Raw genomic sequence first — 55,717 nt, 5'->3', positions numbered from 1 at the left:
GTTCGAGCTCGATGCGCGCCGCCTGTTCGGCGGCAATGCGCATCTGCGCCGACTGCCGGCGCCACAGGAGATAGCCGGCCAGCGCCAGCAGCGGCACCACGACGCCCAGCGCCAGCAGCCGCATTTCACGCACCGCAGCCGCGATCGGCACTTCTGTCGGAACGAGATAGTCGAGCCGCCATGGCGTCGATTGGACCAGTGTCGAAAGCCTGAGATATTCGCTATCGCTGCCGCCGGGCGTCACCGCATGCACCATCGATACGTCAGGGCTCAATGCCTCAGGACGGGTGATCGGCAAGGGGATCAGCGGCGCGTTACCGAATTGCTGGCTGCTCCGGATGGCGGCAGCCAGCGGGCCGGCAAGCGGTGCCGTGGTCATGAAGCGCCAGGACGGCACGCTGGTGATCAACACGACGCCATGGTCGTCGCTGACATAGGCCGGGCGGTTGGCCTCGTGCCAGTCGGCCTCGAGCTGGTCGAATTCCATCTTGACGACGACGACGCCGAGCGGGGCGGCCGCATTGCCGACGCGCCGCGAAATGTAGAGGCCGGGGCGCTTGCTGGTGTTGCCGAGGGCGAAATACTCGGCGGTTCCGGATTGCATGGCGCCGGAGAAGTAGGCGCGGAAACCATAGTCGTTGCCGACGAAGCTGGTCGCCTCGCGCCAGTTGCTGGAAGCGATCGCGAACCCGTCGACGCCGGTGACATAAAGCACCGAAGCCTTGGTGCCGGAGACCAGCCCTTCGAGTTTGCGGTTGAGCACGTCGATCGCGACCGCGCCCTTGTTCTGCAGGGCGTCATGCACCTGCTGGTCCTCGGATAGGAGCAGCGGCAGCGCCCGCGGGCTTTCCAGCACCGCGCGCAGCAGCGCAACCTTCAGATTGGCATCGGTGCGGCCTTGCGCCGCCAGCGTTGCGACCTCGGCACGGCGTGCATAGAGGCCGGCGCCGGTGAGCGCCGTCGCCACGATCACAAGCGCTATTCCCGCAAACAGCAGCCAGGCGCGGCGTGCCCGCTTGCCGAGTTGCTCCGGCGTCGATGACAAGGCAGCGGCAGGGCGTTGCAGCATCGCCCATTTGTGCATGATTTCGCACAAAGCACAATTCAGTCATGCGGATGTCCGCACTTGTGTCTGAGCGACACCAACCTCGATCGATCGAAATAATCAACAAAATCAAGGCGTACGAACTCGCCACGCAGTCTGGCACGGCAGTTGCAATGATCCCATTCAGCAGTCGCGAGGCTGCGGAGGTCAAAGCAACTGCCCCGGGAGGTCGAGCTTTCGATAGGGGCGCCATGGAGGACGTCATGCAGCCAGCATCCGCTGCCGCCGAACCGCGCGGCAAAGTACCTTTCTACCGGCATCTTTACGTGCAGGTGCTGACGGCGATCGCCGCCGGCGTTCTGCTCGGTCATTTCTATCCCGAACTCGGTGCTTCGCTGAAGCCGCTCGGCGATGCCTTCATCAAGCTGGTCAAGATGGTGATCGCGCCGGTCATCTTCCTGACGGTGACGACCGGCATTGCCGGCGTCTCCGACCTGAAAAAGGTCGGCCGCGTCGCCGGCAAGGCGATGGTCTATTTCCTGGTCTTCTCGACCCTGGCGCTGGTCATCGGCTTGGTCGTCTCCAACGTCGTCCAGCCGGGCGCCGGCATGCACATCAATGCGGCGACGCTCGATCCCTCGAAGGTCGCGACCTTCACCGAGAAGGCGCATGACACGACCATCGTCGGCTTCCTCCTCAACATCATCCCCGACACCATCACCGGCGCCTTCGCGCAAGGCGACATCCTGCAGGTGCTGTTCTTCTCCGTGCTGTTCGGCATTTCGCTTGCCCTGGTCGGCGAGCGCGGCCGCCCGGTCGTCGACTTCCTGCAGGCGCTGACGTCGCCGATCTTCCGCTTGGTCGCCATCCTGATGAAGGCCGCCCCCATCGGCGCTTTCGGCGCGATGGCCTTCACCGTCGGCAAATACGGTATCGGCGCGATCGCCAACCTCGCCTTTCTGATCGGCACCTTCTACCTGACGTCGCTGCTCTTCGTGCTGGTCGTGCTCGGCGCTGTTGCATGGTACAATGGCTTCTCGATCCTGGCGCTGATCCGCTACATCAAGGAAGAGCTGCTTTTGGTGCTCGGCACCTCGTCCTCGGAAGCGGCCTTGCCCGGCCTGATGGCCAAGATGGAGCGCGCCGGCTGCAACCGTTCGGTGGTCGGCCTGGTCATCCCGACCGGCTACTCCTTCAATCTCGACGGCACCAACATCTACATGACGCTGGCCGCTCTGTTCATCGCCCAGGCGACCGATACGCCGCTCACCTATGGCGACCAGATCCTGCTGCTGCTCGTCGCCATGCTGAGCTCCAAGGGTGCCGCCGGCATCACCGGCGCCGGCTTCATTACGCTCGCCGCCACGCTCTCGGTCGTGCCTACGGTGCCGGTCGCCGGCATGGCGCTGATCCTTGGCGTCGACCGCTTCATGTCGGAGTGCCGGGCGCTGACCAACTTCGTCGGCAATGCAGTGGCGACCATCGTCGTGGCGCGCTGGGAAGGTGAACTTGACCAGACCAAGTTCGCCGCCGCCATGGCCGGCACATTGTCCGAGGAGGCCGACCTGGCGCTGTCGGGCGATCTGCAGCCCGCCTGATCACGGAACGCTGACGTTCGTCCATGAGGCCGCAGCCGGTTCGCCGGCTGCGGCTTTTTGTTTTGGAGCCGGAGTGCGGCACGGCTGGTGCGGGCTGGGCGTTCCCGGCTAGGGTGCGCTCGGGTTCCAAGCCGAAGGTGAGCGAATGAGCAACGCGTTTCCCGAGATCTACCTTGTCCGTCACGGCGAGACAGAATGGAGCGCTTCGGGAAAACACACCGGCCGCACGGACATACCGTTGACACCAAAGGGCGAGGCAGCCGCCCGAGCCGTTGCGGACCGGCTCAAGGGCCTGTCCTTTAAGGCGGTGTGGTCAAGCCCGTCGCAGCGCGCCTTCAACACCTGCACGCTTGCCGGCTTCGGCGCTGCCGCGGTGAAGAAGGACGATCTGCAGGAATGGGACTATGGCGCCTATGAGGGCGTGAAGACCAAAGAGATTCTGGCCAAGCGTCCCGGCTGGCAATTGTTTCGCGACGGCTGTCCCGGCGGCGAGTCCGCCGCCGATGTCGGCGCCAGGGCCGACGCAATCATCGCCGGGCTGCGCGCCATCGAAGGCAGCGTGCTGGTGTTTTCGAGCTCGCATTTCCTCAGAGTACTGGCAGCACGCTGGCTCGGCCTGCCGCCCGAAGGCGGCGCCCACTTCGTGCTCGACACCGCCAGCATCAGCGTGTTGGGCTACGAGCATGACCTGAGCGAGCCGGTTGTTCGGAAGTGGAACCAGAAGTAGGCGGGGCTGGGTTACCTTTGGAGGTTGGGGAAATCGCCCATCCATTCGTCATCCACGGGCGGAGCAAGGAGCGCAGCGACGCGCGCAGACCCGAGGATCCATTCCGTTACTTCGCGCGAAGGGCAGAGGCGGCTCAAAACTGAGGTCGTTCTGCACCGTTGCAGCGCGTGGACGTCACGGAATGGATTCTAGGGTCTGCGCCGCGTCGCTTCGCTCCTTGCTCCGCCCTAGAATGACGAAGCTCAGAGGTGTCGAGCAGCCAGCCTTCGAGGCCAGCCACTAAACCTCCAGCAACGCCAGCTCCTCATCCGTCAGATGCCGCGCCTTGCCCTTGGCGAGATCGCCGAGCTGCAGGCCGCCGATCGCCACCCTGACCAGCCTCAGCACCTCGACATCGAAGGCGCCGAGCAGGCGGCGGATCTGGCGGTTGCGGCCCTCGTCGAGCACGATTTCCAGCCACGCAGTGCGGCCGCCGCTGCGCAGCACCTTGATCGAGCTTGCGGTCAGCAACTCGCCATCGACGAGCGCGCCTTCGCGAAACCGCGCCAGCATCGCCTCGTCGGGCGCGGCGCCGATCTGCACGTGATAGGCCTTGGCGACATGCGACGCCGGATCGAGCAGGCCATTGGCCCAATGCGTGTCGTTGCTCATCAGCAACAGGCCTTCGCTGGCCTTGTCGAGGCGCCCGACCGGCGACACGAAAGGCAGGTCGAGCCCGGTGAGGCAGTCATAAACGGTGCCGCGCCCCTGTGGGTCGTCGCGGGTGGTGACCACTCCGCGCGGCTTGTTGATCATCAGATAGACCTTTGCCTCGGCAGCGATGTGCGCGCCGTCGACGGCAATGCGGTCGCGATTGAGATCGACGCGAAGCGACGGATCGCGCACCACCTTGCCGCCGACCCGCACGCGCCCATCGGCGATCAGCAGCTCGGCCTGCTTGCGCGAACACAGGCCAAGCTTGGAAAGCGCCCGGTTCAGGCTGACGCCTGCGCCCGGGGCCGGTTGTCGGTTAATATCGGGTGGCTGTGCCATGATCCTGTTTGCATCACAATAAGCGGCAGCGACAGATGCCACGCGGCGCGATGGTGGCGCAACATGCTCGACAGAAGCCGAGTTCTCCAACTCAGGGGCGTCGGGCTCAGCGCCGACCATGGAACGCGGCCTCGCGAAAGACGTTGTTGCTGACGAGCGAACTATCGCGAAGGGCATTGGTATGAAGAAAATCTATGAAAAACCGACGCTCGTGAAGCGAGGCAGGCTCACCAGCGTGACGGCTCAGATCGTCGCTTCCGGGGTCATTCTGGGGCAATAGAAGCCGATGAGCGAGCGCGGCGTTGATTTTCTGCAAGGCTGGATACACGAGCACCTGCCGGGTGAACTGCCTGCCGACAAGGCAACGGCTCGAATCCTGACCACGCTGGCAGCCCTGGATGCTCGGCATTCAGGCCTTGAGGTCAGCGAGATCGAAGAGGATTTGGGTTCGCTGGAAGAGGTGATTTACGAGGCGCTCGATCAGCCCGAAATCTAAGCCCGCTGCAGGCGAATGCAGGCCCATCGCCTTCTCGGCGGTGGGCTTTTCTATGATTGCATCCGTGGGTGCGCAGGCCTATGCGGCACGCACGGATTGCGCTGCCCGGGTCGGCGGCAGTTCGAACACAGTGGCGCCGTTCTCCTGGCCGCTTTCGACATAGCCGATGACGCGGAACCATTTGGCGACGTCGGCCCGCTGCAGCCAGCTGCGCGAGTGGATGGGAAGGTTGCCGGCGAGCGCCTGGACATGGCGGATGTGACGACGACAGAAGCGGACCGTCGCGGCGCTGAAAAAACCCTCCTGCGCGGCAAACAGCGTGTCGGCGGCGTCGCTGTTCTCATGCCAGGCGATGATCGCCACCGTCTTGTCGCCCTCGACCAGCGCGTGGGCGCGACCTTCCTTCAAATTCATCATCAGATTGTCGTAGGCGGCCTTGCTGTCCTTGCCGGCGGCCGCATACTCGTCCGACATACGCGTGGACAAATCCCGAAAAACACTTTCGAGATCGCCGATCGTAGCTGCGCGTGCTCGCATTTCTCCTCCTGCAGCCCCGGCAGGCAGTTTGCCCTAAGAAGAGGGGATCACCAAGCAAATCAAATCCGCGATCGGGCCGATGCGCGCAAAGTGATTTCGGCAAGCGGGGTTTTTGTGTTGGCAAATCGTCCCTGTGGAACCGAACTGGCTCTCCCGAATTGACTTGCGGTCGCGTCCGGGAGGGAAAGCATGCAAGACCAGCATTTCGACGAGCCGGTTCGCGTCGCGCTCGGCAAGTCCAGAAACACCATCTACAAGGTCGAGCGTGTCGCCCAGGCCGCCGACATCCTCATCAACCGGTGGCCGGTGAAGACAGGCCGCTATCACGTCGCCGCCCGCAAAGCCTGCCTCGGCGCTCTCGAAGGCCTGAAAGAGGCCCGCTACGCCCGCGCCGCCTTCGTCAATGCTGCGATCGAGGCCGATATACTGGTTGAGCGCGATGCCTAGAGCGGCCCGTTACTTTTCATCGCCGCTTCGTTTGCCGTAAGTTAGACTTGGCAGTCCGGTCCGGAGCCTTCCATGTGCAACGATTATGAACAGCATATTCTCTGGGCTGAATATTGCCGGATGCTGGAGTCGTTGGCACTCGAGACCCCCACCCACCAAACCGAACTCGACCTGCCGCAGGCGGACGACATCCACATCAATGATCCCGCCCCGATCATGCGCGCCGCCGGCGACACCGGCGTCATTGAACTGGCTTCGATGACGTTCGGATTTCCACCGGCCGGACCAAAAGGCGGACCAGTGTTCAACTTCCGCTCCGAAGGTCGGCAATTCGGGAGCAGCAAACGCTGTCTCGTACCGGCATCCGCCTTCTTCGAATTCACCGGCACCAAATATCCGAAGGCCAAGCATCGCTTCACCCTCAACGGCTCTCCGTTCATGGCCATCGCAGGGCTCTGGCGTGAAGCCGTCGGCAACAAGCCGCCCAGCTTCACCATGCTGACGACCGAGCCTGGACCGGATATCGCGCCCTATCACAATCGGCAGGTCGTGGTGCTTCAGCCTCCGAACTGGTCCGCCTGGCTCAATCTGACGAAGCCGGAAGCCGAACTGCTGCAGCCGCTTCCGGCCGGCTCGCTTGGCGTGGAGACCGTGCGCGCCGAAAGTTCATAATTCGGCTGCGGAGGCGCACCGGCATAGTCAGCGGGCCGGGATCGGGAATCCGCCTGCAAGAGGTCACGCACCTGATTTCTTGGGAGAAAGAGATGGTGCCCAGAGGCGGATTCGAACCACCGACACGCGGATTTTCAGTCCGCTGCTCTACCAACTGAGCTATCTGGGCCTCGCCGGCAAACGAGATATCGTTGGCCGGATTTCAGGAAAGCACCGTGGGCGCCCCTTGAAAGCGCGTGGTTATAGCACGGGAATCCGGCCTGTCCAGCGCCTAAGCGCCGATTTTCCGGGGCAATTGTCGCGGATACGTGACGGGGCTCGATAGGCGTCGGCAAAGCAGCAATCGCGCAAGGTCGGCCAAGTGAAATTGTCGCGGCCGGCGCCGCGCAAACCCTACTTCGGCTCGTCGCTCTCGTCCTCATCATCACGCGCGGTGATGACATAGGCGCCCTTCAGCCAGCGGTTGAGGTCGATGTCCTTGCAGCGCGTCGAGCAGAAGGGATAGGTCTCGCGCGCCGATGGCTTGCCGCATTCGGGGCAGGGACGCTTCGGGCGCAGCGGCGTGACCTTGTCGTCCAGGCTCATGGCCGCGCGGTGTGCCAGTTGGTGTGGACCTTGAAGCCTTCGCCGGAAAGCAGCGCCACCGTCTCGTAGAGCGGCAGGCCAACGACGTTGGTGTAGGAGCCGACCAGCTTGACGACGAAGGAGCCGGCGAGACCCTGCACGGCATAGCCGCCGGCCTTGCCGCGCCATTCGCCGGACGCGACATAGGCGTCGATCTCCTCGCGCGGCAGCCGCTTGAAGCGAACCCTGGATTCAACCAGCCTTTGGCGCAGTTTGCCGCCTGGCGTGATCAGGCAGATGCCGGAATAGACCCGGTGCGAACGGCCCGACAACAGCCCAAGGCAGTTGGCCGCGTCATCCAGCGTCTCGGCTTTGGGCAGGATGCGGCGCCCGACCGCGACCACCGTATCGGCGGCCAGCACGAACCCCGGCGCATAGTCTTCCTCACTTTTCAGCGAAGCCAGCGCCTTCTCGGCTTTTTCCGTCGACAGCCGCTTGGCCAGCGAGCGCGGATGCTCGGCGCGCAGCGGCGTCTCGTCGACATCGGCCGGCAGCACGCGGTCCGGCTCTATGCCGGCCTGCTGCAAAAGCTCGATCCGACGCGGTGAACCCGAGGCAAGCACCAGCTTCTGCAAAATGCTCATCGCGGTCCGGATCTAATTCTTACTTGAAACGATAGGTGATGCGGCCCTTGGTCAGGTCATAGGGCGTCATCTCGACCAGGACCTTGTCGCCGGTCAGGACGCGGATGCGGTTCTTGCGCATACGGCCGGCCGTATGGGCGATGATTTCGTGTTCGTTTTCGAGCTTCACCCTGAACATCGCATTCGGCAACAATTCCGTCACGACACCCGGAAACTCAAGGACTTCTTCCTTCGGCATTCGATACCTTTGCTTGGATTGCAGTTCCGGCGTCCTGGAGTGCCCAGGCCTGAATTTCGGCGGAACCTATATGATAATCGTCCGCTTGTGAACACGCTTAATCCACCGCGTTTTTTGCTTCCGGAAGCAGAAAACGTCGGCTAATCCGCGTTTTCAGCCGCTCGCGGACGTCGCGGTAGCTGGCCATGATCTGCTCGCGCCTGCCGCCGACATCGGTCGGGTCCGGCATCGGCCAGTATTCAACGTCGACGGCAAGCGAGCGGGTGAGTTCGAGCGCGGCATGGTGCGCTTCCGGCGCCAGAGTAACGATCAGGTCGAAATAGTCGTCCTCGAGATCGTCCATTGCTTTCGGCTGGCGCTCGCCCAACGTCAGCCCTTCTTCGGCCAGCACCGCATCGACAAACGGGTCGCGCTCGCCCCTGTGTATGCCGGCAGAAGCAACGAAAGTGGCCGGCGGCAGCATGCGCCGCGCCAGCTGCTCGGCCATCGGCGAGCGCACGGCATTCATACCGCACAAAAACAGGATGGAGCGTGGCGCCGCGGCCACTAGGGCATGATCCCGAAAAGTGGGAACCGGTTTTCTCGGACAAAACGGGAATAGTTTTGTCCAGAGATCATGCTCCAACAAAGAGTCAGATCAGGATGGCCATTCAACGAAGCGTCATCCTGATCTAACCCCGCCAGTGCAGCACGCAGACCAGCGTGAACAGCCGCCGCGCCGTGTCGAAGTCGATGTCGATCTTGCCGGCAAGCCGGTCCATCAGCGTCTGCGAGCCTTCATTGTGCAGGCCGCGCCGGCCCATGTCGATCGCCTCGATATGGCTCGGCGTCGAGGAGCGGATGGCGTCGTAATAGCTTTCGCAGATCAGGTAGTAGTCTTTGACGATGCGTCTGAGCGGCGTCAGCGACAGGATGTGGGTGACAACGGCAGCGCCATCCTCGCGGGCGACCGCAAACACCAGCCGGGATTCGGCCAGCGACAGCTTCAGCCGGTAAGGCCCGGTGCCGTCGTCATTGACCGGCTGAAAGCTGTTTTCCTCGATCAGGTCGAAGATCGCCACCGCGCGCTCATGTTCGACGTCGGGCGTCGAACGGCCGATCGATTCGTCGAGTTCGACGTCGATCAGTCTTGTGCGGGTTGGATCGCCGTCCGCCATGTCCGCCTACATGTTCAGCCGGATGGCGACGGAGCGGCCATGCGCGTCGAGGCCTTCCGCCTTGGCCAGCGCGATCGCCGCCGGCGCAAGTGCTCTCAGTTGCTCTGGCCCGAGCTTCAGGATCGAGGTGCGCTTGACGAAATCGAGCACCGACAGGCCCGACGAGAAACGCGCCGAACGCGCCGTCGGCAGCACGTGGTTGGAGCCGCCGACATAGTCGCCAATGACTTCGGGCGTATGGCGGCCCAGAAACACCGCACCTGCATTGCGCATCCTGGCGAGGAAACCCTCGGCGTCGTCGATGGCCAACTCGACATGTTCGGCGGCGATGCGGTCGACCAGCGGCAGCGAGGCCTCGATGGTCTCCACCAGGATCACCGCCCCGAAATCGCGCCAGCTGGCGGCCGCCGTTTCAGCACGGGGCAGGCTCTGTAACTGGCGCTCGACCGCCTGTTCGACGGCTTTGCCAAACGCGGGATCGTCGGTGATCAGGATCGATTGCGCCGACACGTCATGCTCGGCCTGGGCCAGAAGGTCGGCGGCAATCCAGTCGGGATCGTTGCTGCCGTCGGCCACCACCAGCACTTCTGACGGGCCGGCGATCATGTCGATGCCAACCGTGCCGAACACCTGGCGCTTGGCCGCGGCGACATAGGCATTGCCGGGTCCGACGATCTTGGCGACCGGCTTTATTGTTTCGGTACCATGGGCAAGCGCTGCGATCGCCTGCGCGCCACCGACGCGGTAGATTTCCGAGACGCCGGAAATGTCGGCCGCCACCAGCACCAGCGGGTTGATGACGCCGCCCGGCGCCGGCACCACGATGACGATGCGCTCGACGCCCGCCACCCTGGCCGGTACGGCGTTCATCAGCACCGAGCTTGGATAGCTGGCTGTGCCGCCCGGCACATAGAGCCCGACCGCCTCGATCGCCGTCCAGCGCGAACCCAATTCGACGCCGGCGGCATCGGTATAGCGGTCGTCCCTGGGCATTTGCCGTTCGTGATGGGATCGGATGCGGTCACGGGCGAATTTCAGCGCCTCGACCGTCTCCGGATCGGCCGCTTTGTAGGCCTGAGCGACATCGTCCCTGGAGACGGCGATGCCGAGCTGGCTCAACTCGGCCTTGTCGAACTTCAAGGTATAGTCGATCAGCGCCGCGTCGCCCTCGGCACGCACCCGCGCGATAATGGCGCGTACGGCGGTGTCGACGTCCTCCGACACCTCCCGCTTGGTTGTCAGGAAGGCGGCGAAACGCTGCTCGAAACCGGCGTCGGACTGGCGGAGTGTGATGGCCATCGGCTGCGTCTAGATCATGATGAGAGTTGGTTGAAATCTCGGGATCATGCTTTAGCCCCTATGCACCGGACGCGAGGTGGCTTCCCAGGCGCCGCCTATGTCGGCAAGCCGCGCCTCGATGCACTCGACATCGAGCATGATGGCGCCGCCGCCGGAGAAGACCAGCTCGACGATGCCGGCTGGCTTGCTGATCTCGACAAAGCTGATTGCCAAGAGCGACAGCACCTCAGCCGGTCGGTCGCGGGCGATGCCGTTGGTCTTGGCGCCGAGTACGCGGTCGAAATGCAGCACCGCCTGGCGCCGTTCATTGTGCTGGCTGAACAGGCCGGACTTCGCCTCCCAGACGAAGCGGTTCATGGTCAGCAGGAAACGCTTGGCCGAAGGTAAATATTCGAGGTCCGAGACCTTCATCACGGCGTCCTGGACGTGGGCCGAGACAATGCTCAGATCCTGATCGTCGAGCGCAATGAGTTTGAGGGCTGCCATGCCGAATGCACACCTGAAAGTTGGTTTCAGCCCTCTGTTAGGCGGTCTTTCCGGTCCGTGCAACCGCGCCCCGGGGCCAGCGCCTCGGGTTTTAAGGTCTCATCGGGGAATGAAGGCAGCACCAGACTCCTGTTTGTCTGGAGCAACTGCCGCGCGGTTAAGCCGAAATCCGCTCGATCACCGCGCCGCAGTTGGACAGCTTTTCTTCCAGCCGCTCAAAACCGCGGTCGAGGTGGTAGACGCGGTTGACCGTGGTTTCGCCTTCGGCCGCCAGGCCTGCGATGACCAGCGACACCGAGGCGCGCAGATCGGTCGCCATCACAGGCGCGCCCTTCAGCTTGGCGACGCCGTCGACGATTGCCGTCTGGCCCGACAGCGTGATGTGGGCGCCGAGCCGGGCCAGTTCCTGCACATGCATGAAGCGGTTTTCGAAGATGGTCTCGGTGATGCGCGACTTGCCGTTGGCCATGGTCATCAGGCCCATGAACTGTGCCTGCAGGTCGGTCGGGAAGGCCGGGAAGGGCGCCGTCGTGACGTCGACCGGCGCAATGCCGGCGCCGTTGCGCCGCACACGAATGCCGGAATTGGTCGGCGTGATCTCGGCGCCGGTCTGCGCAATCACGTCGAGCGCGGTCTGCAGCAGCTCGGGGCGAGCGCCTTCCAGCACCACGTCGCCGCCGGTCATGGCCACGGCCATGGCATAGGTGCCGGTCTCGATGCGGTCGGGGATGACGCGCACGCGCGCGCCCGACAGCGATTCGACGCCGTCAATGGTGATGGTCGGCGTGCCGGCGCCGGAGATCTTGGCGCCCATGGCGTTGAGGCATTCGGCGAGGTTAACGATTTCGGGCTCGCAGGCGGCGTTTTCCAGCACCGTCTCGCCCTTGGCCAGCGATGCCGCCATCATCAGCACATGGGTGGCGCCGACCGAGACTTTCGGAAACACGTAGCGGTTGCCGACGAGGCGGCCGTTCCTGGTCTTGGCCAGGACATAGCCGGTGTCGACATCGATGTCGGCGCCCAGCGCCTGCAGGCCTTCAAGGAACAGATCGACCGGCCGCGTGCCGATGGCGCAACCGCCCGGCAACGACACTTTGGCCTCGCCCATGCGGGCCAGCAGCGGGCCGATCACCCAGAACGACGCCCGCATCTTCGACACCAGCTCGTAAGGCGCGGTCGTGTCGACGATGTTGCGGGCCGAGAAATTGATGGTGCGCGAATAGCCCTCATTCTGCTTTTCGCGGCGGCCGTTGACCGAATAATCGACGCCGTGATTGCCGAGGATGCGGATCAGCTGCTCGACATCGGCCAGATGGGGCACGTTTTCCAGCGTCAGCGTGTCGTCGGTGAGCAGCGACGCGATCATCAGCGGCAGGGCTGCGTTTTTCGCGCCCGAAATCGGAATGCTTCCGGCGAGCTTGTTGCCGCCGACAATTCTGATGCGATCCATGAGAGAATGTCCCCTCGGCCCGAAAGGCCGGTTTTCGTCAGTTTGAGTATCGGCCCGTCTAGACCATTGGCCGGCTTGGTTCAAGAAATAGGATTTCTTGGCCCCTTTGGCCAAGGTGGCGGGCCAGTGTGGCGGCTTTTGGTTAGTCCTTGTGCATTTTTTCAGCAGCCGCCAGGCCTTCCGGCCGCTGGTCGGCGTCGCCGGCGCGCTGCTTGTCAGCGTCGCCGGCGCGCTGCTTGTCAGCATCGCCGTTGCGCCGTGAACGCGCCTGCGCCTTGCGCTTCATGAGATTGGCGCGCAGCTGCTCTGCCAGGCGGTCCTTGCGGTCCGTGCCGCTCTTTTTTGCCGGATCGGCCCTTTTCGGTGGAATTGTCTTGTCGTTCATCGTCCCGTCCCACCCGTGACTGGCAGGCTTGCCGTTCTGGGATAGCTAGCATTGTGGCGCCGCCATGTCAGCGAAACTTGTCTGGCAAAGCCTTTCACAGATGCCTTGCGCTTGCCGGTTCGATATGGCAGAAGCCCCGCCATCAGCGGCTGCGGTAGCTCAGTGGTAGAGCACTCCCTTGGTAAGGGAGAGGTCGAGAGTTCAATCCTCTCTCGCAGCACCAGATTTTCCAAAACAGCCAAGCGCAAAGGCTCTGAGGTTTGGCAGGGCAAGTTCCGAATCCCTCAGCGGCTATGGGGTCGGTGCGAAGATTTGGTGCGTCTCGTGTGGTTCTTCAAGGTGACAAGCGCCGGCAAGCGCTCCCTGAAGACGGCAAACAGCGAGAGGCGCATCCCGGCCCATCTTGCGCTGGTGGCGGAGGGCTTCCTTCGGTGGGTGAGGAGCAAGGAGGTGGGGCTGGCGCGCCCTGGGCTGTCCCCTAACCAGGGGCTACGCCACCTCAGGCAACATACGATCACATCTTCGTGTCGATGTAACTGACCGCAAATGTCCGGCGAACCCACGAATGGGGCAACTGTGCCCCTCAAAAAATGGGAGTATTCCAAATGCATTCGTTCAAGATCTTTGTCGCCGCTAGCATTGCCGCCCTGTGTGTGTCGCAGGCGTTCGCCGAAGACACGATGGGTACGATGTCCATGATGAAGGGTGGGCAAGTCACGGCGATCATGCCCGACGGGCATATGGGCACCATGATGCCAGACGCCAAAATGAGCGCCGAAATGATGAAGATGGCCAAGCCGATCAAGCATTGCATGATGATGATGACTGACGCCAAGGGCAAAACCTACATGATCGATACGTCGACCAAGAAGGCCCAGGCCGAGTGCGAAAAAATGGCGATGTAGAAGCCTCCGGGCTCCGCCGACGCTTTCATCCCGCCGGCACGCGCGCTGGCGGGATGTCCCATCCATCCTTCGCCGTCAGAGTTCTGCCGGAGCACTGTCGCTGATCCCGTCTGCCATGGCCCTGGCCTCGCAGGGTTGATAGGCTCCATGGGTGTGCTAGGCCGGGTCGATCGAGACAGGATCCGACATGGCACCCATTTCGCGAAAACACCCGATGCTGCGGCGCTCGCAGGCAATGTGGGTTTCGCGGCGCGTCTGGCAGCCCCGCCTGCCGCTGGTGATGACGCCGCTCGGGTTTGTTCTGTGCAACGGCGCCCACCCTAATTCACATCGATTTCAGGACATAGGGGTCTGGAAGTCGGCGAGCCTCGGATGCGCACCGTGCTTCCTCAGTCATTTTCTAGACGCTGAAAAGGTCCGCTCTGCGACGTAGTCGAGCGAAAGGACGCCGGCGCCCCGTGTTAGAACGAGCAGCAACAGCGATGCCCACAGCAGGTGTTCGGCCCAGTTCTCCGGAAAAACGAAGATCTGGATAACCGAAACGACGCCGAGCAGCATCAGCGCGCCAAGACGCGAAAACAGCCCCAGGAAAAGCAGCACCGCCCCGGTGATCTCTGCCGTTGTCGCCAACGGCGCCGCGATCGACGGATCGATAAGGGGCAGATTGTATTCGCTGGCGAACAGCTGCAGCGTCACCGGCCAGGACGCCAGCTTCGATTGTGCAGACTGCCAGAAGACATGCGCAATCGCGACCCGAGCTGCGAGCTGGACCAGCGAAAATGGGATACGCTCCGGCAACTTGATCACTCGTCGGTAAAGACCAACAAGGCCGGCAGGGCGAGGCGTGGAATATTCCGGTATCGCAGTCATGATCGTCTCCTTCAGTTTGGGAGGGGGAGCACCGGGACGCGCACGTCGGTGACGAGCCTGTCGCGGAAAAGACGCACAAGCGCTGAAACCAGGTCGAAGGTCGGGTCGAGCGCCAAGGCGCGGCCAGCGGCATGCTCAAGGCCGAAGCCGTGCTTCAGCGAATGCCAGAAGGCGAAGCTCGCGCGGTCAAGCAGAAAAAGCCGCACGTAGTTCCCCGATCGCCACAGCGCCACGCGTTCGGGGCGCCTTATCCAGGTGATTTTTTCACCGGCCGCCGTCTCCTTTTGATGCTCCATCCATACCGATAGGATCGACCAGTGCGAGACGATCAATCGCAGTGAGGGCTGGAGCAGGATATCCGGCGACAGCCCAAGGTCGGTGCTGTCGTATTCTGCGAGACTGCGGGCCGGCAGCGAAGCTGTATCCAGCGCTTCGGCAATGGCCCATTCGAGCCGCGCCGTCTCGGCGACGATCGGCATGTCGGACAGGGTGTCGATGGTCTTCAGGAAGCGAGGGAAGCCCGCGCCATAGCGCACCAGGCGCGACTCCGCCGGCGGATGCCGTCGAATGAACTCGCTCGCCATGAAGCGGAAGAAACGTTCGTCGACGAGGCGGGCCGTAACGGGGAACACTGCCATCAGCACGGCAGTCAAAGAACTGCGTGTGTTGTTCTGGTAGATGCGCAGGCGAGCCATTGGGTCGGCCTTGCCGGCGGTGAGCATTTTTGCGTCGATCAGAGGCTCCATGGCGAGCACCGAGCGCGCCACGATTGTCTGCAAATGTTCAAGCGGCAGCATGATATCCTCCCTCGATCGTCGGCAAGGCCATGTGCATGGCCGGTTTGGCTCTGGCGGCGGCAAATGCCGCAAGCACAGGCATGCTGGTTCGCGTGCTTTCGAAAGTTGGCAGGCTGGACACTGGCAGGACCATGGTCGGGACGGTCTGCCTTGCGGCCTGCTTGCGGCCGAACATGATCGAAGCGGAGAGCATGTCGGCCCACATCGCTTCGCCGAGCAGCACGTCGAGAACCGGAACATCGGTATCCCATTCGATCAGCGTCGGGCGCGGCCCGAGATGGCTGATGGCATGGTGATAGAGCCCCCAGACAACTGGCGGCACGCGAGAGCCGTGATCGTCGATCAGCACGGTGTCGCCGCCGACCTCATTGGTCGCGTGGCCGGCAAGGTGGATCTCCCCGATGGCATCGGCGGGCAAAGCGTCGATGAAGGTCTTTGCGTCGTATTGGAGATTGTGCGCCGAAACCTGGACATTGTTGACGTCCAGCAGCAGGCCGCAGCCAGTTTGCGCCACCAGCTCGGCCAGAAATTCAGCCTCATTCATGGAGGAGTCCGCAAACGCGACATAGGCGGATAGGTTCTCGATCAGAACACGTCGCTTCAACGTATCCTGGACGGTTGCCACGTTGCGCGCCACGATCGCCAGCGCCTCTTCGTCGTAGCGAAGCGGCAGCAGGTCGTTGAGATAGGCGCCGTCGGCAACGCTCCAGGCAAGATGCTCCGAAACGAGATCAGGCTGGAACCGCTCGCAGACCTTGCGCAGCCTCTCCAGGTGGTCGCGGTCCACGCCTTGAGCGCTGCCCAGAGACAGGCCAACCCCGTGCACTGACAGTGGATATATCTGGCGCAGCCGTTCAAGCGCCTCGACGGCGGCGCCGTCGCCCATATAGTTCTCGGCATGCACTTCGAGCCAGCCAGCAGAGGGTCTCCGGGTCAGCATCTCGCTGATGTGAGGAGAGCGCAGACCGATGCCCGCGGATGCCGGGATCGTGAGGGGCTGAAATGCACGGGTCATCGGTCTGCTCCCTTCCAAAGGGGGTTGGCTTGAAGTCTGGTTGTTCAGGCTTTCGGCTTGTCACTGCCGCCGGTGATCTTGGCGCAGCTGCCGGCCGGCACGTAGAGCCAGGAATCCGGCTGGTTGTCGGCGGTCGAGGTGCCCGCGCATGAGTGCGTTGCGGTCTGGCAGTCGTTCTGGCCGGCCTTGACGACGCCATAGCACTTCTCGAACGAGAAGCTGGGCTGAGCGGCCGGGCCGCTATAGGCTGCAGTTGCAGCAAGCGAGGTGGCGGCGGCGAGGGCCGATCCGATGAGGGTCTTGGTGTTGATCACGGTCGTTTCTCCTGGTTGCGTTTCGAGGAAAGACTGACCTCGCGGCCTGTCTGCAAGCAGTGTCGTCCGACGCGCGATAAAGCTGAAATGCTGTCTCGGCATGGATTTGATACGCGGTCACTATGTTGAGGAGGATAACGAGCAAAAAGCCCTCCGGCGGGGAACCGGAGGGCTTGGCGCCTGCACTTCGTGAGCGAAGGGAAGCAGGCGCGGCCAGGCGGAGGGAGGCGCGCCTAGACGTATCGATTTTTGCTGTCGACGACGGAGCTTTCGCTTGAGGTCGAGTGGTCGGCGAGAAGCCAGTCCTCGGCTCGCTGCCGTCCGCGGTCACGTATCTCGGTCAATTCGCCCCAGTCGGTCCAAGGCCTGGTAAACAGCGCAGCGCTTGTTCTGTGATGACTGTCGAAGAGGACAGATGCAGGGTTCACGGCATTTGCGGCGAGGCGGTAACCAGCACAAGGCGTCATGCAGCCGGAGGGTTTGCCGCCGACTATGAGCCAATGCCCAACCTCGATAGGCTGCATCGGCGGCAATGCCGAAAAATCGCCTTCGCCCCAATACGTATCGCCGTTGATTTCCACGGGCGGAAAGAGGAATGGGACCGTCGCTCCCGCCAGGATCGCCTCGATCGACAATTGGTCGCCGGAGAAAATCGTCACGGTATCGGTGCGGGCATTCGAAGCCAGGATGTTGAGCTTCAACGGGCAGCTATTTTTGTGCAACTCGGCAATGTCGATCGACTGCTCCAGGATCGATTTCAATGGACTGGCTATCGCGGCCACGGACATCGATGCGTGGCTGACGCGCCGCCAGAAATTGGTAAGCGCCGTCCTTGCCCCACGCCTGCCACCCAGAGCCAGTCCGTAGGCAAGAACCGCAGCCTCCATGCCTGCGAAACCGGATGCGGTGATGCTGCGGAAGGAAAGGCGAGGTTCATCCAGCAAGCGATCGAGCACGCCCCAGACAAATGCGCCGTGCGCGTCGCTTGCCAGCGTAATGTCGATAAGCTGGCGGTCTTCCATCGCGGGTCTTGCACCGGCAATGAAGGCTTCGTCGGTTGTGGCCTGGATTTGCATCTTGGGTCTCCTCCCGAAACGCCAGGCAGGGCGTTCGATGGAGACACTGCCGCATGATCCTCCATTAGCGAAATGCCAAGGTGGCATGAACTCCATAGGGAGATTGCATTGGCTGCAATCCCTTGCGCACCGCAAGGTTTTGCCAGGCTGGCTAGAATCCCGCGATCTCGTGTCAGCAACACAAGCTGTCCGCAGCGCACACCGTCACGGGCGCCATGACGGACCGCTATCGACTTTATAGCCGCAGTGCATTGGCGCCAAAGCGCGCCTTACGGCAGTCTCCGAAGCACGAACAGCCACGTCTGCAATTCGGGGACAAATCGGCATGGACATTCACCACATCCGTTACTTCCTGGCCGTGTGCGAGACGCGAAACTTCACGCGCGCAGGTGAAAAGTGCAACGTCACTCAGCCGGCTCTATCCCGCGCCATCCAGCAACTCGAGGAAGAGGTCGGAGGGTTGCTGTTTCGTCGTGAACGAAGCTTGACCCACCTGACCGACCTGGGTGTGCTTCTCCGCCCCCGTTTTCAGCAGATACTCGACGAACTGACTGGAGTGCGGCAGGAGGCGTCGAGGTTCCTGTGCCTGGAAAACGCCAACCTCAAGGTCGGTGTCATGTGCACCATCGGCCCCCGTCGCTTCACCGGCTTGCTGACCGACTTCAATCGGCGGCAACAGGGCATCCAGCTGCAACTGGTTGAGGGCGTGCCGGCATCGCTCTCCCAACTTCTGGAGTCCGGCGAGATCGACGTCGCGATCATGGCGTCAAGCGACAGCTTCCCGGACCGCTTCGACGTCACACCGCTTTATCGCGAGCGCTTTGTCCTCGCCTTTCCAAACGGCCATCGGCTGGCCCGCAATGACAACGTGGCCATCTCGGAACTCGATGGCGAAAATTATCTCAGACGTCTCAATTGCGAGTATCGCGATCACCTCGCCGGCCTGTGCACGGATCGGGGCGTGAAGCTCAGGATCTCCTACGCCAGCGAACGCGAGGACTGGATCCAGAATATGGTGTCCGGAGGACTGGGCATCTGCTTCATCCCCGAATTCAGTGCGGTGATTCCAGGGTTGCAGGTCCGTCCCGTCATTGATCCTGAGGTCTGGCGGGAAGTATCCTTGGTTGTCGTTGCGGGACGCAGGTTCTCGCCTGCGGCATCGGCTTTCGTAAACAGCGTCAAGGCGCATGGCTGGCCTGAGAGCGCGATCGTCCAGGCGATCCAAAAGACCGCTGCCTGAAGCAAAATCGAAGAATTAGAGGATCGCGCGAGGCGGTTTGCCGCGTGTGCCTCACATGCAGGTGTGATGGTCCACGATAGTTTTCAGGTATCGATTTGAGAGCCAGTCAGCATTTCTCTTTTCGGATCGCTCCGGTCACTCTCCAGGTCATGCCCCGCCTCCCGCGTTTGGGCACCGACAAAGGAGAAATACAAGATGGCTATGAAGAAACTCACCCTTGCATTTGCGGCAGGTCTGCTTTCGGCAACCGCTGCATTTTCCTCTGCTCCGGCCTTCGCCGGCGACTGCCCTGCCGGCCAGGCCGCAACGACCGATATTCAGGAACATCCCAGCAAACCGGTTGGCGTTGTCGACACGGTTCTCTCGGCCATCGATCTGAGCAGCAAGGGCGAGGCCTGGAAAGGCAATATGCTGCGTCTTCGCAAGCTCGTCGTTCAGCCAGGCGGCGTCGTGCCGTGGCATGAGCACAATCTGCGCCCGGCCAACATCCTCATCATCGAAGGCTCGATCACCGAATACCGCAGCACCTGCAAGGTGGGGATCGAGCATCCGGCTGGCGATGTGACCGCCGAGTTCGGCCAGCTCGCCCATTGGTGGAAGAACAACGGCAAGGTTCCGGCCGTGCTCTACTCCGCCGACGTCTTGCCGCCCGCGATGCCCGACGACCACATGATGTGATCCGGGTATTTCGGCGAACAGTCCCACCCTCAGCAACCGAAAGCGCGTCCTCAGGTGATTGCCTGGGGACGTCCGGCCACGGAGCCCCGTCATGACAACCAGTGAACAGACAGAGACGGCGCGGCTGCACACCGTGGCCGCCGACAGTTGGCGCTTTGGCCTTGTTGCACTGATCGCATTTCTTACGCTGGTCGATCTGTTCGCCACCCAGGCAATCCTGCCCTCACTGGTGATAAAATTCGGCGTCAGCCGCGCGACCATGGGCTTCGCCGTCAATGCCAGCACGTTCGGCATGGCGGTAGCCGGGATCGCCATCGCTCTGTTCGGGCGCGGCATAGATCGCCGCAATGGCATCTGGATCAGCCTCGCCATCCTTGCCATCCCAACGACGCTGCTTTCGCAAACAGACAGCATCGTCGTCTTCGCCTTTTTGCGCGTGGCGCAAGGCCTGTGCATGTCGACCGCGTTCACGCTGACGATGGCCTACCTGGCCGAGCATTTCTCCGCGCGGCAGACGACGAGTGCGCTTGCCGCCTATGTGACGGGCAACGTCGCCAGCAACTTTTTCGGACGGCTGATGTCGGCCGCCGTCGCCGACACGTTCGGCATCTCCACCAACTTCCTGACCTTCGCGGCCCTCAATCTATTTGGCGCGGCGCTCGTCTGGTTCACGCTGCAAAAGACCTCCGCAACGACGCGCGCCGATGCGATCGGTCAAACTGTCCGTGCGTCCTGGAAGGGCCCCCTGGAAAATGCCGAACTGCGCGCTTGTTTCACGATCGGCTTCCTGATCCTCTTCGTCTTTATAGGCACTTTCACCTATGTCAATTTCCAGCTTGTCGCCCCGCCGCTGTCACTGTCGCCGATGGCACTGGGACTGATCTATTTCGTCTTCCTGCCATCGATGCTGACCACGCCACTCGCCGGACGTGTCACGGCCGGTCTCGGCCCGAGGATCGGCATCGGTGCCACGCTTGCGATGGCAATCGCCGGGCTGCTGCTGTTGCTCACGACCAGCCTGCCGTTCGTCCTTGCAGGGATGGCGCTGGTCGCAATGGGAACCTTCCTGGCGCAAGCGATAGCTACCGGACATGTCAGCCGGACCGCCTCGCGCGATCGCACCGCCGCGAGCGGCATCTACCTCGCCTCCTACTATGCGGGTGGGCTCGCTGGCAGCTTCGTCATCGGACAGATTTACGACCGGATCGGGTGGACTGCATGCGTGGCCGTGCTCGCCGCCTTCCTTGTCGGCGCGATCGCAGTGGCGCGCGCGCTTCAACCCTCAAAGACGTGACACCCAAAACCGAAAATGGCTATCCAACAAAGGAGACTGACATGACCAACTACCTGAAGACCATGATTGCCGGAGCCACCATGCTGATAGCTGCCGTCATCCCGGCCGCCGCTTCTGATGGCGTCGTTACGGTGAAGAGCGACTATTCCGTCGCAGAAACCGTCGCCCGCATCAAGAAGGATGTCCTCAAGAAGGGCATCAAGTTCTTCGGCGTCATCGACCAGGCAAAGCTTGGCTACAATGCCGGCAACGATGTCAGGCCGTCGCGGCTGGTGATGTTCGGCAATCCGGCGCTCGGCACAACCTTCATCACATCCAACCCCGAAGCCGGTCTCGACTGGCCGGTGCGCGTGCTGGTCTACCAGACTGCGGATGGCACGGTTTACGCCGCCTATAGCGATTTCGACTGGATCGCCAAGCGCCATGGCATCACCGACCGCGCCCCGCAGTTCAAGATGGCGACCGAGGTCATCCAGTCCGTGACCTCGACGATCAGGAAGAACTGAGCGTGGACAAGTGCCGGAGGTTCGTCGCCCTGGCATGCGAAAGAACGTCTTTGCGCGCAGAGGCTATTCCGCGGCGGATAACGCCTTTGCACGCTCGCCGAACCACTTCTTCTGCGTGGCCTCGCGCACGAGTGCGCCAACCGCCGGCGAATGCCTGCGGCCGCGTACCGTGACGAGATTGACCTCGCGCCAGAATTCCGGATCGGTGATCGGCAACGGCACCACTCCGGGGTGCTTGGCGGTATGCTCGGGCATGAACCCGAAACCAAGCCCGGCGGCGATCATCGCGAGCGTCCAATCGTCACGATCGCTCCAGTAAACAGGGCTGACCGTGACGCCCTGCTCGGCCAGAATAGCATCGGCATAACCGGCAAATTCACAATTGTTGCGGTGGATGTAGGTCTCATTGCTCATATCCGTCACCCGAACGCTGCGCTGGTTGGCCAAGCGATGGTTGAGATGAACAGCCATCACCATCTGTTCCTGAAACAGCGGCAAGGAGTGAACCTCCTCATCGGGCACGTTTGACGGCAACGCGTAAATAGCCGCCTCAAGGTCGCCTCCGAGCAGTCGTTTGCGCAAGCTTGGTGCATCGGCATCGCAAAGATGAAGCTCCACGCCCGGATGGTGCGTGCGCACGGACGAAATGAGCTCGATGATTTCATCCGGAGCAATCGTGCTCATGATGCCGACCCTGAGCGGCGTCTTCTTCAGGTGCACATATTGCTCGGCGATCTGCTTTGCCTGCCGGGAGTTCTCGAAAACGCCTTCGAGATAGGTCTCGACCATGCGACCGAGTTCCGTCAGATGCGTAAAGCGTCGTTCACGATGAAAAAGCGCGCCGCCGAACTCGTCTTCGAGCAGCTTGATCGCGCGCGACAGTGCCGGCTGCGTAACGTTGCATTGTTCGGCCGCCCTGGTGAAATTCAGTTCCTTGGCGACGGCCAAGAAATACCTGACCTGGCTGATCTCCACTGCACGCTCCCCCAGCGGCTGGCATACGGCATTCCGTGTTGCCGGGTGATCTTACTAGTTGCCCCTACGTCAAACAACCCAATCTGGTGATGATGTCCCAGGCGACAGATTGACGATCTGACCGTCGGCTATCGAATCCATGTCTCAACGGCATTTCCGCTGTCTCCAGCCGCCCGCCATACTCGGCTTAGGACTCGAGACCCGGGCGCTACGGCCCGTGCTCGCATCCGTTCGCAGGCCATTTTGGCTGCGGCTTGAATCGAAGGAAACAACGATGCTCAGAGGAAAGACGGCACTGATCACAGGCTCGACCAGCGGCATCGGCCAAGGCATTGCCGAAGCCTTCGCCGCGAAGGGCTGCAACATCGTTCTGAACGGCTTCGGCGATCCCGGTCAGATCGAGTTGCTGCGGGCAAAGCTTGCCGCGGAGTATGGCGTGACTGTTCGCTACGACGGTGCGGACATGAGCAAGGGCAGCGCGGTCACGGCGATGATGGACAAGGCAATCGCCGAGTTCGGCGTGATCGACATCCTCATCAACAATGCCGGCATCCAGCATGTCGCGCCGATCGATGACTTTCCGATCGAAAAATTTGAAGCAGTCGTGGCGATCGATCTCATGTCGTCATTCTACACGATCCGGCGCGCGCTGCAGGCCATGAAAGAACGCAAGTGGGGCCGCATCATCAATGTTGCGTCCGCCCACGCCCTTGTCGCCTCGCCCTACAAATCCGCCTATGTCGCCGCCAAGCACGGGGTCGCCGGTCTGACCAAGACGGTTGCGCTGGAGGTCGCCGAACAGGGCATCACGGTCAATGCGGTTTGCCCGGGATACGTGCTCACCCCGCTGGTCGAAAAGCAGATACCGGATACGGCCAAGGCCCGGGGGATCACAGAAGAACAAGTAATCAAGGATGTGCTTTTGGCGGCTCAGCCGACCAAGCAGTTCGTGACTGTAGCCCAGGTCGCGGCGCTCTGCCTGTTCCTCGCCTCGACCGATGCGGCCTCGATCACCGGCGCCATCATCCCGATCGAAGGCGGCTGGACGGCTCATTGAACCGGCAACGAGGAGCAAAGACCATGAACAAGATCACCCGAAATCCTCCAACCGCTGAACCTTTGCCGGAGGTCGCCCATCCGGCCGACGCTGCCGTTCAGCGGCAAACGGTGTTGGTGCTGCAAGGCGGCGGCGCTCTGGGCGCCTATCAGGCCGGTGTCTACCAGGCGCTCGTCGAAGGCGGGATCGAGCCGGATTGGGTCATCGGCACCTCGATCGGCGCCATCAACGCGTCGTTGATTGCCGGGAACGATCCAACGGTTCGGCTGGCGAGGCTTCAGGAGTTCTGGGAAGGCGTCAGCCGTATCAGCCCTCTCGATGAGTTTTTTCGAATGATGGTGCCAAGCAATGTCTTCGCCAATATGGGCACCGTCATGCGGGGCATACCGGGATTCTTCGAACCGAATCCAGGCGCCGTGTTCGGAGTGAACCGCGAAGTGGGCGTCGAGAACGCCTCCTACTACACGACCGATCCGCTCAAGAGGACGCTGAATGACCTGATCGACTTCGACTATCTCAACCGGCGCCATACCCGCCTGACGGTCGGCGCAGTCAACGTCAACACCAGTGAACTCAAATACTTCGACACCCGGGAGATGGCCTTGTCGGCAGCGCACATCATGGCGTCGGGCGCCTTGCCGCCGGCGTTTCCGGCGGTCTGTATCGACGGCGAGCCTTACTGGGACGGCGGCATCTATTCGAACACGCCCATCGAGGTCGTGCTCGACGCCCGTCCGCGGCGCGACTCGCTGATCTTTGCCGTCAACATGTGGCAGCCTCGCGCCACCGAGCCCAAATCGATCTGGCAGGTCATGGGCCGGCAAAAGGACCTTCAATACGCCAGCCGGGGCCGGAGCCATGTTGCCAGGCAGGAGCAGCTGCACCGTCTGCGGCACGTCGTGCGTGAAATGGGAAGGCTGGTTCCCGAGGAGCGGCGTGAGGATCCGATGTTCAAGGAACTTGCGTCCTATGGCTGCCCGTCGGTCATGCACCTTGTGCGGCTGCTCTCGCCACGCCTGGACGGCGAGGACCACACCAAGGACATCGACTTCACCCGCGTCGGCATCCGCACGCGCTGGCAGGCCGGCTACGAGCACGGCCAGCGCGTCCTCTCGGAGAAGCCGTGGGAATGCGACGTCGACATGCTGCAGGGCATCGTCATCCACGAATCGCAAGAGTGAGTTGTTCCAGCGGCGAGCCCGAGGAAAAGACGGAGACTACCGATGCAGATCATCATTCCTGGGATGCGGCTCGTTCCGGAAGCTGTGCTTGCCAACAATGCCGCGCTTTTCCGCACGATACCGGAGACGCCATCTCACGCCGACAGTTCACGGCATCGCGTAGTCATCGTCGGCGGAGGTGCCGGCGGCCTCGAATTGGCAACACGGCTCGGCAGGAAATTCGGCAAGAGGCGGCTTTCCATAACGCTCGTCGATCGCAATCGCACACATGTATGGAAGCCGCTTCTGCACGAGGTGGCGTCCGGCGCGTTGAATCCGTCGAGCGATGCTGTGGAATACATCGCACATGCCAGCAGGCACCACTATCGCTACCGGATCGGCGAAGTCGTCGGCATCGACCGCGCCAAGCGCCAAGTTTTTGTGGCGCCGAGCTTCGACGACGACGGCAGACAGATCATTCCGCCACGCGTGTTGGGCTACGACACGCTGGTGCTGGCCGTGGGCAGCGTCAGCAACGATTTCGGGACGCCGGGGGCGGCGCGTTACGCCATTGCGCTCGATACGACCGGTCAGGCCTCCCGTTTCAACAAGCGCATGTTCGACGCCTGCCTGCGTGCGAACGCCCAATATGAGAAGCTTTCACCAGGCCAACTCCATTGCGTCATCGTTGGCGCCGGGGCCACCGGCGTTGAACTGGCCGCCGAGTTGCATAAGTCGATGCGGGAAATCGCCTCGCACAATCTCGACAACATCGATTTCGAAAGGCTGATCCGCATCACCATCGTCGAGGCAGGACCGCGCATCCTGCCGGCTTTGCCGGAACACCTTGCGCGCTCTTCCGCGCGCCGGCTTGTTGATCTCGGCGTCCAGATCCGATGCGGCATCAAGGTCACCGAAGTGACAGAAGACGGTATCAGGCTTGGAGAGAAGCTGTTCGTGCCGGCCGAACTCGTCGTGTGGTCCGCCGGGATCAAGGCGCCGGATTTTCTGAAAAGGCTCGATGGCCTCGATACGGATCGCATCAACCGCTTGGTCGTGGATGCGACGCTGCGGGCAAAGGGAGATGACAGCGTGTTTGCGATCGGCGACTGCGCGAGTTGTGTGTTGCCCGGCAGCGAAGATCCCTTGCCGCCGCGCGCCCAGACGGCCCATCAGCAGGCCGATCATATGGTCAAGGTGATCGCGGCACGCCTCGAAGGGCAGGAGGCGCCGGCGTTCCGTTACCGCGACTACGGTTCTCTCGTTTCACTGGCCGACTACGGCACCTTTGGCAGCCTGGTGGGCGGACTGAAGGTCGAGGGTTTGCTTGCCCGGCTGATGTATCATTCGCTCTACAAGATGCATCTCAAGGCGGTGCACGGGACCTTCAAGACCATGCGGGATACGATCGTGGGAATCCTGTCGCACCGCACCAAACCGCGGGTCAAATTGCATTGAATCTCGGTAGGCCGGGACGGGGAAAATATGATGTCGCGATCCTCGGTGGCGGTGGTGCAGGGATAGCTGTGACAGCAGCCACACCCGATGCCTGGCTGCCGCTTTCAGACTTCCGCTTCGGAAGTCAGGAAATCTGATGTAACGATTCGAGCCGCAATACCGAACAGAAGATGAATCCGCATAGCTTCGATGCACGCAGGGCATCGACTCCATGCAAGAAAAGCATGGCCGTGCCCGTGGGGCTTCAATGTTAGGCTGCATGGAAATTGCGAAAGTGCAGAAATGGCCGCCGACGACCAGCCAATGACATTTGAACAGTCCGTCCAGGCTGCCATCGAACTCGATGCGCCTCTCAACGAGAGGCTAGCGGTGATCGCGAGCGCAGTGCGCCGACTGAATTCGGAGTTCGCTGACGCGGTTGACCGGCTCGTGGCGCGCCTCAGGGAACAGGGAGCTGGTGCAAGTGCTCCCGCCCCCGGCGATGTCATGCCCGCATTCCTGCTGCCTGATGACGAGGGCAGGCTCGTGAGCCTATCTGAAATCCTTAGCCACGGGCCGGCCGTCATTACGTTTCAGCGCGGGCATTGGTGTCCCTATTGCCGCCTGAATGCGATCGGCATCGTCGAAGCCCAACAGGAGATTACGACGCTGCGCGGCCAGGTCGTGGTGATCATGCCGGAGCGGCGCAAATTCGCAAAGGCAATGAAGGCCTCGGTTGGTGCTCAGTTTCCTTTCCTGACGGACATGGACAATGGCTACGCTTTGTCCCTCAACCTCGCGATCTGGGTGGGAGCCGAGATGGAGCGGTTGATGGGCCTCGGCCTCGATCTGCCGAACTATCAGGGCAACAGCAGCTGGTTCCTGCCGATCCCTGCTACTTTCGTCGTTGGAACTGATGGCATCATCACAGATCGGTTCGTCGATCCCGACTATCGTCGACGGATGGACATCGACGACTTGATCGCGGCGCTCAGGCGGGCTCGCTGACGCCAAATGTCGACCAGTCGGTTGATCGCAGGAGGTTGAGGAGCGTCATGGCCACCTGCGAGCGATGTCGGCCGGCGACTGCGTAGACGGCGACGATCCGCGAAACATCCAGATCACGCAGCTTGAGTCTGCGGACGTTGGGCGAGCGGGGTGCAGTTGTGGAGACAAAGCCAACGCCTGCATTGGCTTCCAGCAGCGCCAGCAAATCCTGGTCGGTTTCAACCTCATGTGTGGTGCGAGGCGTAATTCCTCTGGCCGAGAGACCGCGCGACAGATCTTCGCTCGTTTCCCAGTCGATCCGACTGAGCACGGGTTCTGTGGCTAACTGGCTCAGCGCTACATCCGCTTCGTTTCGGCGGGCAAGAGGGTGATCGGAGTTCACGACGAGCTCGATCCCCTCCTGGAAAAGCGGCCACGTGTCGAGCCGATCCCAAGCCTGTCCCAGCGGACCGGCAACCGCCAGTTCGACTTCGCCGTTCTTGAGGGCTTCGATGACAGCGGTCGGCGAACCGCGGCTGATCTTGAGATGCACTCCAGGGTAGGCGCGGAAAAGCTCGGTAAAGGGTGAAACCAGCAGCGCTATGTTGACGCTGTTGGAAATGGTGACGTTGAGTGGGGCGACGTCACTGCTTTGCACGGCCTTTGCGAGAGATTTGGCGGAGGTGGCAGCATCGTAACATTGTTGCAGCAGGGGCAGCATGCGCCGGCCAAGCTCGGTCAGATGGGAATGCTGGCGCTCGCGACGAAGCAACTCACCGCCCAACTCGTCTTCGAGGGTCTTGATGGCGCGAGTCAGAGCCGGCTGCGTGACATTGCACTCTTCCGCTGCTCTGGTAAAATTTAGCGTGTTGGACAGGGCCAGAAAATAGCGGACCTGCTGCATCTCCATGAATTTTCGCCCCCTCAGCGAAATCCGATTCGTCAGCAATGGCTAATCTGTGCCCATGCTAACGCAACAGGAGGCCAAGGCAAAGCCGGCCCCCCAAATCCGCCTTTGAGGTCTCAGCTGCCGGTCATTTTAACGGCCGTCACAATGTTACAAATATGCTTGTAAGTTATTGATTTAATTAGGATCGATCAGAGTTCAATCCTCTCTCGCAGCACCAGTTTATCTCCTTGAAATCAATGAAGCCCTTGATTTGCAAGGCATGGCCTTCCTTGCCCCAAGTGGTTCGCGCACCTAACTCGTGCTATCGTAGTTCCGGGAGACGGCGGACGCGCCGTGAGTGCCCGCCCGCTCCCATCATGGGAGGAACAAATGGCTTATTACGTATTGCTGTCAAATTTCACAGACCAAGGCATCAAGAGCATAAAGGATACTCAGAAACGTGCTGAGGCCTTCAAGGCCATGGCCAGCAAGAACGGCATCAAGGTTCACACCCTGTTGTGGACGCTTGGTCAACATGATGTTGTGGCGATTGCCGAAGCAGACGACGACATTGCTGCGACCGCACTGGCCTTATCGATCGCATCGCTCGGCAATATCAGAACTCAGACATTGAGAGCGTTCGATGCGGCGGATATGGCCAAGATAATGGCAAAGATGGCCTGACCGCCGCTGTGCTGCCTTGCGCAGACGATTGAAGCCGACCGCTGACCGAATGGCGGCAGGCCTGTCTGTTTTCCATTAAGCGAAACCCCGGCAGAGTCGGGGTTTCTTGAGGGACGTTCAACTCGACGCATGGGCCTTTCCAGCCGGATCTACGAGGTCATGACCTCGTAATCTACTTCCCTAGGCCAAGCTGGTTCATCAGGTCCTGGTTGTCCCAGAACAGCCATTCGTGACGACGATCTCGCCGTCAAGCTTGCCGGCGGGCCACCGGCCGACTGGTACCGATCCTGGAAGGCTGGAGCATGACCGGCTTCAGCCTCTACGCAATCTATCTCAGTCGGAAATTCCTGCCTGCAAAAGTCCAGGTCTTCATCAATTACCTGGAAGAGGTTTCGCGCGCTCAAGATCCCCGGCATCTAGGCGACGAAACCGGCTGAGGCTCGCGTAGTTCTTGCGCGGCCCTTTGACCCGCCACGCCTCGGCCCATTCGTCGGGGCCGCGAAACAAGAAGCGCCCGGCATAGACATCGGCGCCGCAATGATGCTGGACGATCTGTGTTGCCTTCGGCTCGAGCTCGATGAAGTCGCTGCCGTCGGCACGAAGAATCCGGATCGAACGGTCGCGCCGCTCAAGCCGGTAGGCCCGGCTCGCCGGCATCGCATGAGCGGCGATTTGCATGACGCCGCGCTCGGTGAATGCATCGGCGGTGACGACAGCGTTGCCGGTGAAATTGTATGTCGCACCGGCAAGGAAATCGATCATCGTGCGGCGGACCGTCCAGTCGCCGGCAAGGCTGTCGGCGATGTTCTGCCACGGCCTGGCGTCGGCCGCATCTTCGGTCAAATGGATGCGATCCACATTATACCCGTAGCAATACCACGCTTCGCTTCGTGTCATGCATAACATTAAAGGCCCGGACCGCGTCGGGCAAAGCCATTCGACCGTGACGCCTGTCAGGGTCACAAAACTGGCGGTAGCTTCGTTTCATAACGGCCGTCTGACAACAGACTCCAGCCTTGCACGGAGGCATGCAGGACGTGCCGCATCTGGGCTCATGGCACGGTGTTCGACGATCGCAAAGTCACTGCCGGCCGCTATGTCTTCGCTCAAGCCCGCGTGCGGCTGGAAAGTTCTTGCCCTGGAGTGAACAAACTCACAGTCAGAAAGCAACATTTCTGTGTAGCAATCGAAGCGCAGGCGCTGCTCGCCGAACTGCACTGAAACTGAGTTCCGCGCTCCGGCGGGTGGACGAATGGTCGTGACGCTAGCGTCAACGCTTTAGCGCAAGCAAATGTCATCGGCTCGCCATGGCATGAAAGGGAAGCGACGTGGCAGTATCGGCACTTGCGCCGGTTGCCGTCACCATCCAGGACATTGGCGCGACTATGTTCAGTTGGAGCGCTAGATGACCGTACTCACCCGCCGCAGGCTTCTAAGAACAGCCGCGGTAGCCGGCGTCGGCGGGGTCGGTCTTGCGGCGATGGCCAGGCTCGGCGGCTGGGCCGCGGTCGCTCCGGAGCCGGTGGAACTCAAGACGGCAAAAATCCAGGCCAGGTTCATGGATGTCGGCCAGACCCGGGACGTGCTGACCTATGGTGTATCAGGAATGCCGCCGGTGTTGCGGATGAAAAAGGGCGAACCCTTCGCCGCGCGCCTCGTCAACGCCATCGACGATCCGACGACCATCCACTGGCACGGCATTCGCGTTCCAAACAAGATGGACGGCGTCCCCTTCCTGGTTCAGCCCTACGTCTATACCGGCGATCATTTCGACTACGCTTTCATGCCGCCCGATGCCGGCACCTTCTGGTATCACCCGCATTGCAACACGCTGGAGCAGATGGGCCACGGCCTGACCGGTGTGATCGTCGTCGAGAACCCCGGCGATCCAAAGTTCGACGCCGAGGCGGTCGTCAATCTGCGTGACTGGCGGCTCGGCGACGACGCCCAGTTCATCCAGCAATTCCGCCCGCGCGATGCCGCAAAAACCGGTACCTATGGCACGGTGCGCACCGCCAACTGGCTCGACCAGCCACAATTCGACGCGCCGGCCGGCGGGCTGGTGCGGCTGCGGGTCGCCATCACCGACGTCACCCGCATCTACGCCTTTCGCGTCGAGGGCGCCGAGGCCGCGGTCATCGCGCTCGACGGCAATCCGGTGCCGCAACGTTTTTCGCCCGATGCCTTGCTGCTTGGACCGGGACAGCGCATGGACCTCGCCATTCGCATGCCCGACCAGGAGGGCGCCATCGTCAATCTGGGCGATGTCAGGGGCACCAAGCCCAAGACGCTCGCCACCTTGCGCAGCACCGGCAGCTCGCTCAAGCGCGACCTGCGCGACCTCCCGCCCCTGGAGGTCAACCCCGTGGCGGAGGTGGATCTCGGCAGCGCGAAACACATTGCGCTCTCGCTCAGCGCCACGGCGGAAAACGTCCCGAGCGACGGCATATGCGGCTCGCTCGGCTACAGTTTCTGGGCCATCAACAAGGTGCCGTGGCCCGGCGACACGCCGGACCCGACCGCACCCTTGGCTGAGTTGAAGCTTGGCAAAAGCTATGTCGTGGACATGGAGAATTTGACGTCGCAATCGCATCCGATCCATCTGCACGGCATGAGCTTCAAGGTGCTGTCGTCGTCGACGCGCCAGGCACAGCCGGTAATCTCCGACACCTATCTCATCCAGCCCAACGAGAAGGTTCAGCTCGGCTTCGTCGCCGACAATCCCGGTGACTGGCTGCTGCATTGCCACATCATCGAGCATCAGAAATCAGGCATGACGGGCTACGTCCGGGTGGTTTGAAGTGTCGCTCGGCCATCCGGCTTCAGGCGCGGGTTAACTTGGCCGGCCGAGCTTGTTGTTCGAGAAATTGCCGCAGTCCGCCGGTTTCGTTGGCAAAGCAGGGCCGTTCCCTGCTATTCCCCGCCTGCAAATCAAGAAGCCGTGGACACGCTTGCATGACCAATGTTGCCCTGACCGGACTGGCCCGTGATCTCGCCAGGCGCGCCGCCGAGGGCAAGCCGGTGCGCATCGGCGTCATCGGCTCCGGCGAAATGGGCACAGATCTCGTCACGCAAGGCATGCTGATGCCGGGCATTTCGGTCTGCGCCATCTCGACGCGCCGCCCGCACACCGCGCGTGACGCCATCCGCATCGCCTACGGCGACGAAGCGATGGCGGTCGAGGCCGACACGGCATCGAAAGTCACCACCGCGATCGATGCGGGGAAAATCGCGATCACCTCGAACGAGATGCTGGTCACCAATCCACTGATCGACGTCGTCATCGACGCCACAGGAAAGCCCGGTGTCGCCGCCGATTTCGACCTCAAGGCGATGGAGCATGGCAAGCATCTGGTGATGATGAATGTCGAGGCCGATGTTACCATCGGCTGTTATCTCAAGCAGCAGGCCGACCGGCTCGGTGTTGTCTATTCTGTCGGCGCCGGCGACGAGCCGTCGAGCTGCATGGAGCTGATCGAGTTCGCGTCGGCGCTCGGCTACACCATCGTCTCGGCTGGCAAGGGCAAGAACAACCCGCTCAACCACGATGCCGTGCCGGACGACTATCGCGAGGAAGCGATCCGCCGCAACATGAACCCGCGCATGCTGGTCGAGTTCGTCGACGGTTCGAAAACCATGGTCGAGATGTGCGCCATCGCCAACGCCACCGGGCTGGTGCCCGATGTTCCGGGCATGCATGGTCCCAAGGCCGACCGCGACGAGCTGGCAAAAGTGCTGATCCCACGCGCCGATGGCGGCATCCTGTCGAAGAAGGGCGTCGTCGACTACACGATCGGCAAGGGCGTGGCGCCCGGCGTCTTCGTCATCGTCGAGGCAACGCATCCGCGCATTGTCGAGCGCATGGACGATTTGCATATCGGCCATGGTCCCTACTACAGCTTCTTCCGGCCCTACCATTTGACCTCGCTGGAAGTGCCGCTGACAGCGGCGCGCATCATGCTTTACGGCCGGCCAGACATGGTGCCGCTGCCGAAGCCGGTCGCCGAAGTCTGCGCGGTCGCCAAGCGCGATCTCGCCGCCGGCGAGACCTTCGATGCCATTGGCGAGACCTGCTACCGCTCCTGGACCATGACCGCTGAAGAGGCCCGCGCCCACCGCGCCGTGCCGGTCGGCTTGCTCGAGGGTGGCAAGGTGCTGAAACCGGTCAGGAAGGGCGAATTGCTGACCACGGACAATGCCACGCCCGACCAGGCGACAAGGCTGTACGCCCTGCGCAAGCTGCAGGATGAGATGCTTTACTGGGGCTGAAGTCTACTTCCCCAGCTCTATCGACCTGATCCGCGCCGCTTCCACCGCTTCGGTCAGCAGCTTCGTCAGCCGGTCTTCGCCCATCAGCACGGCAAGTGCTGCCGCAGTCGTGCCGTTGGGGCTGGTGACTTGCTGGCGCAGCACGCCGGGCTCCTCGCCGCTTTCGGCGGCGAGCGCGGCGGCGCCATAGACGGTCTGCATGGCCAGCAGCCTGGCGGTCTCGGTCGGCAGCCCGGCTTTCTCGGCAGCAACCGTCAGCGCCTCGATGAAGTGGAAGATGTAGGCCGGACCGGAACCCGAAACCGCCGTCACCGCATCCATCAGGCCTTCATCGTCGATCGTCGTCACCACACCGCTCGCCGACAGCAGCTCGGCGACGAAACGCCTGACATCGTCGGTCACCAGCGGGTTGGAATAGACCACCATCATGCCCTTGCCGATCGCGGCCGGCGTGTTCGGCATGCAGCGGATGATCGGTGCGAGATGGCCGAGGATGTGCTCGAAGGTGGCGACCGGCGTGCCCGCTGCGATGCTGACGAAGGTGGTCCTGCCATCGGCGAAACGCTTGTAGGCGGCGGTGACGTCGCGGATCACTTGCGGCTTCACGGCGATGACGACGAGGTCGGGCTCCGCATCGGCCGGGATACCGTTGGCATCCGCGGCGGCACCGCAGCCAAGATGCTCGGCGCGTTTGCGAAGGTCGGCATTGGGCTCGACCACGAACACGGCTTGCGGCGCAAGCTTGCCGGATTTCAGCCAGCCCGCCAGCATGGCGTAACCCATATTGCCGCAGCCGGCGAGAACAAGCCTGATCGTCATTGAGAGCCCTCCGATAACGCCTCTCCTTAGACGCTCGTAGCGGAGCGGGAAAGCCCCTCAAGGGCGCACGGATCAGGCCAGCCGGTCAAGAGCGCCGGCGCACCGCGATCGGCCGCAGCGACACTTGCCTCAGGCCAAGCACGCCGAGCACGAAGAACAGCCAGACCGGGTCGCCGCGATGAAAGAAGAAGCTTTCGAGAAAGGCGTTCAGCGCCGTGAACAGCACCACCATCATGAAGAAATCACCGAGATAGATGTTCTCCTTGCGCGGCGGGATGCGCATGTAGTCGCGCAGCGGCGCGATCAGGAAGGTGTAGACGGCCACACAAAGCGCCGGTATGCCCATCAGCACGGCGATGTCGAGATAGCCGTCATGGCCATGCACGATGGTCCTGATGTCCCAGGGCCGGTCGAAAGGCTGGTCCTGGCTGAGCAGCAGCGGTGTTCCCCAGAAACTTTCATAGCCGTAGCCGGTCCACGGCTTCTTCGCCAGCATCTCGCCCGAGAACTCCCACAGCGTCGTGCGCCCGGTATAGGTGAGGTCGGGGAAATAGGTCGCCGCCAGCTCCTTGACCGGCGGGATGAAGACGATGCCGAGCGTGCCGACAGCCGTGGCGATGATCGCCAGCGCAAACAGAACCGGCGTGCCGAACCGCATGCCGATCAGGCCGGGCAGCACCACGATCAGGATCGAGAACGGCACCAGACCCGCCGTCGTCTTGGAGCCGGTGTGCAGCATGAAGACCATCGCCGCCCCGAAGATCGCCACGCCCCAGAACCGCTGCCCGCGCCGAAAGAGATAGAGGCCGGCGAAGCTGAAACAGGCCATGACAGGTCCGGCGATGTTCTTGTGGGCGAAGACGCCGCGCCACAGGCCGGCATGCTCGGGCTCCTGCGAGTCCGCCGTGTGCAGCGCGTCGTGCGGAAAGACGATGAGGCCGATATAGGACAGGCCGATGACGACGATGGCGGTGAAGATGATGGCTTTCGAAAAACTGTCGGCGTCGCGCGGCAGCACCAGGATCGTCGCTATCGTCAAAATGCCGAGCAGCGTGAAGAAGGCCGCGCGCATCGCCGAGGACGGGTCGCTCGCGTTGATGACCGAAAGCATGAAGAAGCCGAGCATCAGGATCCAGGACGGGCTGAGCAGCGAGCGCACCACTTTGGGGTCGGAGAAGGTCAGCAGTGAGAAGATCGAAATGGCGCCGAGCGAACTGAAGCCGAGCTGGTTGACGATGTCGCCGCCGTCGCCTGTCAGTTCCGCGCCTGCCGGCTGAAACGGCCGGAACGACACGATGATGACGGCAAACAACAGCGCGGCAATCGCCGTCGCAACGCCGTCGCGGGTGACAATGCCGCCCAGCAACAGCTCGTCAGTTCTTTTCAGGCTGCCTGTATTGCTCATTGGCGTATCCGAATTCGGCAAGCACGCGGCCGAGCGCGACATAGACGGGATAAAGCGCCGTCGACGGGGAGCCTGTTCGCGCCAGCTTGACTGCACCGCGCAGCGGCGAGGCGGCAAGAAGCGCCAGACTTTTAGCAAACACCTTGACGCCGGCCAACGGTGTGCCGGCGCGTTTCTTTTTCTCGACCAGGGTCGAGATCACGCCGTTGCGCAAGGAGCGGGCACGGATCCAGTCGGCCTCGACGCGCCTGGCCGGAACGCCTTCGCGCACCTTGGCCTCGGCGCACCAGCCAAGCACGAAACCTTTCTGCGTCGACCGGCTGAGGAAGTCGGAATCGCCGCCGCCCATGAAATTGAAGCGGAGGTCGAGGAAGGGCGGCCCCATGGCGGTCAGCACATTGCGCCCGACCAGAAGGTTGCCCGAGGAATAGAGGGCCGCCACGCGCCCGGTCTCGCGATAGGGCGGCGCAAAGACCGGGTGCTCGGCCCATTTTGCATGAGCCGGATCGGCAAACACCGGCACTTGCGGCCCGCCGACAATGTCGGCGCCAAGCGTCTCAGACGCTGTGCACATACGCTCCAGCCAGTCGGCGTCGGCGATCTCGTCATCGTCGATGACCAGCAGGTGGCGAAAGCCGGGAAAATGCAGGATCGCAGTCTGCCAGCCGGCATTGTAGGCGCTGCAATTGCCGCGCTCATGCGCGATGATGACCATGCCCGTCATATCGCCGCGCGCAAACAGTGGCCCTGCCGCCTTGGCGCCCTCGCGCGCCTCGGCTTCGTTCTCCATGACGATGACGGCGAAACGCCGGCTGGTTTGCTGCGCCTTCAGCGACGCCAGCGTTTCCAGGAGCAGTTGCGGCCGCTTGAAGGTCGGTAGCGTGACAACGGCTTCGATGGTCTCGGCGGCGAGCCCCGGAGAGCGCCCCGCGATCGATACCGAACCATCCGATGGCAAAGGGATCATCCGCTCCAGCCGCATGTATTAAATCTGGCTTCCGATAGCACCGCGATGATAACGTTTCGTTAATCACCTTTCGCAGCGAGCCTGCTGATCGGTTCCTTTCATCCGCTGCGTTGCGTGACTTAATCAAGGGTTCACCCAGCTTTGATAGTGGCTGACGCCTGGATAGGTGAGATGCATCTGCTGTTCGCCACATCGATCGTGCCCGACGGCGCACTCGCCTCGGGCTATGAGATCGCCAACGCTGCGATCATCGCCGCCTTGCGGCGCGCCGGCGTGCGCGTCACCGTCATCGGCTTTATCTGGCCGGGCAAGGCGCCAAGCGACCCCGAAAACACCATCGTGCTCGGCGCTGTCGACGTGCGCACGGAAAGCGCCTCGGCGATGCGGAAGCTCGCCTGGCTCGGAAAGGCGATGCTGTCAGGACTCACCTTCGCTTCCGTCAAGCTGCGCGCGGTTTCCGACAGCGAAGTCCGCGCCGCCATCGAACGTGCCGGCCCTTTCGACGGCTATGTCCTGAATTCCGTGCAGTTCGCTGGCGCCTTTGAAAAACTGTTCGCCGACCGCCCATCGATCTTCGTCGCCCACAATGTCGAACATGCTTCGGCCAGGGAGAATGCGGCGGCTGCAAACAGTCGCTTCCAGCGCCTGCTATTTGCCCGCGAGGCGAGGCTCCTCAAGATCATGGAGGAGCGGCTCTGCCGCCGGGCCCGCTTCGTCTTCACGCTGGCCGAGGAAGACCGCCCCGCACTCGGCGTTGCCTCCGACGACCGCTCGGCGGTGCTGCCGCTGGTGACCACTGCCACCGCGCCGAAGCCGGTAAAGCCGCGCCGCATCGATTGCGACGCGGCACTGATCGGCACCTGGACCTGGCAGCCGAACCGCATCGGCCTCGACTGGTTCCTGGAAAAAGTCGTGCCACATCTCAGGCGGAATTTTCGCATCAGGATCGCCGGCAACATGCCGTCCGATATCACCTCCGCGCATCCCGGCGTCGAATTCGTCGGCCGCGTGCCCGACGCGCAGGCTTTCGTGCGCGGCGCCGCCGTCATCCCGCTGATCAGCACCGCCGGCAGCGGCGTGCAGCTCAAGACCATCGAAACCTTCGAGCTCGGCCTGCCGTCGGTCGCTACCAGCCGCTCGCTGCGCGGCATCGACCATCGCCCGGCCAACTGCGTGGTGACAGACGATCCGGCCGCCTTCGCCGGCGCGCTGGAAGCGGCGGCGGCCGATGTCAGGGATGTAGACGGCACCGCATTCCATCGCAGTCAGATGAAGGCACTCGACGCCGCGATCAGGCTCGGCCTGGAACAGCTCGGGCCGGTCAGGCAGGAGGTGTTTGCATGAATATGCACACCGCCCGCGCCGCCCTTGGGCTAGATACGCTGAAGATGATCCTCGGCATTTCGGTCCTCGCCATCCGCTGGGATGACGCGATCGCGCTGCTGGCCCGGCTGATTGCCGAGCGGCGCTTCACCAAGGTCAGTTTTCTCAACGCTCACAATGCCAACATCGCCTATACCGATCCGGTCTTTGCCGAAGCGCTCGACGATTTCCTCATCCTGCCCGACGGCGTCGGCGTCGATCTGGCGGCAAAGCTGCTCTACGGCGCGCCATTCCCGGACAATCTCAACGGCACGGATTTCATTCCGGCCTTTCTGCAGACATCGGCAAGGCCGCTGACCGTCGGGCTGCTTGGCGCCACCCGCGCCAATGCCGAGGCGGCGTCGATCAAGCTGGCGGCGCTGGCCGTGCAGCACAAATTCGTCGTCATCCATGACGGCTATTTCTCGCCCGCCGAAGAGCAGGCAATCGTCGACCGCATCGAGGCGTTGCGGCCCGACGTGCTGCTTGTCGCCATGGGCGTGCCGCGCCAGGAATTGTGGATCGCCCGTCATATAGACGCTCGCCACTGCACGCTGCCGATCGCCGTCGGTGCGCTGCTCGATTTCCTCTCCGGCTCCGTGCCGCGAGCGCCGATCTGGATGCGTCGGCTGAGGCTCGAATGGCTGTTCCGCCTGTTGATCGAGCCGGGCCGGCTGTGGCGCCGCTACGTCGTCGGCAATCCGGTGTTCCTGTGGCGTGCCGTCAGGCAGAAATTCTCGCATCGGCCCAGGCCTGCCGGAGAGCTACGGTGAACACCCGCTTCCTGCCTGATACCGCCGACGACACGGCTGTCCTGCCGCAGACGCCGACAGCGGCGGTGGTGACCGCCAGCTATGCGCCGGATTTCGAGCGCTGCCGTCTGCTGTGCGAGACCCTCGACCGCCATGTCTCCGGCGTGGCGCATCACTACATACTGGTTGAGCATCGCGACGTGGCGCTGTTTCGCCAATTGGAAAACAGCCGCCGCACTGTCGTCGACGAACACGACCTGCTGCCGCGCTGGCTGCGCGTGTTCGACGATCCGATGAGCCTGTTTCGCCGCCGCCTCTGGCTCAGTTTCAAGACCCAGCCGCTCCGCGGGTGGCATGTGCAGCAGCTGCGTCGCATCGCCATCGCTGTGCATGCGGGGGAAGACGTGCTGGTCTTCTGCGATTCCGACGTCGCGTTCGTCAAACCGTTCGATCTGAACGCCTTCTGGCACGACGGCAAGGTGCGGCTGTTCCGGCGCGACGGCGTGCTGTCGAACGAGGGTCACGACGAGCACCGCATCTGGTCGCGCAATGCGGGCTCGGTGCTTGGCATCGATCCATCCGAAGTTTCGACCCACGACTATATTTCGACGCTGATTGCCTGGCGCCGGCAGACCGTGACGGCGATGTGTGCTCAGATCGAGAAGGTCCATGGCCGGAACTGGGTCGAGGTCATCGGCTCCGCGCGCCGATTCTCCGAATGCATGATCTACGGCCGCTATGTCGATGATGTGCTGCAAGGCGCCGGCCATTTCCACGGCTCGGAAGAATTCTGCCGCGTGCATTGGACCGGAGAGGCGCTGTCGGATGACGAATTCCGAAGCTTCGTCGCCGCCATGGCGCCGCGGCAGGTGGCGATCGGCATGCAATCCTTCATCGGCACCGATATCCGCCGGATCCGCCGTCTGATCGGGCTGGACTAAATAGCTTTTGCCGGCTTGCGCATTGCCGAGTAGGTCAGCAGCGCCGAGGCGAGATAGAGCAGCAGGAAGACGACATTGAGCGACAGCACCAGAGTGGGCGTGTCGGCGATCGTGGTCAGCACATAGGTCAACAGCACCGCCTTCAGCCCGGCCAGCAGGCCGAGATTGAGTGCGCGGATCGCGGTCTGGCCACGCGCGAACAGAAGCTCGGCCTGATATTCGACCAGGTTGCGCAGTCCCGGTACGCCGATTGCCAATGCCACCAGCGGTGCTGCCTCGGCGACATTCCGGCCCAGCGCATTGGGGAAGAAATGCAGCACGATGCCGAGTGCCGCCAGCGCCAATGTCGACACCAGAAACACGCCGGCTTCGATGCCGCTTTTGACCCGCAGCCGCGACAACATTTCCGGCGCTCGCATCATCCGCTGCACCAGCATCATCGAGAAGGTGCGGATCGGGATTGCGGTCAGGTCGACCAGCCGCATGATGATGGCATAGATGCCGGCCAGATGCGGCCCGCCGATCGCCAGCACGAGCAGCTTGTCGAATTCCGACTGCAGGTAGAACAGCACTTCGGCGCCGGCGACATAGATCGAATCGGCAAGCCGCCTGAGGTAGAGTTCGGTGCGCAACCTCAGCCGCTGGCGTGGATAATAGAAGCCGAAGGCGAGCAGCAGCGAGGCAGCGTTGGCGCCGATATAGAACAGCGACCACACCCAGACGCTGTGCTGCCCCGACAGCATGAACAGCACCGCGCCCAGCGCGCGGAACGCAGTGGTCACGATCGACAGCACGGCAGCGCGGCCGAATTTGCCGAGCCCGTTGTTGACGATCAGCACGACCTCGACCGGCCGCCACAAAAGTGCTTCGGCAAAGACGATTGCGGCAAAGACGGCCAGCGGCACGGTGCTGGCGAAGAAGATAAGGTAGACACCCCAGGAGGCGGCCGCCAGCAGCGGCAACGACACGGCGCCAAGCAGCAGGAAGCCGGCTGTGAAGGTGCCGATCAGGTTGGGTCGGATGGCGGCGGTGCGGTAGAGCGCCGAGATGAAGCCGAAGGCGAGGATGCGCGACAACATGACGCCGGCGGCCGATGCCGTGGCGAACATGCCGAACTCGGCGATCGACAGCGTGTTGGCGAGTGCGATGAAATAGGCGAGCGAGAACACCAGTCGCCCGCCGGCGCCGCTGATCGCCGAGAGATAGTCGCGGAACAACCCCCGTCGTTCGGCCACGAAGGTACCGATCCGGGCGAGTGTCCGCCTTTGCGGTGTGTCGCTGGCCTGCATCATGTCGAGGAATGCCATAGGCCGGAAAGTTTAACGTGCGGTTCTGACAACCCTTTTACGCTCTCGACAATGTGCGGCAGAAGCGAGAAACTTCGGCTTCGGTCCAAGGAAATTAACCTTTTGTTTCCCATGCCTGTTTAGCGTGGCTTAACGATTGGCCGACCGCCGCTCCCAAGCCGCCAAGGGTAAAGTTTCGAGACATGGTCGAGAGGGAAAACCGTGAAGACTGGAGGCGCGAGCGCTCCCTCCTGGCGCTCGGCAAAGCTGTGCGCGGCGAAGAGGCGACGGATGCATCGCCGGTCTCCATCGGTGACCGGGCCGATCCGTCATGGCGCGAGGACGCTGCCACGCGTCACCGGATCGCCCGCGCGCAACGCGAGGCGCAGTCGAACTCCTCACGCGAAGCGGCGCCCGAGCCGCCGCGAGCCGACCGCGAAACCATTTCGGGCGAACCATGGTCGTCGGCAGACGAGGCCGTTCGCTACAAGCACGCTCGGTCGCCTGAAGCATCTGATTTTAGACCGCGTGACGAGGCTACCCGGTTCGAAGCCTACCGTTCGCAACCCGCTTATAAGCCCCGCTATGCCGACGAGCAGCGGCGGGACAGCGACGATGACGACGATCAGGAATGGAAGCCGCTGATAGACCCGCTGCAGGTCGTCCGCGGCATCACCCGGTCCAAGCTTTTGATCGTCTCGACGACGATACTGGGGACGGTGCTCGGCGTTGCCGTCGCCGTTTCGACGCCGAAGAAATACGAAGCCACCACCCAGGTGGTCATCGAGCCAGGCGACCTGAAGCTGTCCGACAACGATCTCACCCAACCGGTCGGCCAGCCCGATGCGGCGCTGGCCGTTGTCGAAACCCGTATCAAGATGGTGACGTCCGGCAAGGTCCTCGACAAGGTCGTCGCCGATCTCAATCTCGTCAACGATCCGGAGTTCAACGGACAGGGTTCCGGCGGCCTCGGCGTCATGTCGCTCATCCGCTCGATCCTGTCGCGCCAGGATGGACCTGGCGGTGCCGGTGAAGCGCGCCGCCAGGCGCTGGCGGTTGGCAATCTGGCCAAGAGCCTGTCGGTGGAGCGCAGCGGCAAGAGCTTTGTCGTTTCCATAGGCGCCACCACCCAAAGTGCCGACAAATCGGCGGAGATCGCCAACACGACGAGGGACGTTTTCCAGCAGGAGGCGGCCCAATACCAGTTCGGGATGGCCGGACGCGCGACGGACCAGCTGACGGCCAAGCTCGATGACCTGCGCAAGGATGTCGAGGCGGCCGAGCGCAAGGTCGAGGATTTCAGGGCCACGCATGATCTCGTTGACGCGCAGGGTCACCTGATCAGCGACGACCAGATGCTGAAGCTCAACGAGCAGCTCTCCGTCACCCGGGCCCGGACGCTGGAACTCAATGCCCGCGCCGCGTCGGCGCGTTCGCTGGACGTCAATTCGGTTATCAACGGCACCTTGCCGGAAGAAATCAATTCCAACACGATGAGTGAACTGCGCGCGCAATATGCAGCTTTGAAGCAGGAGGCCGACCGCGCCGCCGTACGTCTGGGGCCGCGCCATCCCGAATACCAGGCGCTCAACGCCCAGCTCGATGGCGCACGCGAGCGCATCGCAGGCGAACTGCGCCGCATTGCCTCGTCGCTGCAGGTCGACTTGAAGCGCTCGGTCCAGCTCGAGCAGGATCTCGCTTCCCGCCTGGCCCAGGCAAAGGTCCAGAGCGGCGACGTCAACAGCGATCTGGTCAGCCTGCGCGAATATGAGCGTGATGCCACCGCCAAGCGCTCTGTCTATGAACAATATCTTCTGCGCGCCAAGGAGACCGGCGAACAGCAAAACATCAACACCACCAACATCAACGTGCTGACCAAAGCGCAACCGCCACTCGAACCCAACGGGCCGTCGCGGGCTGTGATCGCGCTTGCCGGCCTGCTGCTCGGCCTTGCTTCCGGCATCGGTCTCGGTGCGATGCGCGGCGCCTTTGCCAGCCTGCGCAACGCCGCCGGCTCGCGTCCGCGCGGCCGGATGGAGGAGCGCCGGCCATCGGCCGAGGATAGGGCCTATCAGGCTGCGCCACCGATAACCCCTGCAACGCCTCCGCCGCCGTTGGGGGATACTCCCACCCGGAACCCAGGTCTGTTCGGCGGGATGCTTTCGGCCGTCCACAAAGCCATATCAGGCGGCGAGGCGCCGCTGGAAAAACCCGCCAAGACGGGCCACGCCCGACCAGCCGCGCCGGCCATCGCCGAGCGCACAAGACCGATGCAGGAGCCTGTGAGCTATCGTCAGCCGGACTTCCAACACGAGGCTCCGCACGCCCATGAGCAGCACCCCGGCTACGCGCAACCCGGCCGACCGGCTGACTACGCCTATTCGCAGGCCCAGCCGATGCCAGCAGCACACGAGAGTTCTCCGCAGCCGGACGAGACGCCGTCGGACGACCAGCAGGCGCAAATCGACGATATCCGCGCCGGCCTGCGCGAATTTCGCGAGGCGGTGCGCGAGCTCACCGAAAACCATTCGCGCCGCCGCTATTTCTGAGCCCGCCGGCACGGAATAAAAGCTGCCGGTTTCGAGTTAGCGGCATCTGACGGCGCTTTGACGGGATTGCCTGAGCCAAATTTCGTGAAAATGCCGCGCAGCATGGCGCTCAAAAAGCGCTGCCTTCGGGCTTGACCCGAACGGGCGGAACGTTTGGAACGACGACATGCGCGAAACAATGTTCAGGGCGCGCGCCGCGCCTTGGCTGGAATGATGTCGAGGATGGTTCATGGCCGAAGTGATTGATGGAAAGAGCGTCGCCGAAGACGTGGTTCAGAAGGTCAAGGCCTTGACCGCGGACCTGGTCGCCAAGGGCAAGGCCAAGCCTGGCCTGGCGGTGGTCATCGTCGGCGAGGATCCTGCAAGCCAGGTCTATGTCGCTTCCAAGTCGCGCACCGCCAAGGAATGCGGTTTTCATTCGCTCCAGCACACGCTGCCGGCCGACACGTCCGAAGCGGCGCTGCTCAAGATCATCGGCGAGCTCAATACCGATCCGGCCGTCAACGGCATCCTGGTGCAGCTGCCGCTTCCCGCCCATATCGATGCCGGCAAGATCATCCAGGCCATCGCGCCGCAAAAGGATGTCGATGGCTTCCACTTCATCAATGTCGGCAAGCTCGGCACCGGCGAACTCGAGACCGCGTTCGTACCCTGCACGCCGGCGGGCTCCATGCTCTTGATCGAACGCGTGCGCGGCAAGGATCTCTCCGGCCTCAATGCCGTGGTCGTCGGCCGCTCCAACATCGTCGGCAAGCCGATGGCCAATCTGCTGCTCGCCGCCAATTGCACCGTCACCATCGCCCACAGCCGCACAAAAGATCTGCCGGCGCTGGCCCGCACTGCCGACATTCTGGTTGCTGCCGTCGGCCGGCCTGAAATGGTTAGAGGTGACTGGGTCAAGCCCGGCGCCACGGTCATCGATGTCGGGATCAACCGCATTCCGGCGCCTGAGAAGGGTGAGGGCAAGAGCCGTTTGGTCGGCGACGTCGCTTACGCCGAGGCGGCCAAAGCGGCCGATGCCATCACGCCGGTGCCCGGCGGCGTCGGGCCGATGACCATTGCCATGCTGATGGCCAATACGTTAGCCTCAGCCTACCTTGCGGCCGGCTTGAAGCGGCCCTCCTTCTGACCCGGAAAGCAGCTTCTTTGCCGAACCCCATTATTCCCTCTGAGCGGCCGGTCATGGATGATCCCGTTCAAGGCGGCCGGCAATTCGCGTTCCTGCTGGTCGACAAGTTTTCGATGTTTTCGCTGGCCGCGGCGATCGACACCTTCCGCTCTGCCAACCGCCTGCTCGGCCGCGATTTCTACGGCTGGACCACGGTCTCGGCCGACGGCGATCCGGTCATGGCCTCCAACGGCCTCCCGCTCAAGATCGACTATGCGGTCGCCGACCTGCCGCCGGTCGATATCCTTTTCGTGTCGGTGGGCCTGTCGATCGAATTCCCCGGCAAGAGCAAGGTGCTGGCGGCGCTGCGCAGCTGGGGCCGGCGCGGCAATGCGCTCGGCGCGCTGTCTGTCGGCTCCTATCTGCTGGCTGAAGCCGGCCAGCTCGAAGGCTATCGCTGCACCATCCATTGGGAGAACCGCGCCGGCTTCGTCGAGCGCTTTCCCGACATCAACTGCACCGGCAACGTCTTCGAGATCGATCGCAAGCGCTACACCTGCGCCGGCGGCACCACCTCGATCGACCTGATGCTGGAGATCGTGCGCGGCGATTTCGGCTCCAACCTCGCCAATGGCGTCGCCAACCAGTTCCAGCATGAGCGCATCCGCTCCGCCGGCGACCGCCAGCGCGTCGGGCCGGAACGTGACCTTACCGGCAAATCGGAGAAGCTGAGGCGCATCGTCGAACTGATGGCCGACCATCTCGACGAGCCGCTGTCGGCGGTGCAGCTTGCCAAGTCGGCGGGCCTGTCGGTGCGCCAGGTCGAGCGCCTGTTCCTGCGCCATCTGAGCGTCACGCCCGGCCGCTATTACATGCGGCTCAGGCTCGAGCGGGCGCGAGAATTGCTGCGCCAGACCAACATGCCGATCCTCGATGTGGCGATCGCCACCGGCTTCACCTCGCACTCCTATTTCGCGCAGAGCTACCGGTTGCAGTTCGGCCGTCCGCCTTCCGAAGAGCGTCGCACCACCTACTGATGCGGTGCTGAGTCAACCTCGGAACAGGCCTCGGCCCGGGGCCGATCCTGTTACACTGCAACCGTTCGTGAAACGCTCTAGACTTGTGTCCGAACGCGCCGTCAAATAGCTTCCGGCGCGGACCAGAGGGCGGCCTCAAGGAGATTCCAATGGCGGGACTTTTGCGGAGCGTCGCTGCGGCGCTGCTCCTTTTGTCGATGACGTCGCTCAGCTATGCCGCAAACAAGGTCATCATCATTCTTGACGCTTCAGGCTCGATGTGGGCCCAGATCGACGGCAAGCCGAAGCTCGAAATCGCCCGCGAATCGCTCAGGACCGTGCTGCAGTCAGTCCCGGCCGACGACGAGATCGGCTTCATGGCCTATGGCCATCGCGAGAAGGGCAGCTGCGAGGACATCGAGCTGATCGTGCCGCCGCAGGCCGGCTCGGCAAGCGCCATTTCGGCCGCTGCCGACAGCCTGAAGTTTTTGGGCAAGACGCCGCTGACCGCTGCCGTCAAGCAGGCGGCAGAAGCGCTGAAATACACCGAGGACAAGGCGACCGTCGTTCTCATCACCGACGGGCTTGAAACGTGCGAAGGTGACCCGTGCGCGCTGGGCAAGGAGCTGGAAGCGTCGGGCGTCGACTTCACAGCCGACGTCGTCGGCTTCGGCCTGACCGCCGATGAAGGCAAGCAGATCGCCTGCCTCGCCGAAAACACCGGCGGCAAATACATCCAGGCCTCGGACGAGAAAGCGCTGCAGGAAGCGCTGGTCGAAACCGTCGCCGCCCCAGCACCAGCGCCTGAACCTGCTCCGGCACCGGCACCGGCGCCTGCCCCGGCACCGGCGCCCGAACCGGCCAAGCCCGAATTCAATTTCATCCCGAGCGTGGTCATGGCCGAAGGCGGCGATCCGATCACCGACGGCAATGCCTGGGAGGTCTACAAGGCCAAGCCCGATGGAACGCGTGGCGAGTCCGTTACCACCCAGTACAACAGCTACGAGGCCAATCTCGATCCGGGCGACTACGTCGTCGTCGCGCGCGCAGATCAGGCCCAGGTGGAACAGAAGATCAAGATCGAGGCCGGGCAGGTCTACAAGCCGCTCTTCACTTTGAACGCCGGCACCATGCTCATCCATCCGAAGGCCTACCAAGGTGCCGATATCAGCGACGAAGCCCATGTCGACTTCGCCTTCCCGGGCGGCAGCACCACTCACTATGGCGATACCAAGATCATCGTGCCGGCCGGTGAGCAGAAGGTGACGGTTGCGATCGGCAGCGGCTCGGTGACCGAGACCATCCAGCTCGCCGCCGGACAGACGGTCGAAAAGGACATCGTCGTCGGCGTCGGACATGCCGTCGTCAACGCCTACTACACCGCAGGCGGTGACAAGGCCGACTCGTCGGGCATCAGCATCCAGATCGTCAAGGCCAAGAAAAAGATCGACGGCTCGCGCGAAGATGTCGCCCATTCCTATGGCCCTGACAGCAAATTCTGGCTGCCGCCGGATGACTATGTCGCGGTCACCGCGCTCGACCTCGCGACCGTCGAGCAGCCGTTCAGCGTCAAGGCCGGCGACAACCAGGACGTTAAGGTGACGCTCGATGCCGGCGTGCTGGCCATGTCGGCGCCGGGCGCCTATTCGATCGAGGTGCTGTCGCCGAAGAAGGACATCCAGGGCAACCGCAAGGCGCTTGGCCTGAGCTATGGCGACACCTGGCAGCAGACCATTCCGGCCGGCGACTATGTTGTCGTCCGCCACATGTCCGGTGAAGGCCAGGACAAGGAAATGCCGGTGACGGTCAAGGGCGGCGAGCGGACCGAGATTACGGTCCAGCCGTAATTGGCGTTTCATCCCAAACATAAAAAGGGCGGCCTTGAGCCGCCCTTTTTATATCACTTGGAATGATGGTTCAGGCCGTACCGAAAGCGCTGGCACCATGGTCGGCACGGCCGACCAGCTGGCGGAAACCGGCGAACAGCTCGCGGCCGAAGCCGAACTCGTTGCCGATGAGATCGATGTCGGCCGTGCGGCGCAGCGCGAGCTCAGGCCCAGGCACCAGCACTTCCAGCGTGCCGGCGTCGGCGTCGAGCCGGATGATGTCGCCGTCATGGATCCGGGCGATAGGCCCTTCCTCGACCGCTTCCGGCGTCACATGGATCGCCGCCGGCACCTTGCCGGAAGCACCCGACATGCGCCCGTCGGTGACCAGCGCGACGCGCTGGCCGCGATCCTGCAGGATGCCAAGCACAGTGGTCAGCTTGTGCAGTTCCGGCATGCCGTTGGCCTTCGGCCCCTGGAAGCGGATGACGGCGATGAAGTCACCTGTGAGCGTGCCAGCCTTGAAGGCTTCGTTGAGGCCTTGCTGGCTGTCGAACACCTTGGCCGGCGCCTCGATGACGCGGCGTTCCGGCTTGACGGCGGAAGTCTTGATGACCGCATGGCCGAGATTGCCGGCCAGCACCTTCAGGCCGCCGGTCGGCTGGAAGGCCTTCTTGAAAGGCGCCAGCACCTTCTCGTCACCGCTCTGTAGCGGCGAGGCCTCGCGCACCACGCTGCCGTCTTCGCCGAGCCTGGCCTCGACCGCATAGGGCCGGAGGCCTTCGCCCCACACCGTCTGCACATCCTCATGCAGGATGCCTTCATCGAGCAGTTCGCGGATCAGGAAGCCGAGCCCGCCGGCGGCGTGGAAATGGTTCACGTCGGCAAGTCCGTTCGGATAGACGCGGGCCAGCAGCGGCACCGCTTCCGACAGGTCGGAAATGTCCTGCCAGGTGAGCGTGATGCCGGCCGCCGCCGCCATGGCAATGAGATGGATGGTGTGGTTGGTCGAGCCGCCGGTGGCGTGCAGGCCGACGACGCCGTTGACGAACGAGCGTTCGTCGATCATGCGGCCGACCGGCGTGTAGGCGTTGCCGAGTGCGGTGATCGCCAGCGCCCGCTTCGTCGCCTCACGCGTCAACGCGTCGCGCAGGGGCGTGCCCGGATTGACGAAGGAGGCACCGGGCGTATGCAGGCCCATGATCTCCATCAGCATCTGGTTGGAATTGGCGGTGCCGTAGAAGGTGCAGGTGCCCGGCCCATGGTAGGATTTGGACTCGGCTTCGAGCAGTTCGGCGCGCCCGGCCTTGCCTTCGGCATAGAGCTGGCGAACCTTGGCCTTTTCATCATTGGGCAGGCCGGTCGTCATCGGCCCGGCCGGGATGAACACCGCCGGCAGATGGCCGAAGGTGAGGGCCGCGATCACCAGCCCCGGCACGATCTTGTCGCAGACGCCGAGATAGACGGCGGCGTCGAACATGTTGTGCGACAGGCCGACCGCGGCCGCCATGGCGATGATGTCGCGTGAAAACAGCGACAGCTCCATGCCGGGCTGTCCCTGGGTGACGCCGTCACACATGGCCGGCACGCCGCCGGCCACTTGCGCGATGCCGCCAACTTCGCGCGCGGCATCCTTGATCAGCGCCGGGAACGTCTCGAACGGCTGATGCGCCGACAGCATATCGTTGTAGGAGGTGATGATGCCGAGGTTCGGAACCTTGTCGGCGCCGAGCGCCAGCTTTTCCGACGGGCTGCAGACGGCAAAGCCATGCGCAAGGTTGCCGCACGAAAGCACCGAACGATTGGCGGTGCGGTTGGAGGCCTCGGCGATGCGGCCGAGATAGCGCTCGCGGCCGGCTTTCGAGCGCTGGCGGATGCGTTCCGTGATGGCTTCGATGTCGCGTCTGGCTGTCATGGCAGTCAATCCTTTCAAGCCCCGGAGAACGTCCTCCACCGTCTGCCGGGACTGTGGCAGTTGAAATCAGGGCGCCCAGAACACCTCTACGGGCTTTGGCGAGGCGTCGATCACGGCGCGGATAGGCTTGTGCTTTCTCGGTCCCATCGCATTCTCGAAGGCGGTAAGCTTGTCCTCGCCTTCGATATGCAGGGCGATGAAGCCGGCGGCGATGATGCGCGCCATCGATAGGGTCAGCCGTGGCTCGCCGCCGCTCGGTGCATGCACCGGCAGCACGATCCTTTGCGAGGCAGGATCGAGCAAGGCGGGGAGATTGTCGGCATCGGGAAAGAACGACGCGGTGTGGCCGTCGCCGCCCATGCCGAGCACGACGACGTCGAGCGGCCAGGCCAGTGCCTTGAGTGCCGTGTCGTCGGACGCTGCGGCAGTCTCGATGCTTGCGGCCTCATGATACATCGGCACGAAATGCGCGGCGGCGGCCGCGTTCTGGAGCAGATTGGCCGCCACCAGCCCGGCATTCGAGCGCGGCGAGGAGGCCGGCACGAACCGTTCGTCGACCAGCGTGACCGTCACCTTGTTCCAGGCAATCGGAATCGCCGACAGCGCTGCAAAGAACTTCGCCGGCGTGGTGCCGCCGGAAACGGCAAGCAGGCCACCGCCGCGCTCGTTGATGGCCTTGGTCAGCCGCGCCGCGACTTTGCCGGCAAGGGCTGCCGCCAGGTCCTGGCGCCCGGCAAAGCCGTTCCAGTTATAGGCGGGCTCGCTCAATTGCTCTCGTGCCATGTCCGCCCGTCGCGTTCGATCAGCGCAATCGAAGCCGAGGGGCCCCATGTGCCCGCCGTATAGCCTTGCGCTTCCTGCCTGGCGCTTTCCCAGGCGTTCTGGATCGGATCGATCCACTTCCATGCCGCCTCGACTTCGTCGCGGCGCATGAACAGCGTCTGGTTGCCGCGCACGACATCCATGATCAGCCGTTCATAGGCATCGGGCGCGCGACCGTCGAAAGATGTTGCGAAGCTCATGTCGAGCGGGATCTGGCGCAGCCGCATGCCGCCCGGACCCGGATCCTTGATCATGATGAATTGCTTGACGCCTTCGTCGGGCTGCAGCCGGATGACCAGCTGGTTGGCGAAGATCGGTCCCGCGCTCTCGTCGAAGATCGAGAAGGGGATCGGCTTGAACTCGATGACGATTTCCGAAACCCGGCTTGCCAGCCTTTTGCCGGTCCTGAGATAGAACGGCACGCCGGCCCAGCGCCAGTTGCCGATTTCGGCCCTTATGGCAACGAAGGTTTCGGTCGTGCTGTCCTTGCCGAGCTCCTCGACATAACCCTTCACCGCGCCGCCGGCCGACGCGCCGGCACGGTACTGGCCACGCACCGTGTGCTTGGGCGCCTCGTTGCCGTTGATGCGCTTCAGCGCCCTGAGCACCTTCAGCTTCTCATCGCGCACGGCATCCGCGTCCATCGAGGACGGCGTTTCCATGGCGACTAGGCACAAGAGCTGCAGCATGTGGTTCTGCACCATGTCGCGCAGCGCGCCAGCTTTGTCGTAGTAGGTGACGCGGTCTTCGAGACCGACCGTTTCGGCGACCGTGATCTGCACATGGTCGATATGCGCGGAATTCCACAGCGGCTGGTAGAGCGCGTTGGCAAAGCGCAGCGCCATCAGGTTCTGCACCGTCTCCTTGCCGAGATAATGGTCGATGCGGAAGATCTGGCTTTCGTCGAAATCGTCACCGACGGCATCGTTAAGCGCGCGCGCCGAGGCAAGATCGCGGCCGATCGGCTTCTCCAGCACGATGCGCGAATTCGGCGTGATCAGCTTGTGCTCTTTCAGCTTGTGCGAGATATCGCCGAACAGCGCCGGCGCCACCGCCAGGTAGAAGGCGCGGATGCGGTCACTGTCGCCGATCGCCTTTTTCAGTCTGTCGAAGCCGGCGCCCGTCGTCGCATCGGCCGACACGTAGGACAGCCGCGCCAGGAACGTCTTCAGCTCCTTGGCATCGATATCGGCCGGCTTGACGTGATCGGAAATCGCTTGACTGGCGAAAGCCCGGAATTCCTCGTCGCTCATCTTCGAGCGCGATGTGCCGATGATGCGGGTCGGTTCGGAAAACTGATGGTCGCGCTGGCGATGGTAGAGCGACGGCAGGAGCTTGCGTTCCGACAGGTCGCCGGTGCCGCCGAAGATGATGAAGTCGAAAGGATCGACGGGGATGATCTGGCTGGTCATGGTCTGTCCGCTTTGACGCCGCTCGCTGTGACGCGGCTGATATAATCTAATCGATTTAAATTATCCAGTGCCATGGTGTCACATCAAGGACCAATCACTCCATATTGATTCGGTCCAAATGTGCCTTGACACTGGCTGCCACCCGGAGGCTTGTCGTTATCAGAGGGTCCCGGGGAGCTTTCGCGCCTGCAACATAGAGCGGGAATGTGACGAAAGCTAATGCATGTCCCTCAAAAGTGGCCCCGGTTTTGAGAGGTCGACATGCATCAAACAAAGAGAGAAATGCGCTTGCGAGGTGATCTTGGAATGAGCGGGAAAAGCATGCGTCTGGAAAACAAGGTCGCCGTCATAACCGGTGCTGCTGCGGGCTTCGGCGAAGGCATGGCCAGGCGCTTTGCCGAAGAGGGCGCCAAGGTCGTCGTCGCCGACCTCAACGCCAAGGGCGCGGAGCGTGTCGCCGCCGAGATCGGCGAGGCCGCGATCTGGACGCAGACCGACGTTTCGCAGCGCTCCGAATTCGACGAGATGGTCTATGCCGCCAAAAGCGCCTTCGGCCGCATCGACATCATGGTCAACAATGCCGGCTATACCCATCGCAATGGCGACATGCTCGACGTCGACGAGGCGACCTTCGACCTGATCACATCCGTCAACATGAAGGCGATCTACCATGCCGCACTTGCCGTGGTGCCGATCATGGAGCGGCAGGGCGGCGGCGTCATCCTGACCACGGCTTCGACCGCAGGTCTGCGGCCGCGACCGGGCCTCACCTGGTACAATGCGTCGAAGGGCTGGGCGATCACCGCGACCAAGTCGATGGCGGTCGAACTCGCGCCCAAGAACATCCGCGTCAACTGCCTGTGCCCGGTCGCCGGCGAAACCGCCATGCTGGAGAAATTCATGGGCGCCGACACGCCCGAAATCCGCGAGAAGTTCCGCGCCTCGATCCCGCTCGGCCGTCTGTCGATGCCGCTCGACATCGCCAATGCCGCGCTCTGGCTCGCATCCGACGAAGCCGCCTTCATCACCGGCGTGGCGCTGGAGGTCGACGGCGGCCGCTGCATCTGAGTTGGCCTGCGCTATGCATTGCCGCAGTTTGACTTGATCATCGGGGTGAAGGCAGAAGCATGCGAGACAGCGGCGGCGCCTCCTGCGGCTTATCGGCCGATGAACACGAGAAGGGTCACGCCCCGGTCTTGATGTAGCTCTTGTAAATCCAGCCGCGCTTGCCGTTGTAGACGACCTGGCACCATTTCTTGCAGCTCATCACCTGCACCGATGACTTGGCGGGCACGGTTCCCATGGCGGCGGCGCTTTTCTGCGGACCGGTGCGCATCGTCACGGTCCTCAGAATGCGTCCGGTGCCGGCGGCAGCGGCCACCTCCTGTGGCTTGGTCTTGGCCTCATCCGTTGCGACGGAAGATTGCGCGTCCGGCAGTTGCGGCTTCGGCGTCGGGATGGCGGCTGTTTCGGCGCCGTCGGTGTGCCCGTCCTTCGCAGCGGCGTCTGGTGCAGCAACCTTGGACAGCTGCGTCGTGGCGTCGCTCTGCGCCGACGGTTCTTCATAAGCTGCCGCATCTGATGGTTTGGCTGCCGCCTGCTCAGCCGCGGCCTGATCGGACGGCGTGGCCGCAGGGTCGGTGTCCGATTGCGGCGCTGTCCAGCGCGGATCGTTGGCCGCCAGCGCCGGTATCGCGGCCGCCCCGGCAACCACCGTCGGCGAAACCGCATCGCCCTTGCGTGCCGCTTGCGGCGCCGCTACCGCGGCAACTGTGGCCGCAGGGGTGACCGGGGCGATCTTGGTTGTCTTGACCGGGATGGTTGGAACGTTCTGCTGCGAAAGAGGCTGTGTGCTGGCGCTCGCTTGCCGGTCGTTGGCCGGCAACGCCAGCCAAAGCGCGATACCCGCCACGCCAAGCAGCGCTGCGGTGCCGACCGCGGCGATCACCAGATGCGAATTCGTGCGCACCCCCTGCCAGAAGGAGGGTCGCATCTCGTAACCGAACTGCATGGCAAAGCGCCGTCGTTCCGGCGCACCGAAACTGAAGGGCTCGTTCACGTTTGCCACCTCCAAGATGCGGCCGATGTTCTTTCGATCAGCGCCGGAAGCCCGGCATTCGATCGGCATCGGTCCCAAAAACAAGCGGGCAGGCCCGCAAAAGTCCCCGTTCAATCACCCAGAACCGGCACCTTTTACCCGCGATTGTGGCATCAGTGCGCCCCAACCGTGGATTCTGCACCCTTGTTAAGGATTCTGCAATGTGTCGCTCAAGCAACGAATATTACAGACGGAATCGCTTGTTGCTCTAGATTCGATCGCGCAGCGCAAACCAGTTGAGCGCCAGGAACAGCAGCGGCGTGCGAAAGCGTCGGCCGCCGGGGAAGGCCGGGATGTTCAAATCCTCGATCAGCCTGAGCCGATCGCGGTTGCCGGCGACGGTCTCAGCATAGAGCTTGCCGAAGAAGTTCGACAGCATCACGCCATGGCCGGAATAGCCGCCGGCCGAAATCACATTGGGCATCACCTCGCGCACGAACGGCTTTCTCGGCACGGTGATGCCGACATAGCCGCCCCAGCCATGAGTGATCTCGACATCCCGGAGGTCCGGATAAAGCTCCGCGATCTGCCGGCGGATATGGATGTGGATATCCTTCGGATCGTTGACGCCATAGACCTCGCGCCCGCCGAACAGCAGCCTTCCATCCCTGGATTTGCGGAAATAGCGCACGACGAAACGGGAATCGTCGACCGCCTCGCCGCCCGGCAGCACTTTCGAGTCCGCTCCGAGCGGCACGGTGGCACCAATGAACGACCCGATCGGCATGATGTGCGCGGCACTCACCGGCTCGAGCGTGCCGCCATAGGCGTTGACGCCGATCAGGCATTTCTGCGCGGTGATGGTGCCTCTTGGCGTCGTGACCCTGACCTTGCCGCCGCTGGACGTGATGCCGGTCGACGGCGTCTGCTCGAACAGGTGGGCTCCGGCAGCAGTCGCCACCTTTGCCGTGCCGATCACCAGTTTCATCGGGTGGATGTGCCCTGTGCCGGTGTCGCGGGTGCCGCCGAAGTAGCGTGCGGAGCCCAGTCGTTCGGCCGTTTCCCTTGCATCCATGAAGGCGATGTGCGGATAGTTGAAGCGGCCCGCCATAATCTCGGCATGCGCCTTGTAGTCGTCGACATAGCGCTGCTTATGCGCCACCGACAACTGACCGGGCATATAGTCGATGTCGATCTGGTTGACGGCGGCGAATTCGAGCAGGTGCGCCTTGGCTTCCTCTGCAAGATCGAACAGCGCCTTGGCGCGGGAGAAGCCGTATTCGGCCTCCATTTCCTCGGCCCAGGCGCGCTGGCCGGTGCCGAGCTGGCCGCCATTGCGTCCGGAGGCGCCATCGCCGAAGCGATACGCCTCGATCAGCACGACGTCCGCGCCGGCTTTGGCCAGATGCGCCGCCGCCGACAGCCCGGTGAAACCGCCGCCGACGATGACGACGTCGCAGCTACGGTCGCAGTCTAGGGCGGGGTACTCAGGGCGTGGCCCGGCTGTGTCTTCGTACCAGGAGCGGCCGGGGGAGATTGGGGATTGGTAAAGCATGGGGGATGCCAGTGAATGGTGAATAGTGAATGGTGAATGGCCGTGCGAACACGCACGATCCCGATCGTTATCCATCCAGTATGAAACTATTCACCATTCACTATTGACCATTCACGCGACGAAGCCGCCGCTCACACATTCAGCAGCAGATACTCCCGCTCCCACGGGCTGATCACTTCCATGAAGGTCTCGAACTCCGCCCGCTTGATCGCCGCGTAGGTGGCGGCGAAGGATTTGCCCAAAAGGGCGCAGAGTTCCTCGTCGCCTTCGAACAGGTCGACGGCCTCGAGCAGGCCGCGTGGCAGGTCGATTTCGTCGGCGTTGGCGGTGGTCAGCACCGGTGGCTCGGCCTTGACCTTGTTGGTCATGCCGATCAGCCCGCAGGCAAGCGACGCCGCCAGCGCCAGATAGGGATTGGCGTCGGAAGACGGGATGCGGTTTTCGACACGCCGCGCCGCCGGGTCCGAGCGCGGCACGCGGAACGCCGTGGTGCGGTTGTCATATCCCCATTTGTTGTTGACCGGCGCCGAGGCCGACTGTGTCAGCCGGCGGTAGGAATTGACGTAGGGCGCGAACATCACCAGCGCGTTCGGCACATGCTTCTGCATACCGCCGATGAAATGGAAGAAGTCGTCGGTTTCCGAGCCATCTTCGGCCGAAAAGATGTTCTTTCCGGTCTTCTTGTCGATGATCGACTGGTGGATGTGCATGGCAGAACCAGGCTGGCCCTGGATCGGCTTGGCCATGAAGGTGGCGTAGATCTCGTGCTTGAGCGCTGCCTCACGGATGGTGCGCTTGAACATGAACACCTGGTCGGCAAGCTCGATCGGATCGCCGTGGCGCAGATTGATCTCGAGTTGGCCGGCGCCCTCCTCGTGGATCAGCGTGTCGATCTCCAGGCCCTGGCTTTCGGAGAAATGGTAGATGTCGTCGATCAGTTCGTCGAACTCGTTGACGCCGGCGATCGAATAGCCGGCGCCGGCCCCCCCCGCCCCCGCCCCCCCCCCCCCCGGC

At 62.8% G+C, this 55,717-nt stretch carries 56 protein-coding genes and 2 tRNA genes (1 of these 58 cut by a window edge); 27 read left to right on the top strand and 31 right to left on the bottom strand.

Going from position 1 to position 55,717, the window contains the following annotated elements; translation table 11 throughout:
* Positions 1 to 1,084 carry the 5' portion of an ATP-binding protein gene (locus FJV77_RS28845; protein WP_142869792.1) on the bottom strand. It extends 791 nt beyond the left edge of the window, so the window shows 1,084 of its 1,875 coding nt (coding positions 1-1,084); its start codon is at positions 1,082 to 1,084; the stop codon falls past the left edge of the window.
* Positions 1,085 to 1,296: 212 nt separating this feature from the next.
* Here FJV77_RS28845 and FJV77_RS28840 point away from each other — a divergent pair, with 212 nt between their 5' ends.
* Both FJV77_RS28840 and FJV77_RS28835 read left to right on the top strand, forming a co-directional pair.
* Positions 1,297 to 2,643, top strand: coding sequence for a dicarboxylate/amino acid:cation symporter (locus FJV77_RS28840; RefSeq protein ID WP_142869791.1), 1,347 nt, complete (start codon positions 1,297 to 1,299; stop codon positions 2,641 to 2,643).
* A gap of 145 nt (positions 2,644 to 2,788) precedes the next feature.
* Positions 2,789 to 3,370, top strand: a complete 582-nt coding sequence (locus tag FJV77_RS28835) for a histidine phosphatase family protein (RefSeq protein WP_142869790.1) — start codon at positions 2,789 to 2,791, stop codon at positions 3,368 to 3,370.
* A gap of 279 nt (positions 3,371 to 3,649) precedes the next feature.
* On the opposite strand, the gene FJV77_RS28830 is transcribed toward FJV77_RS28835, so the two are convergent.
* Positions 3,650 to 4,402, bottom strand: a complete 753-nt coding sequence (locus FJV77_RS28830) for a pseudouridine synthase (protein ID WP_142869789.1) — start codon at positions 4,400 to 4,402, stop codon at positions 3,650 to 3,652.
* Between the two features lie 118 nt (positions 4,403 to 4,520).
* Between FJV77_RS28830 and FJV77_RS33420 the strand changes: the two genes are divergently transcribed.
* The gene (locus FJV77_RS33420) at positions 4,521 to 4,682 is read left to right on the top strand and encodes a hypothetical protein (RefSeq protein ID WP_185970457.1); all 162 of its coding nucleotides are present in this window, start codon (positions 4,521 to 4,523) and stop codon (positions 4,680 to 4,682) included.
* Positions 4,683 to 4,688: 6 nt separating this feature from the next.
* On the top strand, positions 4,689 to 4,898 hold the full coding sequence (locus FJV77_RS28825; RefSeq protein WP_142869788.1) for a DUF768 domain-containing protein: 210 nt from the start codon (positions 4,689 to 4,691) through the stop codon (positions 4,896 to 4,898).
* A gap of 78 nt (positions 4,899 to 4,976) precedes the next feature.
* Here the strand turns inward: FJV77_RS28825 and FJV77_RS28820 are convergent, their stop codons facing one another.
* Positions 4,977 to 5,435 (bottom strand): hypothetical protein, encoded by a 459-nt coding sequence (locus tag FJV77_RS28820; protein WP_142869787.1) that lies wholly within the window; start codon positions 5,433 to 5,435, stop codon positions 4,977 to 4,979.
* Positions 5,436 to 5,624: 189 nt separating this feature from the next.
* Here FJV77_RS28820 and FJV77_RS28815 point away from each other — a divergent pair, with 189 nt between their 5' ends.
* Positions 5,625 to 5,882 (top strand): DUF982 domain-containing protein, encoded by a 258-nt coding sequence (locus FJV77_RS28815; RefSeq protein WP_142869786.1) that lies wholly within the window; start codon positions 5,625 to 5,627, stop codon positions 5,880 to 5,882.
* 72 nt (positions 5,883 to 5,954) lie between these two features.
* Entirely contained in the window at positions 5,955 to 6,554 is a 600-nt protein-coding gene (locus FJV77_RS28810) for an SOS response-associated peptidase (RefSeq protein ID WP_142869785.1), read from the top strand.
* Positions 6,555 to 6,647: 93 nt separating this feature from the next.
* On the opposite strand, the gene FJV77_RS28805 is transcribed toward FJV77_RS28810, so the two are convergent.
* The 10 genes from FJV77_RS28805 to FJV77_RS28760 form a co-directional block, all read right to left on the bottom strand.
* Positions 6,648 to 6,723: transfer RNA gene (locus tag FJV77_RS28805), tRNA-Phe, on the bottom strand.
* Positions 6,724 to 6,947: 224 nt separating this feature from the next.
* Positions 6,948 to 7,139: a DNA gyrase inhibitor YacG gene (gene yacG, locus FJV77_RS28800; protein WP_142869784.1), complete on the bottom strand. Its 192-nt coding sequence runs from the start codon at positions 7,137 to 7,139 to the stop codon at positions 6,948 to 6,950.
* Positions 7,136 to 7,762 carry a Maf-like protein gene (locus FJV77_RS28795; RefSeq protein WP_142869783.1) on the bottom strand — a complete coding sequence of 209 codons (627 nt, stop codon included), beginning with the start codon at positions 7,760 to 7,762 and terminating at the stop codon, positions 7,136 to 7,138. The genes yacG and FJV77_RS28795 overlap by 4 nt, the downstream gene beginning before the upstream one ends.
* A 19-nt stretch (positions 7,763 to 7,781) precedes the next feature.
* Positions 7,782 to 8,000 (bottom strand): translation initiation factor IF-1, encoded by a 219-nt coding sequence (gene infA, locus FJV77_RS28790; protein WP_006200926.1) that lies wholly within the window; start codon positions 7,998 to 8,000, stop codon positions 7,782 to 7,784.
* Positions 8,001 to 8,097: 97 nt separating this feature from the next.
* On the bottom strand, positions 8,098 to 8,508 hold the full coding sequence (locus FJV77_RS28785) for a low molecular weight phosphatase family protein (protein ID WP_142869798.1): 411 nt from the start codon (positions 8,506 to 8,508) through the stop codon (positions 8,098 to 8,100).
* Between the two features lie 163 nt (positions 8,509 to 8,671).
* The gene (locus tag FJV77_RS28780; protein ID WP_142869782.1) at positions 8,672 to 9,157 is read right to left on the bottom strand and encodes a UPF0262 family protein; all 486 of its coding nucleotides are present in this window, start codon (positions 9,155 to 9,157) and stop codon (positions 8,672 to 8,674) included.
* 6 nt (positions 9,158 to 9,163) lie between these two features.
* Entirely contained in the window at positions 9,164 to 10,456 is a 1,293-nt protein-coding gene (hisD, locus tag FJV77_RS28775; protein ID WP_142869781.1) for a histidinol dehydrogenase, read from the bottom strand.
* Between the two features lie 51 nt (positions 10,457 to 10,507).
* Positions 10,508 to 10,942, bottom strand: a complete 435-nt coding sequence (locus FJV77_RS28770; RefSeq protein WP_142869780.1) for a DUF2948 family protein — start codon at positions 10,940 to 10,942, stop codon at positions 10,508 to 10,510.
* Positions 10,943 to 11,099: 157 nt separating this feature from the next.
* Positions 11,100 to 12,392 carry a UDP-N-acetylglucosamine 1-carboxyvinyltransferase gene (gene murA / locus FJV77_RS28765; protein ID WP_142869779.1) on the bottom strand — a complete coding sequence of 431 codons (1,293 nt, stop codon included), beginning with the start codon at positions 12,390 to 12,392 and terminating at the stop codon, positions 11,100 to 11,102.
* Positions 12,393 to 12,534: 142 nt separating this feature from the next.
* Positions 12,535 to 12,777 (bottom strand): hypothetical protein, encoded by a 243-nt coding sequence (locus FJV77_RS28760; protein WP_142869778.1) that lies wholly within the window; start codon positions 12,775 to 12,777, stop codon positions 12,535 to 12,537.
* Between the two features lie 148 nt (positions 12,778 to 12,925).
* Between FJV77_RS28760 and FJV77_RS28755 the strand changes: the two genes are divergently transcribed.
* Together FJV77_RS28755 and FJV77_RS28750 are read left to right on the top strand one after the other, a co-directional pair.
* A tRNA-Thr gene (locus tag FJV77_RS28755) sits at positions 12,926 to 13,000 on the top strand.
* 382 nt (positions 13,001 to 13,382) lie between these two features.
* Positions 13,383 to 13,682: a hypothetical protein gene (locus tag FJV77_RS28750; RefSeq protein ID WP_142869777.1), complete on the top strand. Its 300-nt coding sequence runs from the start codon at positions 13,383 to 13,385 to the stop codon at positions 13,680 to 13,682.
* Between the two features lie 393 nt (positions 13,683 to 14,075).
* Here FJV77_RS28750 and FJV77_RS28740 read toward each other — a convergent pair whose 3' ends face one another.
* From FJV77_RS28740 to FJV77_RS28720, 5 genes are all read right to left on the bottom strand, one after another.
* Entirely contained in the window at positions 14,076 to 14,552 is a 477-nt protein-coding gene (locus FJV77_RS28740; RefSeq protein WP_142869775.1) for a DoxX family protein, read from the bottom strand.
* 11 nt (positions 14,553 to 14,563) lie between these two features.
* A complete protein-coding gene (locus FJV77_RS28735; protein WP_142869774.1) occupies positions 14,564 to 15,349 on the bottom strand; it encodes a DNA-binding domain-containing protein in 786 nt (261 codons plus the stop codon).
* On the bottom strand, positions 15,336 to 16,364 hold the full coding sequence (locus tag FJV77_RS28730; protein ID WP_142869773.1) for a DUF692 domain-containing protein: 1,029 nt from the start codon (positions 16,362 to 16,364) through the stop codon (positions 15,336 to 15,338). Before FJV77_RS28730 ends, FJV77_RS28735 begins: the two co-directional genes overlap by 14 nt.
* Positions 16,365 to 16,408: 44 nt before the next feature.
* Positions 16,409 to 16,678 (bottom strand): DUF2282 domain-containing protein, encoded by a 270-nt coding sequence (locus FJV77_RS28725; protein ID WP_056594632.1) that lies wholly within the window; start codon positions 16,676 to 16,678, stop codon positions 16,409 to 16,411.
* Positions 16,679 to 16,911: 233 nt separating this feature from the next.
* On the bottom strand, positions 16,912 to 17,754 hold the full coding sequence (locus FJV77_RS28720) for a hypothetical protein (RefSeq protein ID WP_142869772.1): 843 nt from the start codon (positions 17,752 to 17,754) through the stop codon (positions 16,912 to 16,914).
* Positions 17,755 to 18,079: 325 nt separating this feature from the next.
* Between FJV77_RS28720 and FJV77_RS28715 the strand changes: the two genes are divergently transcribed.
* The 4 genes from FJV77_RS28715 (at position 18,080) to FJV77_RS28700 (ending at position 21,472) form a co-directional block, all read left to right on the top strand.
* Positions 18,080 to 18,994 (top strand): LysR family transcriptional regulator, encoded by a 915-nt coding sequence (locus FJV77_RS28715; protein ID WP_095775296.1) that lies wholly within the window; start codon positions 18,080 to 18,082, stop codon positions 18,992 to 18,994.
* A gap of 201 nt (positions 18,995 to 19,195) precedes the next feature.
* Complete coding sequence (locus FJV77_RS28710; RefSeq protein ID WP_246691410.1) at positions 19,196 to 19,672, top strand: cupin; 477 nt, start codon at positions 19,196 to 19,198, stop codon at positions 19,670 to 19,672.
* 91 nt (positions 19,673 to 19,763) lie between these two features.
* Positions 19,764 to 20,966, top strand: coding sequence for an MFS transporter (locus FJV77_RS28705; RefSeq protein ID WP_142869770.1), 1,203 nt, complete (start codon positions 19,764 to 19,766; stop codon positions 20,964 to 20,966).
* A 62-nt stretch (positions 20,967 to 21,028) separates the two neighbouring features.
* Positions 21,029 to 21,472, top strand: a complete 444-nt coding sequence (locus FJV77_RS28700) for a DUF302 domain-containing protein (protein ID WP_246691409.1) — start codon at positions 21,029 to 21,031, stop codon at positions 21,470 to 21,472.
* Between the two features lie 63 nt (positions 21,473 to 21,535).
* Here FJV77_RS28700 and FJV77_RS28695 read toward each other — a convergent pair whose 3' ends face one another.
* Entirely contained in the window at positions 21,536 to 22,447 is a 912-nt protein-coding gene (locus FJV77_RS28695; protein ID WP_142869768.1) for a LysR family transcriptional regulator, read from the bottom strand.
* Between the two features lie 274 nt (positions 22,448 to 22,721).
* Here FJV77_RS28695 and FJV77_RS28690 point away from each other — a divergent pair, with 274 nt between their 5' ends.
* From FJV77_RS28690 to FJV77_RS28675, 4 genes are all read left to right on the top strand, one after another.
* Complete coding sequence (locus FJV77_RS28690; RefSeq protein ID WP_142869767.1) at positions 22,722 to 23,504, top strand: 3-hydroxybutyrate dehydrogenase; 783 nt, start codon at positions 22,722 to 22,724, stop codon at positions 23,502 to 23,504.
* Between the two features lie 23 nt (positions 23,505 to 23,527).
* Entirely contained in the window at positions 23,528 to 24,685 is a 1,158-nt protein-coding gene (locus tag FJV77_RS28685) for a patatin-like phospholipase family protein (RefSeq protein ID WP_185970453.1), read from the top strand.
* 42 nt (positions 24,686 to 24,727) lie between these two features.
* Entirely contained in the window at positions 24,728 to 26,122 is a 1,395-nt protein-coding gene (locus tag FJV77_RS28680; protein WP_142869766.1) for an NAD(P)/FAD-dependent oxidoreductase, read from the top strand.
* A gap of 282 nt (positions 26,123 to 26,404) precedes the next feature.
* Positions 26,405 to 27,109, top strand: a complete 705-nt coding sequence (locus tag FJV77_RS28675; protein ID WP_142869765.1) for a peroxiredoxin-like family protein — start codon at positions 26,405 to 26,407, stop codon at positions 27,107 to 27,109.
* Here the strand turns inward: FJV77_RS28675 and FJV77_RS28670 are convergent.
* Positions 27,093 to 27,998, bottom strand: coding sequence for a LysR family transcriptional regulator (locus FJV77_RS28670; RefSeq protein WP_142869764.1), 906 nt, complete (start codon positions 27,996 to 27,998; stop codon positions 27,093 to 27,095). The genes FJV77_RS28675 and FJV77_RS28670 overlap by 17 nt on opposite strands.
* Before the next feature lie 369 nt (positions 27,999 to 28,367).
* Between FJV77_RS28670 and FJV77_RS28665 the strand changes: the two genes are divergently transcribed.
* Positions 28,368 to 28,661 (top strand): GYD domain-containing protein, encoded by a 294-nt coding sequence (locus FJV77_RS28665; RefSeq protein WP_142869763.1) that lies wholly within the window; start codon positions 28,368 to 28,370, stop codon positions 28,659 to 28,661.
* 372 nt (positions 28,662 to 29,033) lie between these two features.
* Here FJV77_RS28665 and FJV77_RS28660 read toward each other — a convergent pair whose 3' ends face one another.
* On the bottom strand, positions 29,034 to 29,504 hold the full coding sequence (locus tag FJV77_RS28660) for a DUF6314 family protein (protein WP_142869762.1): 471 nt from the start codon (positions 29,502 to 29,504) through the stop codon (positions 29,034 to 29,036).
* A gap of 562 nt (positions 29,505 to 30,066) precedes the next feature.
* On the opposite strand from FJV77_RS28660, the gene FJV77_RS28655 reads away from it, so the two are divergent.
* Positions 30,067 to 31,461, top strand: coding sequence for a multicopper oxidase family protein (locus FJV77_RS28655; protein ID WP_142869761.1), 1,395 nt, complete (start codon positions 30,067 to 30,069; stop codon positions 31,459 to 31,461).
* Between the two features lie 155 nt (positions 31,462 to 31,616).
* The gene (locus tag FJV77_RS28650; RefSeq protein WP_142869760.1) at positions 31,617 to 32,930 is read left to right on the top strand and encodes an NAD(P)H-dependent oxidoreductase; all 1,314 of its coding nucleotides are present in this window, start codon (positions 31,617 to 31,619) and stop codon (positions 32,928 to 32,930) included.
* Between the two features lie 3 nt (positions 32,931 to 32,933).
* Here FJV77_RS28650 and proC read toward each other — a convergent pair whose 3' ends face one another.
* From proC to FJV77_RS28635, 3 genes are all read right to left on the bottom strand, one after another.
* Entirely contained in the window at positions 32,934 to 33,749 is an 816-nt protein-coding gene (gene proC, locus FJV77_RS28645) for a pyrroline-5-carboxylate reductase (RefSeq protein ID WP_142869759.1), read from the bottom strand.
* Positions 33,750 to 33,834: 85 nt separating this feature from the next.
* Positions 33,835 to 35,154 (bottom strand): O-antigen ligase, encoded by a 1,320-nt coding sequence (locus FJV77_RS28640; RefSeq protein WP_142869758.1) that lies wholly within the window; start codon positions 35,152 to 35,154, stop codon positions 33,835 to 33,837.
* On the bottom strand, positions 35,123 to 36,121 hold the full coding sequence (locus FJV77_RS28635; protein ID WP_142869757.1) for a glycosyltransferase: 999 nt from the start codon (positions 36,119 to 36,121) through the stop codon (positions 35,123 to 35,125). The genes FJV77_RS28640 and FJV77_RS28635 overlap by 32 nt, the downstream gene beginning before the upstream one ends.
* 171 nt (positions 36,122 to 36,292) lie before the next feature.
* Here FJV77_RS28635 and FJV77_RS28630 point away from each other — a divergent pair, with 171 nt between their 5' ends.
* The 3 genes from FJV77_RS28630 to FJV77_RS28620 are packed head-to-tail and all read left to right on the top strand — an operon-like array spanning position 36,293 to position 39,176.
* Positions 36,293 to 37,465, top strand: coding sequence for a glycosyltransferase family 4 protein (locus FJV77_RS28630; RefSeq protein WP_142869756.1), 1,173 nt, complete (start codon positions 36,293 to 36,295; stop codon positions 37,463 to 37,465).
* A complete protein-coding gene (locus FJV77_RS28625) occupies positions 37,462 to 38,256 on the top strand; it encodes a WecB/TagA/CpsF family glycosyltransferase (protein WP_142869755.1) in 795 nt (264 codons plus the stop codon). Before FJV77_RS28630 ends, FJV77_RS28625 begins: the two co-directional genes overlap by 4 nt.
* Positions 38,253 to 39,176, top strand: a complete 924-nt coding sequence (locus tag FJV77_RS28620) for a DUF6492 family protein (protein WP_142869754.1) — start codon at positions 38,253 to 38,255, stop codon at positions 39,174 to 39,176. The genes FJV77_RS28625 and FJV77_RS28620 overlap by 4 nt, the downstream gene beginning before the upstream one ends.
* On the opposite strand, the gene FJV77_RS28615 is transcribed toward FJV77_RS28620, so the two are convergent.
* A complete protein-coding gene (locus tag FJV77_RS28615; protein ID WP_142869753.1) occupies positions 39,173 to 40,468 on the bottom strand; it encodes a lipopolysaccharide biosynthesis protein in 1,296 nt (431 codons plus the stop codon). The two genes, FJV77_RS28620 and FJV77_RS28615, sit on opposite strands and share 4 nt — an antisense overlap.
* Before the next feature lie 197 nt (positions 40,469 to 40,665).
* Between FJV77_RS28615 and FJV77_RS28610 the strand changes: the two genes are divergently transcribed.
* From FJV77_RS28610 to FJV77_RS28595, 4 genes are all read left to right on the top strand, one after another.
* Entirely contained in the window at positions 40,666 to 43,011 is a 2,346-nt protein-coding gene (locus FJV77_RS28610; protein ID WP_142869752.1) for a GumC family protein, read from the top strand.
* 229 nt (positions 43,012 to 43,240) lie between these two features.
* Positions 43,241 to 44,140: a bifunctional methylenetetrahydrofolate dehydrogenase/methenyltetrahydrofolate cyclohydrolase FolD gene (folD, locus tag FJV77_RS28605; RefSeq protein ID WP_142869751.1), complete on the top strand. Its 900-nt coding sequence runs from the start codon at positions 43,241 to 43,243 to the stop codon at positions 44,138 to 44,140.
* A 53-nt stretch (positions 44,141 to 44,193) separates the two neighbouring features.
* The gene (locus FJV77_RS28600; protein WP_112561945.1) at positions 44,194 to 45,156 is read left to right on the top strand and encodes a GlxA family transcriptional regulator; all 963 of its coding nucleotides are present in this window, start codon (positions 44,194 to 44,196) and stop codon (positions 45,154 to 45,156) included.
* A gap of 149 nt (positions 45,157 to 45,305) precedes the next feature.
* Entirely contained in the window at positions 45,306 to 46,982 is a 1,677-nt protein-coding gene (locus FJV77_RS28595) for a VWA domain-containing protein (RefSeq protein WP_142869750.1), read from the top strand.
* A 70-nt stretch (positions 46,983 to 47,052) separates the two neighbouring features.
* Here the strand turns inward: FJV77_RS28595 and edd are convergent, their stop codons facing one another.
* From edd to zwf, 3 genes are all read right to left on the bottom strand, one after another.
* Positions 47,053 to 48,876, bottom strand: a complete 1,824-nt coding sequence (gene edd / locus FJV77_RS28590) for a phosphogluconate dehydratase (RefSeq protein ID WP_142869749.1) — start codon at positions 48,874 to 48,876, stop codon at positions 47,053 to 47,055.
* Between the two features lie 66 nt (positions 48,877 to 48,942).
* A complete protein-coding gene (gene pgl / locus FJV77_RS28585) occupies positions 48,943 to 49,659 on the bottom strand; it encodes a 6-phosphogluconolactonase (RefSeq protein ID WP_142869748.1) in 717 nt (238 codons plus the stop codon).
* Entirely contained in the window at positions 49,641 to 51,110 is a 1,470-nt protein-coding gene (zwf, locus tag FJV77_RS28580; RefSeq protein ID WP_142869747.1) for a glucose-6-phosphate dehydrogenase, read from the bottom strand. Before zwf ends, pgl begins: the two co-directional genes overlap by 19 nt.
* A gap of 321 nt (positions 51,111 to 51,431) precedes the next feature.
* Between zwf and FJV77_RS28575 the strand changes: the two genes are divergently transcribed.
* The gene (locus FJV77_RS28575; RefSeq protein WP_142869796.1) at positions 51,432 to 52,178 is read left to right on the top strand and encodes an SDR family oxidoreductase; all 747 of its coding nucleotides are present in this window, start codon (positions 51,432 to 51,434) and stop codon (positions 52,176 to 52,178) included.
* Between the two features lie 115 nt (positions 52,179 to 52,293).
* Here the strand turns inward: FJV77_RS28575 and FJV77_RS28570 are convergent, their stop codons facing one another.
* From FJV77_RS28570 to FJV77_RS28560, 3 genes are all read right to left on the bottom strand, one after another.
* Positions 52,294 to 53,169: an SH3 domain-containing protein gene (locus tag FJV77_RS28570; RefSeq protein ID WP_246691407.1), complete on the bottom strand. Its 876-nt coding sequence runs from the start codon at positions 53,167 to 53,169 to the stop codon at positions 52,294 to 52,296.
* 247 nt (positions 53,170 to 53,416) lie between these two features.
* A complete protein-coding gene (locus FJV77_RS28565; RefSeq protein ID WP_142869746.1) occupies positions 53,417 to 54,703 on the bottom strand; it encodes an FAD-binding oxidoreductase in 1,287 nt (428 codons plus the stop codon).
* A gap of 131 nt (positions 54,704 to 54,834) precedes the next feature.
* On the bottom strand, positions 54,835 to 55,717 hold an 883-nt coding region (locus FJV77_RS28560), incomplete at its 5' end, for a glutamine synthetase family protein (RefSeq protein WP_185970452.1).

Source organism: Mesorhizobium sp. WSM4306 (assembly GCF_007003975.1).
GTDB lineage: Bacteria > Pseudomonadota > Alphaproteobacteria > Rhizobiales > Rhizobiaceae > Mesorhizobium.
Note: the sequence above shows the minus strand (reverse complement) of the source record. Positions and strands in the feature narration are given on the sequence as shown.

Bases quoted from the DNA above. Each gene is read 5' to 3' on its own strand.
- FJV77_RS28840 (WP_142869791.1), top strand. From the start codon at position 1,297: ATGGAGGACGTCATGCAGCCAGCATCCGCTGCCGCCGAACCGCGCGGC.
- FJV77_RS28835 (WP_142869790.1), top strand. From the start codon at position 2,789: ATGAGCAACGCGTTTCCCGAGATCTACCTTGTCCGTCACGGCGAGACA.
- FJV77_RS28830 (WP_142869789.1), bottom strand. From the start codon at position 4,402: ATGGCACAGCCACCCGATATTAACCGACAACCGGCCCCGGGCGCAGGC.
- FJV77_RS33420 (WP_185970457.1), top strand. From the start codon at position 4,521: ATGGAACGCGGCCTCGCGAAAGACGTTGTTGCTGACGAGCGAACTATC.
- FJV77_RS28825 (WP_142869788.1), top strand. From the start codon at position 4,689: ATGAGCGAGCGCGGCGTTGATTTTCTGCAAGGCTGGATACACGAGCAC.
- FJV77_RS28820 (WP_142869787.1), bottom strand. From the start codon at position 5,435: ATGCGAGCACGCGCAGCTACGATCGGCGATCTCGAAAGTGTTTTTCGG.
- FJV77_RS28815 (WP_142869786.1), top strand. From the start codon at position 5,625: ATGCAAGACCAGCATTTCGACGAGCCGGTTCGCGTCGCGCTCGGCAAG.
- FJV77_RS28810 (WP_142869785.1), top strand. From the start codon at position 5,955: ATGTGCAACGATTATGAACAGCATATTCTCTGGGCTGAATATTGCCGG.
- yacG (WP_142869784.1), bottom strand. From the start codon at position 7,139: ATGAGCCTGGACGACAAGGTCACGCCGCTGCGCCCGAAGCGTCCCTGC.
- FJV77_RS28795 (WP_142869783.1), bottom strand. From the start codon at position 7,762: ATGAGCATTTTGCAGAAGCTGGTGCTTGCCTCGGGTTCACCGCGTCGG.
- infA (WP_006200926.1), bottom strand. From the start codon at position 8,000: ATGCCGAAGGAAGAAGTCCTTGAGTTTCCGGGTGTCGTGACGGAATTG.
- FJV77_RS28785 (WP_142869798.1), bottom strand. From the start codon at position 8,508: ATGAATGCCGTGCGCTCGCCGATGGCCGAGCAGCTGGCGCGGCGCATG.
- FJV77_RS28780 (WP_142869782.1), bottom strand. From the start codon at position 9,157: ATGGCGGACGGCGATCCAACCCGCACAAGACTGATCGACGTCGAACTC.
- hisD (WP_142869781.1), bottom strand. From the start codon at position 10,456: ATGGCCATCACACTCCGCCAGTCCGACGCCGGTTTCGAGCAGCGTTTC.
- FJV77_RS28770 (WP_142869780.1), bottom strand. From the start codon at position 10,942: ATGGCAGCCCTCAAACTCATTGCGCTCGACGATCAGGATCTGAGCATT.
- murA (WP_142869779.1), bottom strand. From the start codon at position 12,392: ATGGATCGCATCAGAATTGTCGGCGGCAACAAGCTCGCCGGAAGCATT.
- FJV77_RS28760 (WP_142869778.1), bottom strand. From the start codon at position 12,777: ATGAACGACAAGACAATTCCACCGAAAAGGGCCGATCCGGCAAAAAAG.
- FJV77_RS28750 (WP_142869777.1), top strand. From the start codon at position 13,383: ATGCATTCGTTCAAGATCTTTGTCGCCGCTAGCATTGCCGCCCTGTGT.
- FJV77_RS28740 (WP_142869775.1), bottom strand. From the start codon at position 14,552: ATGACTGCGATACCGGAATATTCCACGCCTCGCCCTGCCGGCCTTGTT.
- FJV77_RS28735 (WP_142869774.1), bottom strand. From the start codon at position 15,349: ATGCTGCCGCTTGAACATTTGCAGACAATCGTGGCGCGCTCGGTGCTC.
- FJV77_RS28730 (WP_142869773.1), bottom strand. From the start codon at position 16,364: ATGACCCGTGCATTTCAGCCCCTCACGATCCCGGCATCCGCGGGCATC.
- FJV77_RS28720 (WP_142869772.1), bottom strand. From the start codon at position 17,754: ATGCAAATCCAGGCCACAACCGACGAAGCCTTCATTGCCGGTGCAAGA.
- FJV77_RS28715 (WP_095775296.1), top strand. From the start codon at position 18,080: ATGGACATTCACCACATCCGTTACTTCCTGGCCGTGTGCGAGACGCGA.
- FJV77_RS28710 (WP_246691410.1), top strand. From the start codon at position 19,196: ATGAAGAAACTCACCCTTGCATTTGCGGCAGGTCTGCTTTCGGCAACC.
- FJV77_RS28705 (WP_142869770.1), top strand. From the start codon at position 19,764: ATGACAACCAGTGAACAGACAGAGACGGCGCGGCTGCACACCGTGGCC.
- FJV77_RS28700 (WP_246691409.1), top strand. From the start codon at position 21,029: ATGATTGCCGGAGCCACCATGCTGATAGCTGCCGTCATCCCGGCCGCC.
- FJV77_RS28690 (WP_142869767.1), top strand. From the start codon at position 22,722: ATGCTCAGAGGAAAGACGGCACTGATCACAGGCTCGACCAGCGGCATC.
- FJV77_RS28685 (WP_185970453.1), top strand. From the start codon at position 23,528: ATGAACAAGATCACCCGAAATCCTCCAACCGCTGAACCTTTGCCGGAG.
- FJV77_RS28680 (WP_142869766.1), top strand. From the start codon at position 24,728: ATGCAGATCATCATTCCTGGGATGCGGCTCGTTCCGGAAGCTGTGCTT.
- FJV77_RS28675 (WP_142869765.1), top strand. From the start codon at position 26,405: ATGGCCGCCGACGACCAGCCAATGACATTTGAACAGTCCGTCCAGGCT.
- FJV77_RS28670 (WP_142869764.1), bottom strand. From the start codon at position 27,998: ATGGAGATGCAGCAGGTCCGCTATTTTCTGGCCCTGTCCAACACGCTA.
- FJV77_RS28665 (WP_142869763.1), top strand. From the start codon at position 28,368: ATGGCTTATTACGTATTGCTGTCAAATTTCACAGACCAAGGCATCAAG.
- FJV77_RS28655 (WP_142869761.1), top strand. From the start codon at position 30,067: ATGACCGTACTCACCCGCCGCAGGCTTCTAAGAACAGCCGCGGTAGCC.
- FJV77_RS28650 (WP_142869760.1), top strand. From the start codon at position 31,617: ATGACCAATGTTGCCCTGACCGGACTGGCCCGTGATCTCGCCAGGCGC.
- proC (WP_142869759.1), bottom strand. From the start codon at position 33,749: ATGACGATCAGGCTTGTTCTCGCCGGCTGCGGCAATATGGGTTACGCC.
- FJV77_RS28640 (WP_142869758.1), bottom strand. From the start codon at position 35,154: ATGAGCAATACAGGCAGCCTGAAAAGAACTGACGAGCTGTTGCTGGGC.
- FJV77_RS28635 (WP_142869757.1), bottom strand. From the start codon at position 36,121: ATGATCCCTTTGCCATCGGATGGTTCGGTATCGATCGCGGGGCGCTCT.
- FJV77_RS28630 (WP_142869756.1), top strand. From the start codon at position 36,293: ATGCATCTGCTGTTCGCCACATCGATCGTGCCCGACGGCGCACTCGCC.
- FJV77_RS28625 (WP_142869755.1), top strand. From the start codon at position 37,462: ATGAATATGCACACCGCCCGCGCCGCCCTTGGGCTAGATACGCTGAAG.
- FJV77_RS28615 (WP_142869753.1), bottom strand. From the start codon at position 40,468: ATGATGCAGGCCAGCGACACACCGCAAAGGCGGACACTCGCCCGGATC.
- FJV77_RS28610 (WP_142869752.1), top strand. From the start codon at position 40,666: ATGGTCGAGAGGGAAAACCGTGAAGACTGGAGGCGCGAGCGCTCCCTC.
- folD (WP_142869751.1), top strand. From the start codon at position 43,241: ATGGCCGAAGTGATTGATGGAAAGAGCGTCGCCGAAGACGTGGTTCAG.
- FJV77_RS28600 (WP_112561945.1), top strand. From the start codon at position 44,194: ATGGATGATCCCGTTCAAGGCGGCCGGCAATTCGCGTTCCTGCTGGTC.
- FJV77_RS28595 (WP_142869750.1), top strand. From the start codon at position 45,306: ATGGCGGGACTTTTGCGGAGCGTCGCTGCGGCGCTGCTCCTTTTGTCG.
- edd (WP_142869749.1), bottom strand. From the start codon at position 48,876: ATGACAGCCAGACGCGACATCGAAGCCATCACGGAACGCATCCGCCAG.
- pgl (WP_142869748.1), bottom strand. From the start codon at position 49,659: ATGGCACGAGAGCAATTGAGCGAGCCCGCCTATAACTGGAACGGCTTT.
- zwf (WP_142869747.1), bottom strand. From the start codon at position 51,110: ATGACCAGCCAGATCATCCCCGTCGATCCTTTCGACTTCATCATCTTC.
- FJV77_RS28575 (WP_142869796.1), top strand. From the start codon at position 51,432: ATGCGTCTGGAAAACAAGGTCGCCGTCATAACCGGTGCTGCTGCGGGC.
- FJV77_RS28565 (WP_142869746.1), bottom strand. From the start codon at position 54,703: ATGCTTTACCAATCCCCAATCTCCCCCGGCCGCTCCTGGTACGAAGAC.